This is a genomic window from Stenotrophomonas sp. TWI1183 (assembly GCF_039673115.1).
GTDB classification, from domain to species: domain Bacteria; phylum Pseudomonadota; class Gammaproteobacteria; order Xanthomonadales; family Xanthomonadaceae; genus Stenotrophomonas; species Stenotrophomonas maltophilia_AA.
This window is the reverse complement of sequence record NZ_JBDJKZ010000001.1, coordinates 451,310-507,370: the sequence shown is the minus strand read 5'-3', so window position 1 is coordinate 507,370 and position 56,061 is coordinate 451,310. Positions and strand designations below refer to the sequence as shown.

51 protein-coding genes (1 of these 51 running past the window's edge) are annotated in these 56,061 nt (G+C 67.2%); 30 read left to right on the top strand and 21 right to left on the bottom strand.

Annotated elements, in window-relative coordinates; all coding sequences use genetic code 11:
- Window positions 1-124: 124 nt before the first annotated feature.
- The 6 genes from ABE434_RS02390 to asnS are packed head-to-tail and all read right to left on the bottom strand — an operon-like array spanning window position 125 to window position 4,082.
- On the bottom strand, window positions 125-637 hold the full coding sequence (locus ABE434_RS02390; protein ID WP_346477679.1) for a 3-hydroxyanthranilate 3,4-dioxygenase: 513 nt from the start codon (window positions 635-637) through the stop codon (window positions 125-127).
- Window positions 638-662: 25 nt separating this feature from the next.
- On the bottom strand, window positions 663-1,325 hold the full coding sequence (can, locus tag ABE434_RS02385; protein ID WP_346477678.1) for a carbonate dehydratase: 663 nt from the start codon (window positions 1,323-1,325) through the stop codon (window positions 663-665).
- A gap of 42 nt (window positions 1,326-1,367) precedes the next feature.
- On the bottom strand, window positions 1,368-2,039 hold the full coding sequence (locus ABE434_RS02380; protein WP_346477677.1) for an FMN-binding negative transcriptional regulator: 672 nt from the start codon (window positions 2,037-2,039) through the stop codon (window positions 1,368-1,370).
- Window positions 2,040-2,045: 6 nt separating this feature from the next.
- Window positions 2,046-2,360 carry a hypothetical protein gene (locus tag ABE434_RS02375; protein ID WP_346477676.1) on the bottom strand — a complete coding sequence of 105 codons (315 nt, stop codon included), beginning with the start codon at window positions 2,358-2,360 and terminating at the stop codon, window positions 2,046-2,048.
- Window positions 2,357-2,662 (bottom strand): hypothetical protein, encoded by a 306-nt coding sequence (locus ABE434_RS02370; protein WP_176990894.1) that lies wholly within the window; start codon window positions 2,660-2,662, stop codon window positions 2,357-2,359. The genes ABE434_RS02375 and ABE434_RS02370 overlap by 4 nt, the downstream gene beginning before the upstream one ends.
- A 25-nt stretch (window positions 2,663-2,687) precedes the next feature.
- A complete protein-coding gene (gene asnS, locus ABE434_RS02365) occupies window positions 2,688-4,082 on the bottom strand; it encodes an asparagine--tRNA ligase (RefSeq protein WP_346477675.1) in 1,395 nt (464 codons plus the stop codon).
- A gap of 186 nt (window positions 4,083-4,268) precedes the next feature.
- On the opposite strand from asnS, the gene ABE434_RS02360 reads away from it, so the two are divergent.
- From ABE434_RS02360 to zipA, 6 genes are all read left to right on the top strand, one after another.
- Complete coding sequence (locus tag ABE434_RS02360; protein WP_123729654.1) at window positions 4,269-4,607, top strand: iron-sulfur cluster assembly accessory protein; 339 nt, start codon at window positions 4,269-4,271, stop codon at window positions 4,605-4,607.
- A gap of 167 nt (window positions 4,608-4,774) precedes the next feature.
- The gene (gene rpsF, locus ABE434_RS02355; RefSeq protein WP_319213497.1) at window positions 4,775-5,215 is read left to right on the top strand and encodes a 30S ribosomal protein S6; all 441 of its coding nucleotides are present in this window, start codon (window positions 4,775-4,777) and stop codon (window positions 5,213-5,215) included.
- Between the two features lie 11 nt (window positions 5,216-5,226).
- Window positions 5,227-5,457 carry a 30S ribosomal protein S18 gene (gene rpsR, locus ABE434_RS02350; protein WP_002804494.1) on the top strand — a complete coding sequence of 77 codons (231 nt, stop codon included), beginning with the start codon at window positions 5,227-5,229 and terminating at the stop codon, window positions 5,455-5,457.
- A gap of 154 nt (window positions 5,458-5,611) precedes the next feature.
- Window positions 5,612-6,064 (top strand): 50S ribosomal protein L9, encoded by a 453-nt coding sequence (rplI, locus tag ABE434_RS02345; RefSeq protein ID WP_019184347.1) that lies wholly within the window; start codon window positions 5,612-5,614, stop codon window positions 6,062-6,064.
- Between the two features lie 943 nt (window positions 6,065-7,007).
- Window positions 7,008-10,511, top strand: a complete 3,504-nt coding sequence (gene smc / locus ABE434_RS02340) for a chromosome segregation protein SMC (RefSeq protein WP_346477674.1) — start codon at window positions 7,008-7,010, stop codon at window positions 10,509-10,511.
- Window positions 10,512-10,558: 47 nt separating this feature from the next.
- Window positions 10,559-11,296: a cell division protein ZipA gene (zipA, locus tag ABE434_RS02335; RefSeq protein ID WP_179458572.1), complete on the top strand. Its 738-nt coding sequence runs from the start codon at window positions 10,559-10,561 to the stop codon at window positions 11,294-11,296.
- A 27-nt stretch (window positions 11,297-11,323) separates the two neighbouring features.
- On the opposite strand, the gene ABE434_RS02330 is transcribed toward zipA, so the two are convergent.
- On the bottom strand, window positions 11,324-12,445 hold the full coding sequence (locus ABE434_RS02330) for a pyridoxal phosphate-dependent aminotransferase (RefSeq protein ID WP_346477673.1): 1,122 nt from the start codon (window positions 12,443-12,445) through the stop codon (window positions 11,324-11,326).
- Window positions 12,446-12,571: 126 nt separating this feature from the next.
- Between ABE434_RS02330 and ligA the strand changes: the two genes are divergently transcribed.
- The 8 genes from ligA to ABE434_RS02290 all read left to right on the top strand — a co-directional run bounded on the left by ligA (window position 12,572) and on the right by ABE434_RS02290 (window position 24,680).
- Entirely contained in the window at window positions 12,572-15,034 is a 2,463-nt protein-coding gene (ligA, locus tag ABE434_RS02325) for an NAD-dependent DNA ligase LigA (RefSeq protein ID WP_346477672.1), read from the top strand.
- A gap of 52 nt (window positions 15,035-15,086) precedes the next feature.
- Window positions 15,087-15,572 (top strand): GNAT family N-acetyltransferase, encoded by a 486-nt coding sequence (locus ABE434_RS02320; RefSeq protein ID WP_346477671.1) that lies wholly within the window; start codon window positions 15,087-15,089, stop codon window positions 15,570-15,572.
- Window positions 15,569-16,513, top strand: coding sequence for an EF-P lysine aminoacylase EpmA (epmA, locus tag ABE434_RS02315; RefSeq protein WP_346477670.1), 945 nt, complete (start codon window positions 15,569-15,571; stop codon window positions 16,511-16,513). The genes ABE434_RS02320 and epmA overlap by 4 nt, the downstream gene beginning before the upstream one ends.
- A gap of 110 nt (window positions 16,514-16,623) precedes the next feature.
- Window positions 16,624-17,346: a DUF3011 domain-containing protein gene (locus ABE434_RS02310; protein WP_346477669.1), complete on the top strand. Its 723-nt coding sequence runs from the start codon at window positions 16,624-16,626 to the stop codon at window positions 17,344-17,346.
- 43 nt (window positions 17,347-17,389) lie between these two features.
- Entirely contained in the window at window positions 17,390-18,451 is a 1,062-nt protein-coding gene (mtnA, locus tag ABE434_RS02305; protein ID WP_346477668.1) for an S-methyl-5-thioribose-1-phosphate isomerase, read from the top strand.
- Between the two features lie 350 nt (window positions 18,452-18,801).
- Window positions 18,802-21,501 (top strand): DNA gyrase subunit A, encoded by a 2,700-nt coding sequence (gyrA, locus tag ABE434_RS02300; RefSeq protein ID WP_346477667.1) that lies wholly within the window; start codon window positions 18,802-18,804, stop codon window positions 21,499-21,501.
- 201 nt (window positions 21,502-21,702) lie between these two features.
- Entirely contained in the window at window positions 21,703-24,195 is a 2,493-nt protein-coding gene (locus tag ABE434_RS02295) for a membrane-bound PQQ-dependent dehydrogenase, glucose/quinate/shikimate family (protein ID WP_346477666.1), read from the top strand.
- 98 nt (window positions 24,196-24,293) lie between these two features.
- Window positions 24,294-24,680 (top strand): hypothetical protein, encoded by a 387-nt coding sequence (locus tag ABE434_RS02290; protein WP_346477665.1) that lies wholly within the window; start codon window positions 24,294-24,296, stop codon window positions 24,678-24,680.
- 45 nt (window positions 24,681-24,725) lie between these two features.
- On the opposite strand, the gene ABE434_RS02285 is transcribed toward ABE434_RS02290, so the two are convergent.
- Window positions 24,726-25,118 carry a DUF3037 domain-containing protein gene (locus tag ABE434_RS02285; RefSeq protein ID WP_346477664.1) on the bottom strand — a complete coding sequence of 131 codons (393 nt, stop codon included), beginning with the start codon at window positions 25,116-25,118 and terminating at the stop codon, window positions 24,726-24,728.
- On the bottom strand, window positions 25,096-25,872 hold the full coding sequence (locus ABE434_RS02280) for a HipA family kinase (RefSeq protein WP_346477663.1): 777 nt from the start codon (window positions 25,870-25,872) through the stop codon (window positions 25,096-25,098). The genes ABE434_RS02285 and ABE434_RS02280 overlap by 23 nt, the downstream gene beginning before the upstream one ends.
- A gap of 129 nt (window positions 25,873-26,001) precedes the next feature.
- Here ABE434_RS02280 and ABE434_RS02275 point away from each other — a divergent pair, with 129 nt between their 5' ends.
- From ABE434_RS02275 to ABE434_RS02260, 4 genes are all read left to right on the top strand, one after another.
- Entirely contained in the window at window positions 26,002-28,473 is a 2,472-nt protein-coding gene (locus ABE434_RS02275; protein ID WP_346477662.1) for a prolyl oligopeptidase family serine peptidase, read from the top strand.
- A 136-nt stretch (window positions 28,474-28,609) separates the two neighbouring features.
- Complete coding sequence (locus ABE434_RS02270; RefSeq protein WP_346477661.1) at window positions 28,610-29,056, top strand: hypothetical protein; 447 nt, start codon at window positions 28,610-28,612, stop codon at window positions 29,054-29,056.
- 228 nt (window positions 29,057-29,284) lie between these two features.
- Window positions 29,285-31,447 carry a patatin-like phospholipase family protein gene (locus ABE434_RS02265; protein WP_346477660.1) on the top strand — a complete coding sequence of 721 codons (2,163 nt, stop codon included), beginning with the start codon at window positions 29,285-29,287 and terminating at the stop codon, window positions 31,445-31,447.
- 6 nt (window positions 31,448-31,453) lie between these two features.
- On the top strand, window positions 31,454-31,855 hold the full coding sequence (locus ABE434_RS02260) for a hypothetical protein (RefSeq protein WP_346477659.1): 402 nt from the start codon (window positions 31,454-31,456) through the stop codon (window positions 31,853-31,855).
- 98 nt (window positions 31,856-31,953) lie between these two features.
- Here ABE434_RS02260 and ABE434_RS02255 read toward each other — a convergent pair whose 3' ends face one another.
- Window positions 31,954-32,493: a thioesterase family protein gene (locus tag ABE434_RS02255; protein ID WP_346477658.1), complete on the bottom strand. Its 540-nt coding sequence runs from the start codon at window positions 32,491-32,493 to the stop codon at window positions 31,954-31,956.
- A gap of 82 nt (window positions 32,494-32,575) precedes the next feature.
- On the opposite strand from ABE434_RS02255, the gene ABE434_RS02250 reads away from it, so the two are divergent.
- Entirely contained in the window at window positions 32,576-33,151 is a 576-nt protein-coding gene (locus ABE434_RS02250) for a TetR/AcrR family transcriptional regulator (protein ID WP_346477657.1), read from the top strand.
- 133 nt (window positions 33,152-33,284) lie between these two features.
- Complete coding sequence (locus ABE434_RS02245) at window positions 33,285-33,971, top strand: SGNH/GDSL hydrolase family protein (protein ID WP_346477698.1); 687 nt, start codon at window positions 33,285-33,287, stop codon at window positions 33,969-33,971.
- 20 nt (window positions 33,972-33,991) lie between these two features.
- Here the strand turns inward: ABE434_RS02245 and ABE434_RS02240 are convergent, their stop codons facing one another.
- Window positions 33,992-34,675, bottom strand: a complete 684-nt coding sequence (locus tag ABE434_RS02240; protein ID WP_346477656.1) for a MarC family protein — start codon at window positions 34,673-34,675, stop codon at window positions 33,992-33,994.
- Window positions 34,676-34,879: 204 nt separating this feature from the next.
- On the opposite strand from ABE434_RS02240, the gene ABE434_RS02235 reads away from it, so the two are divergent.
- From ABE434_RS02235 to ABE434_RS02220, 4 genes are read left to right on the top strand one after another with little or no spacing between them, the layout of a single operon-like run.
- On the top strand, window positions 34,880-35,248 hold the full coding sequence (locus ABE434_RS02235) for a hypothetical protein (protein WP_346477655.1): 369 nt from the start codon (window positions 34,880-34,882) through the stop codon (window positions 35,246-35,248).
- Between the two features lie 36 nt (window positions 35,249-35,284).
- Window positions 35,285-36,874: a multicopper oxidase domain-containing protein gene (locus tag ABE434_RS02230; protein WP_346477654.1), complete on the top strand. Its 1,590-nt coding sequence runs from the start codon at window positions 35,285-35,287 to the stop codon at window positions 36,872-36,874.
- The gene (locus tag ABE434_RS02225; RefSeq protein WP_346477653.1) at window positions 36,874-38,022 is read left to right on the top strand and encodes a hypothetical protein; all 1,149 of its coding nucleotides are present in this window, start codon (window positions 36,874-36,876) and stop codon (window positions 38,020-38,022) included. Before ABE434_RS02230 ends, ABE434_RS02225 begins: the two co-directional genes overlap by 1 nt.
- Window position 38,023: 1 nt before the next feature.
- The gene (locus ABE434_RS02220; protein ID WP_346477652.1) at window positions 38,024-38,623 is read left to right on the top strand and encodes an SCO family protein; all 600 of its coding nucleotides are present in this window, start codon (window positions 38,024-38,026) and stop codon (window positions 38,621-38,623) included.
- Here ABE434_RS02220 and ABE434_RS02215 read toward each other — a convergent pair whose 3' ends face one another.
- The gene (locus tag ABE434_RS02215; RefSeq protein ID WP_346477651.1) at window positions 38,624-38,908 is read right to left on the bottom strand and encodes a hypothetical protein; all 285 of its coding nucleotides are present in this window, start codon (window positions 38,906-38,908) and stop codon (window positions 38,624-38,626) included. It lies immediately after the preceding gene.
- A 512-nt stretch (window positions 38,909-39,420) separates the two neighbouring features.
- Here ABE434_RS02215 and ABE434_RS02210 point away from each other — a divergent pair.
- Complete coding sequence (locus tag ABE434_RS02210; RefSeq protein WP_346477650.1) at window positions 39,421-40,056, top strand: cyclic nucleotide-binding domain-containing protein; 636 nt, start codon at window positions 39,421-39,423, stop codon at window positions 40,054-40,056.
- A gap of 28 nt (window positions 40,057-40,084) precedes the next feature.
- Here the strand turns inward: ABE434_RS02210 and ABE434_RS02205 are convergent, their stop codons facing one another.
- The 6 genes from ABE434_RS02205 to hutI form a co-directional block, all read right to left on the bottom strand.
- Window positions 40,085-42,217 (bottom strand): TonB-dependent receptor, encoded by a 2,133-nt coding sequence (locus tag ABE434_RS02205; protein ID WP_346477649.1) that lies wholly within the window; start codon window positions 42,215-42,217, stop codon window positions 40,085-40,087.
- A gap of 233 nt (window positions 42,218-42,450) precedes the next feature.
- Window positions 42,451-43,881 (bottom strand): serine hydrolase, encoded by a 1,431-nt coding sequence (locus ABE434_RS02200; RefSeq protein ID WP_346477648.1) that lies wholly within the window; start codon window positions 43,879-43,881, stop codon window positions 42,451-42,453.
- A 116-nt stretch (window positions 43,882-43,997) separates the two neighbouring features.
- A complete protein-coding gene (hutU, locus tag ABE434_RS02195) occupies window positions 43,998-45,665 on the bottom strand; it encodes a urocanate hydratase (protein ID WP_346477647.1) in 1,668 nt (555 codons plus the stop codon).
- Window positions 45,662-46,495: an N-formylglutamate deformylase gene (gene hutG / locus ABE434_RS02190; RefSeq protein WP_346477646.1), complete on the bottom strand. Its 834-nt coding sequence runs from the start codon at window positions 46,493-46,495 to the stop codon at window positions 45,662-45,664. Before hutG ends, hutU begins: the two co-directional genes overlap by 4 nt.
- Window positions 46,492-48,033: a histidine ammonia-lyase gene (hutH, locus tag ABE434_RS02185; RefSeq protein WP_346477645.1), complete on the bottom strand. Its 1,542-nt coding sequence runs from the start codon at window positions 48,031-48,033 to the stop codon at window positions 46,492-46,494. Before hutH ends, hutG begins: the two co-directional genes overlap by 4 nt.
- Before the next feature lie 23 nt (window positions 48,034-48,056).
- Window positions 48,057-49,256, bottom strand: a complete 1,200-nt coding sequence (gene hutI, locus ABE434_RS02180; RefSeq protein WP_346477644.1) for an imidazolonepropionase — start codon at window positions 49,254-49,256, stop codon at window positions 48,057-48,059.
- Window positions 49,257-49,319: 63 nt separating this feature from the next.
- Between hutI and ABE434_RS02175 the strand changes: the two genes are divergently transcribed.
- Window positions 49,320-50,696: a formimidoylglutamate deiminase gene (locus tag ABE434_RS02175; RefSeq protein ID WP_346477643.1), complete on the top strand. Its 1,377-nt coding sequence runs from the start codon at window positions 49,320-49,322 to the stop codon at window positions 50,694-50,696.
- Between the two features lie 27 nt (window positions 50,697-50,723).
- Entirely contained in the window at window positions 50,724-51,452 is a 729-nt protein-coding gene (gene hutC, locus ABE434_RS02170; protein ID WP_319206916.1) for a histidine utilization repressor, read from the top strand.
- Between the two features lie 3 nt (window positions 51,453-51,455).
- On the opposite strand, the gene ABE434_RS02165 is transcribed toward hutC, so the two are convergent.
- The 3 genes from ABE434_RS02165 to ABE434_RS02155 form a co-directional block, all read right to left on the bottom strand.
- On the bottom strand, window positions 51,456-52,442 hold the full coding sequence (locus ABE434_RS02165) for a restriction endonuclease (protein ID WP_346477642.1): 987 nt from the start codon (window positions 52,440-52,442) through the stop codon (window positions 51,456-51,458).
- A 262-nt stretch (window positions 52,443-52,704) separates the two neighbouring features.
- Window positions 52,705-53,199 (bottom strand): phasin family protein, encoded by a 495-nt coding sequence (locus ABE434_RS02160; protein WP_176988510.1) that lies wholly within the window; start codon window positions 53,197-53,199, stop codon window positions 52,705-52,707.
- Between the two features lie 98 nt (window positions 53,200-53,297).
- The gene (locus ABE434_RS02155) at window positions 53,298-53,573 is read right to left on the bottom strand and encodes a polyhydroxyalkanoic acid system family protein (RefSeq protein WP_176988511.1); all 276 of its coding nucleotides are present in this window, start codon (window positions 53,571-53,573) and stop codon (window positions 53,298-53,300) included.
- Between the two features lie 121 nt (window positions 53,574-53,694).
- Between ABE434_RS02155 and ABE434_RS02150 the strand changes: the two genes are divergently transcribed.
- From ABE434_RS02150 to pheA, 3 genes are all read left to right on the top strand, one after another.
- On the top strand, window positions 53,695-54,495 hold the full coding sequence (locus tag ABE434_RS02150) for an FHA domain-containing protein (protein ID WP_346477641.1): 801 nt from the start codon (window positions 53,695-53,697) through the stop codon (window positions 54,493-54,495).
- Between the two features lie 252 nt (window positions 54,496-54,747).
- The gene (gene serC / locus ABE434_RS02145; RefSeq protein WP_346477640.1) at window positions 54,748-55,833 is read left to right on the top strand and encodes a 3-phosphoserine/phosphohydroxythreonine transaminase; all 1,086 of its coding nucleotides are present in this window, start codon (window positions 54,748-54,750) and stop codon (window positions 55,831-55,833) included.
- A gap of 52 nt (window positions 55,834-55,885) precedes the next feature.
- Window positions 55,886-56,061, top strand: the beginning of a protein-coding gene (gene pheA, locus ABE434_RS02140) for a prephenate dehydratase (RefSeq protein ID WP_176988514.1). Its footprint extends 1,024 nt past the window's final position; 176 of the gene's 1,200 nt are visible here — the first part of the coding sequence; the start codon lies at window positions 55,886-55,888; the stop codon falls past the right edge of the window.

Below are 56,061 nucleotides of genomic sequence, written 5' to 3'. Positions count from 1 at the left end.
TTGGAGGGGTGGGTGCGTTCCTCTCCCCCCCTCTCCATCCCCTTTCTTCCTCGCCCCGCCCCCCCCCCCCCCCCCCCCCCCCCCCCCCCCCCCACTTCCAGGCAATTCAAGCGCCGCTTGGCTTTCAGTTCGCAGGCAACGGATCCACATGCCCGCACGCATCGCACGTGCGCAGCTCCAGCGAGGAGTGATAGCGATCGAATACCTTCGGTAGATCCGTCTCGATGTTCTCCAGCGCGAAAAACTCCTCGTACAACTTGTGATTGCACCGCTCGCAGAACCACATCAACCCATCGCGCTCATGCGCCAGCCGCTTGCGCTCCACCACCAGGCCCACACCGCCCGGCGGACGGCGCGGCGAATGCGGCACGCCACCGGGCAACAGGAAAATCTCGCCCGCGCGGATTGGAATGTCGCGTACCGCGCCATCCTCCTGCACCTTCAGCGTCATCTCCCCTTCCAGCTGATAGAACCACTCCGGGCCCTCGTCGTAATGGAAGTCCGTCCGGCTGTTCGGGCCGCCGACCACCATCACGATGAAATCGCCGTTCTCGATCATTTTGTTGCCGACCGGCGGCTTCAGCAGATGCCGGTGTTCCTCGATCCAGCCGAGCAGATTGATGGGGGAGGCAAGCATGGTCGCTGTCCGCAGAAAGGAAGGATCAGTCGCGCCGACCGTGGCGCGGAACGTAGGACAGTGCCTTCTCGTAGGCCGGCTGCAGGTCTTCCGGCGCGCCTACGTCGATGCCCATCTCGCGCACCCGGCCGTCCTTCAGGCTGTAGACCCAGCCGTGCACCATCAGCTTCTGCCCGCGTGCCCATGCGTCCTGCACGATCGTCGAACGGCAGGCATTGACCACCTGCTCGATGACGTTCAACTCGCACAGGCGGGCATGCTTCAGCTCCGGCTCCTCGATCGCGTCCATGATCGCCGCATGCTTCTGCGCCACATCGCCTACGTGGCGCAGCCAGTTGTCGGCCAGGCCGACGCGCGTGTTGTTCAAGCTGGCGTGCACGCCGCCGCAGCCGTAGTGGCCCACGATCAGGATGTGCTTCACCTTCAGCTGGTCCACGGCGTACTGGATCACGCTCAGGCAGTTCAGGTCGGTGTGCACCACCACGTTGGCCACGTTGCGGTGCACGAACACCTCACCCGGTGCCATGCCGATGATCTGGTTGGCCGGCACGCGCGAGTCGGAACAACCGATCCACAGGTATTCCGGGTGCTGCTGCTTGGCCAGCTGGTGGAAGAAATCCGGGTCTTCTTTCTCGATCCGGTCCGCCCATTCGCGGTTGTTCTGCAGCAGCTTGTGGATGTCTTTCATCGTGCGGGGTCCCTGACGTCGGGTGGGGGCAAGGCGTGGCCATCATGGCCGCGTCGTCGCAGGAGTGGGGAAGGTCAGTCGGCGGCGGTGCCGCCCTCGCGGCGCCAGCGCATCCACTGCGCCAGCTCGCGGGATGCCGGGGCGTCCAGTGCCGACAGCGCGTCGATCACGCTGGACTGGTTGGCTTCGGGGTGGTTCTGGCTGAGCTTGAGTTTGATCTGCACCTGCGCCGGCCGGAACCGGAAACCGACGATGCCGCCGAGCATGCGCTGCTGGCGGGGGCTCGATCGGCAGCAGGTCCCAGTCACCCCCTACCTGTGCTTCGTAGTGCGCGCTCAGGCCGTCCAGCATGGCGATCAGCGTGTCCGGTTCGGTGGTCGGTTCCAGCACGCCACGCAGTTCCGCAGCCGCGTAGTTCCAGGTCGGTACGCGCGCCTGCGCGGCTTTATCCGGATACCAGCCTGGCGATATGTACGCGTGCGGGCCCTGCACCAGCATCAACGCCGGGCCGGCGTGTCCCGCCTGCGGGTTGGGCCTGGCCCAGTGGCCTTCGATCAGGATGCCGTCGGCATCGCGCTTGTACAGCACCGGCAGGCGGGTGGCCTGCGGCAGACCATCGGGCCCGGTGGTGACCAGGGTGACGAACGCATCACGCGCCAGCAGTCTGTCCAGCCAGATCAGGTCGGTCTCGACGAAGGCGGATGGGATGAACATCGCCGGTTACGCCCGCGCGCCCAGGCTCTGGACCATGCGGCCGTGCAGCGCGTCGTCGCTGTCGGCCTGCGGCGGCTGCACTTCATGCAGCGAGAAGCCGCGCACCAGGGCGTCTTCTTCGTCCAGGCCGTCGTAGGCGACGAACTCGGCGTCGAACAGCTGCGAGCGCGCGGTGTCTTCACTGTCGTAGCTCAGCGTGTTGCCGTCGCTGTCCAGCACTTCGGCGGTGCCCGCCGGGCGGATCCGCAGTCGGGCCCAGATCAGCGTGTTGCCGAGGCTGGCCAGGAACCACTCGTCGTGGTGGGAAGTGTCGTCGTTCATGTCAGTACCATCGAAAGCAGCCAGAGCAGGGCAGCCATGCCCAGTCCGGCAAGAAGAGTAAGCAGCGAGAGCCAGGCCGGCGTGGCCAGGCCGGTCAGCGAGCGGTCGCTGCTCTGGCGATAGTCACGGCCGAGCAGCCAGCGCAGCGCATCCGGGCGCAGGAATGCGCCCGTACCGAAACGATCCGCCAGCGCCGGATGACGGTCGCGGATGTGGACCAGGGTCAGCGGCCAGAAGATCACGAAGGCACTGAACCCGGCGATCGCCACGCCGACGAAACACAGCGCGAAGAACAGGGTCATGGGCTCGGTGCCTCCGTGGTCGGGATCAGAATTCGGCGCTGCCCGGTGCGCGCGGGTAGGGGATCGCGTCGCGGATGTTGCTCAGCCCGCAGACGTAGACCACCAGGCGCTCGAAGCCCAGGCCGAAACCGGCGTGCGGCACCGAACCGTAGCGGCGGAAATCGCGGTACCAGCCGTAATGCTCCGGATCGAGGCCGAACTGCGCCATGCGCGCATCGAGCACGTCCAGGCGCTCTTCGCGCTGGCTGCCGCCGATGATCTCGCCGATGCCCGGGGCCAGCACGTCCATCGCGGCGACGGTCTTGCCGTCATCGTTCAGGCGCATGTAGAAGGCCTTGATGTGCTCGGGGTAGTTGGTCACCACCACCGGGCGGCCGATGTGTTCTTCGGTCAGCCAGCGCTCGTGCTCGGTCTGCAGGTCCAGGCCCCATTCGACCGGGAAGTCGAACTTCTTGTCGGCCTTCTGCAGCAGCTTCACCGCTTCGGTGTAGTCGATCTGCTCGAACGGGGCGTTGATGAAGCCTTCCAGCTTGGTGATCGCGTTCTTGTCCACGCGCTCGGCCAGGAAGGCCAGGTCATCGCCGCGCTCATCGAGCACCGCGCGGAACAGGTACTTCAGGAACTGCTCGGCCAGGCGCGCGTCTTCGGCCAGATCGGCGAAGGCGATTTCCGGCTCGATCATCCAGAACTCCGCCAGGTGGCGGGTGGTGTTGGAGTTCTCGGCACGGAAGGTCGGGCCGAAGGTGTAGACCTTGCTCAGCGCCAGGCAGTACGCCTCGACGTTCAGCTGGCCGGACACGGTCAGGAAGGTTTCCTTGCCGAAGAAGTCGCGGCTGAAATCCACCTCGCCCTTGTCGTTGCGCGGCAGGTTGGCCATGTCCAGGGTAGAGACCCGGAACATCTGGCCGGCACCTTCGGCGTCGGACGTGGTCACGATCGGGGTGCTGATCCAGTTGAAGCCGTTCTGGTGGAAGAACCGGTGCACGGCCTGGGCCAGGCAGTTGCGGATGCGGGTGACCGCGCCGAACAGGTTCGTGCGCGGGCGCAGGTGCGCCACTTCGCGCAGGAACTCCGGGCTCATCGGCTTGGGCTGGATCGGGTAGGTCAGCGGATCTTCGACCAGGCCGACGATCTCGATGTCGCTGGCCTGGATCTCGAAGGACTGGCCCTTGCCCTGGGACTTGACCAAGGTGCCGCGGGCGATCACCGAGCAGCCCGGGGTCAGGCTCTTGATGTCGTCGAAATTGGCCAGGGTGTCATTGGCCACCACCTGGATGGGGGCGAAGCAGGAGCCATCGGTGACATTGACGAAGGCAAGCGCCGCAGAGCCGCGCACCGTGCGGACCCATCCGCGTACTGTTGCCTCGCCGCCTTCCGGGATCTTCCCGGCAAGCGCATGTTCAACGCTGACCACCGTCATGACTTGAATCCTCTGTTGATCGACTCGATCTCTGAACACGGAGTTTAACGGGTGCGGTGTTCGGCTTGCGAGGCATTTTTCGCGCGCTCTCCGGGGCTGCGCGCCATGTGAACCGCAGCGACGGCCGTCGAAGCCGGGCCGCGCCATACCCTCTATAATGATCACGATCCGCTGGAGTTGCCTGTCATGGCCGTAAGCCTTACCCCTGTTGCCTTTGCCCGTGTGCAGAAGTTCGTCGAACAGACCCCCGGCGCGCTGGGCCTGCGTTTCGGCGTGACCCGCACCGGCTGTTCCGGCTGGGGCCACATCACCGATCTGGCCCGCGATGAGCGCGAGGGCGACACCGTCTTCGAGCAGGACGGGGTCCGCATCTATGTGGATGCCACCAGCTTGGACCTGGTCGACGGCACTGAAATCGACTTCGGCAAGCATGGACTGAGCGAGACCTTCACGTTCAGGAACCCGAACGCGACCGCCGAATGCGGCTGCGGCGAGAGCTTCACGACCGAGGCCGACAAGGCCTGATCGCCCGCGCGCCGGGCCTGTTGCGCCCGCTCGGCTTGCCTGAAACCCCTTCTGCTGCCACAATGCGCGGCTTCCTGCCTGATTCCGGGCAGGACCCTTGCCCCACCGCGTTCACCTGCGGGGGGCTGTCCGGCCCTCAAAGGGCCACATCCGAAAGGTAAAAACACATGAGTCGTCATTACGAAGTCGTGTTCCTGGTCCATCCGGACCAGAGCGAACAGGTCCCGGCCATGATCGAGCGCTACAAGGCGCTGGTCGAGAACGGCAGCGGCACCATCCACCGTCTGGAAGATTGGGGCCGTCGTCAGCTGGCTTACCCGATCCAGAACCTGGTGAAGGCCCACTACGTCATGCTCAACATCGAGTGCGACCAGGCCGTGCTGAGCGAGCTGGTGGAAAGCTTCCGCTTCAACGACGCCGTGCTGCGCAACCTCGTCATCAAGCGTGACGAAGCTGACACCGAGCAGTCGCTGATCATGAAGAGCAAGGACGAGAAGGGTGACAAGCCCGAGCGTGGCGAGCGTCGTCGTCGTGATGACGAAGAAGGTGAAACCACCCCCGCCGCCGCTGACACCGATGCCGGCGAAGACGCCGCTTCGGCCGCTTAAGGAGCACTGACATGTCCAAGTTCTTCCGTCGTCGCAAGTTCTGCAAGTTCACGGCCGAAGGTGTCAAGGAGATCGATTACAAGGATCTCAACACCCTGCGCCAGTACCTCACCGAGAACGGCAAGATCGTGCCGAGCCGCGTGACCGGTACCAAGTCGAAGTACCAGCGCCAGCTGGCAACGGCCGTCAAGCGCGCCCGTTTCCTGGCCCTGATTCCGTACACCGACAACCACGACGTCTGATGAAGGCAGGCGGCCTTGCGGCCGCCGCTTTCGCGGATCTGGCCGCCCGCGCCCATGGCGTCGGGCGGTTTCCAGGTCTGCCGTTCGGATATTCGGACAGCCATCCGCTGCGGGGCCTGAGCCTCGCTAACGAATACATATTTGGAGCTACACCATGAAGCTGATTCTTCTTCAGAAGGTCACCAACCTCGGCGGTCTGGGCGATCTGGTCGACGTGAAGCCGGGCTACGGCCGCAACTTCCTCGTCCCGACCGGCAAGGCCGTTCCGGCCACCGCGACCAACGTGGCTGAGTTCGAAGCCAAGCGCGCTGATTACGAAGCCAAGGCCCAGTCGATCCACGCTGACGCCGAAGCCCGCAAGGCGCAGCTGGAAGGCAAGAGCGTCACGATCGCTGCGAACGCTTCGACCGAAGGCAAGCTGTACGGTTCGGTCGGCCCGCGCGATATCGCCGAAGCCTTCACCGCTGCCGGCCTGCCGCTGGAAAAGAGCGAAGTGATCCTGGGCGAAGGCGCGTTCCGCAACGTGGGCGAGTACGAGGTGACCGTTCACCTGCACGCCGACGTCGAAACCACCGTCAAGGTGGTTGTGGAAGCCGAAAAGGCCTGATCCCTGCCGAAAGGCTGGAGTCACTGAAACGGGCGCCCGCGAGGGTGCCCGTTTTTGTTTGTGGTGGCGGCAACAGCAACAGCAACAGCAACAGCAACAGCAACAGCAACAGCAACAGCAACGGCTGGGCGCCTTGGTTGCCGCGGTGGGAGGGCGCCGGGTAGCCCGGCCCGGGACCCGCCGTGAACCCGTCCATGGGGGCTCGTAATGCGCCATCCATGGCGCCTTACGGTCCCGGGCCGGGCTACCCGGCACCCTCCAGCGTGGTTTCCGGTGTGGCGGTTGGGAGGGCAGGGCAACCTCAGCGTTCCAGGGCAGGCGGGCTCTGCGCCATTGGATAGACGGCCGGCTTGGGTAGATCCACGCCATGCGTGGATGCTTTGGGTTCCAGGTACGGCCCCAGCCACGCATGGCGTGGCTCTACCCCCGTTCCGGCGCGTCGACGATGGAGGGTCAGCTCGACCAGCTTGGCCAACTCGGCCAGCTTGGGTCCGGTCCCAGCTGTTCCGGGCCGTTGCGCCTTGGCTGTTGCGCCTTGGTTGTTCTGCCTTGGCTGTTCCCCCGCACACCAGCCCTGTGTCTACGGGATGGCGTGGGTGGGGTGGCGGGACCGTAAGGCGCCATGGATGGCGCATTACGAGCCCCCATGGACGGGTTCACGGCGGGTCCCGCGACCCCACCCGCGCCGTCCCGCCTCGGGTTACCCGAAAATGCGGCTTCGGCTTCGGCTTCGGCTTCGGCTTCCGCTTCGGCGTTGGCCCCAGCTCCAGCTGCCACCAGGTCCCCGCAGCCCGCTGAACACCCGCCCCGTTATACTCAGGCTATCGCGTCGCCCCCGGGGCCATTGAAACCCTGCAACATCAATGGCTTGAAGGGTAAATCCGCTCCGTAATCCACCATGGTGGGGGTCGCTTCAGGCCTTCGCCCGGAAAACCATCACGCCATGCGTCTGTCCACGATCAAGCTGTCCGGATTCAAATCCTTCGTCGATCCGACCACGCTGCACCTGCCGACCAACATGACCGGCGTGGTGGGCCCCAATGGCTGTGGCAAATCGAACATCATCGACGCCGTGCGCTGGGTCATGGGCGAAAGCTCCGCCAGCCGCCTGCGCGGCGACTCGCTCACCGACGTGATCTTCTCCGGCTCCTCCGCCCGCAAGCCCGTCTCGCAGGCCGTCGTCGAACTGATCTTCGACAACACCGACCACACCATCACCGGCGAATACGCCTCGTTCAACGAGATCTCGGTCAAGCGTACCGTCAGCCGCGACGGCAGCAGCAACTACTACCTCAACGGCACCAAGTGCCGCCGACGCGACATCACCGATCTGTTCCTGGGTACCGGCCTGGGGCCGCGCAGCTACTCGATCATCGAACAGGGCATGATCAGCAAGATCATCGAGGCCCGCCCCGAAGACCTGCGCGTGTACCTCGAAGAAGCCGCCGGCATCTCCAAGTACAAGGAACGCCGCAAGGAAACCGAAACCCGCATCCGCCACACGCGCGAGAACCTGGATCGTCTCGGCGACCTGCGCGAGGAAATCGGCAAGCAGCTCGAGCACCTCAAGCGCCAGGCCCGCCAGGCCGAGCAGTACCAGGCGCTGCAGGAAGAGCGCAAGGTCAAGGATGCCGAGTGGAAGGCGCTGGAATACCGCGGCCTGGACGGTCGCCTGGGCGGACTGCGCGAAGCGCTGTCGCGCGAAGAAACCCGCCTGCAGCAGCTGATCGCCGAGCAGCGCGATGCCGAGGCCCGGATCGAAACCAGCCGGCTGCGCCGCGAAGAAGCGTCCGATGCGCTCAACACCGCGCAGGCCGAGGTCTACCAGGTCGGCAGCACGCTGGCGCGCCTGGAGCAGCAGATCCAGCACCAGCGCGAAATGTCGCAGCGACTCAACAAGGCGCGCGATGAAGCACAGCAGGCGCTGGCCGATCTGGGTCAGCACATCAGCGGCGATGAGGCCAAGCTGATGGTGCTGCGCGAGGCGGTGGACGATGCCGAGCCGCGCCTGGAGCAGCTGCAGGAAGAAAACGAAATCAAGCAGGAAGCCCTGCGCGATGCCGAGGCCCGTCTGGCCGATTGGCAGCAGCGGTGGGAAAGCCATACCCGCAGCACCTCCGAGGCGTCGCGTGCCGGCGAGGTGGAACGCACCCGCGTGGACTACCTGGACCGCCAGGTGCTCGAAGCCGACCGTCGCCGCGAATCGCTGCAGGCCGAACGCGCCGGGCTGGACCTGGACGCGCTCGCCGAGGTGTTCGAGGAGCTGCATATCCAGCATGAGACCCAGAAAGCCTCGCTGGATGTGCTCAACGAGCAGGTCGAAGAACGCAAGATCGCCGTGGCAGGGCTGCAGGATCGCCAGCGCACCGGGCAGACCGAGCTGGCCGAGATCCGCAAGCAGGCCCAGGCCGCCCGCGGCCGGCTGTCGTCGCTGGAAACCCTGCAGCAGGCCGCACTTGGCCAGGAGCAGGGCGCTGCCGTGGCGTGGCTGAAGGCACGCGGGCTGGATTCGGGCGCGCGCGTCGGCGAGCGCCTGACCGTGGAAAGTGGCTGGGAAAACGCCGTGGAAAGCGCGCTCGGTCAGCTGATCGAAGGCGTGCTGGTCGATGCCCCCGAAGCGCTGGTGGACGCACTGGGCGAACTCGGCGAAGGCCGTATCGCGCTGGTCTCGGCCGAGCAGGACGCGCTGACCGTCGCGCCGACCTCGCTGGCCGCGAAAGTGCAGGGCCCGACCGCGATCCGTCGCCTGCTCGCGCGCCTGCATGCCGCCGAGGATCTCGAGGCGGCGCGTGCGCTGCAGGCAACGCTGGGCGAGGGCGATTCGGTGATCACCCGTGGCGGTGAGCGCCTGGGCGAGGGCTGGGTGCGGGTGTCGCGCTCCGGCGCGGCCAAGCAGGGCGCGCTGCTGCGTGAGCGCGAGATCGTCACCCTGCGCGAGCAGATTGAAACCCTGCAGGACCGCGAAGCCGCGCTGGAGCAGCAGTTGGCCGGCTTCCGTGACCAGTTGCTGGCCGGCGAGCAGCAGCGCGAAGACGCGCAGCGCCAGTTGTATCTGGCCCACCGCAGCGTCTCCGAACTGGGTGGGCAGCTGCAGAGCCAGCAGGGCAAGGTGGAAGCCGCGCGCACCCGCATCGATCGCATCGAAGGCGAACTGGTGCAGCTGCTGGAAACGCTGGATGCCGGTCGTGAGCAGGTGCGCGAAGCACGCTCGCGCCTGGACGACGCGGTCACCAGCATGGGCGATCTGGAATCGGTGCGGGCCGCGCTGGAAGGCGAGCGTCGGCAGCTCACCGATGCCCGCGACCAGGCCCGCGACCAGGCGCGCAACGTGCGCGAAGCGGCGCATTCGCTGGCCTTGACCCTGGAATCGCAACGCGCGCAGATGGCCTCGCTCAGCCAGGCGCTGGAGCGCATGAGCACGCAGCGCGGGCAGTTGGATACCCGGTTGGGCGAACTGCATTCGCAGCTCGACGAAGGCGATTCCCCGGTCAAGACGCTGGAAGCCGAACACCAGAACGCATTGGGCGAGCGCGTGCGCGCCGATCGCGTGCTGGGTGAGGCCCGCACCCTGCTGGACGGCATCGATGCCGAACTGCGTACGTTCGAACAGACCCGCCACCAGCGCGACGAACAGGCGCTGGCGCAGCGCGAGCGGATTTCCCAGCGCAAGCTGGACCAGCAGGCGCTGGTGCTCAGTGCCGACCAGCTGTCGGCGTCGGTGGAGAAAGCCGGCTTCGTGCTGCAGGACGTGATCAACGGGCTACCCGAAGATGCGCGCGTCACCGACTGGGAGCAGGCCGTGCACCAGATCGATGGCCGCATGCGCCGCCTGGAGCCGGTCAACCTGGCCGCCATCCAGGAATACGGCGAGGCTTCGCAGCGTTCGGAGTATCTGGACGCGCAGAACACCGACCTCACCACCGCGCTGGAAACGCTGGAAGACGCGATCCGCAAGATCGACCGCGAGACCCGCGGCCGCTTCAAGGACACCTTCGATCGCGTCAACGCCGGCGTGCAGCAGCTGTATCCGCGCCTGTTCGGTGGTGGCCACGCTTACCTGGAACTGACAGGTGAAGACCTGCTCGACACCGGTGTTGCGATCATGGCGCGGCCGCCGGGCAAGCGGGTTTCGAGCATCTCGCTGCTGTCCGGTGGCGAGAAGGCGATGACCGCGGTGGCGCTGGTGTTTGCGATCTTCCAGCTCAACCCGGCCCCGTTCTGCCTGCTGGACGAGGTGGACGCGCCGTTGGATGAAGCCAACGTCGGTCGCCTGGCCAACATGGTCAAGGAAATGAGCGAGAAGGTTCAGTTCCTGTTTGTGAGCCACAACAAGGCCACGATGGAAGCTGCGCACCAGCTGTCCGGCGTGACCATGCGCGAACCGGGCGTCAGCCGACTGGTCAGTGTCGACCTGGAGGAAGCCGCACGATTGGCGGGCGCGGCGTGACGTGCCATCCTTAAGTACCTGAATGATTTAGCCGGAGAACCTCCCGAATGTCCGACATGGCACTGCTCCGCATCGGCATCCTGGCCGCCGGCCTGCTGTTGATCGCTGCGATCTTCCTGTTTGGCCGTCCGAAAAAGAAAGTGCAGGGCCGCCGCGTCGAGGGCGCCGAAGGCGCCAACGGCCAGCGCCGCGAGCCCGTGCTGGGCGACGGCGAGAGCCCGGCCGACGGCGCTGCGCCCGTGGTGGGCGAAGACGGCGTGACCCAGCCCGAGCTCGGCCTGCCCGAGGTGGACGCGGGTCCGGCCAGCGACCTGGGCAAGCGCACCACCCAGGATTTCGACAAGATCGTCTCGCTGTTCGTTGCCGCCCGCGCAGGCGAGCAGCTGCGGGGCGAAGACATCGTGGTCGCGGCCGAAAAGACAGGCCTGGTGTTCGGCCATATGAATGTCTTCCACCGCCTGGTCGAAGGCCACCCCGAGCGCGGCCCGATCTTCTCGATGGCCAGCATCATGAAGCCGGGCAGTTTCGACATGGCCAACATCCGCGAGATGGAAACGCCGGCGATCGCTTTCTTCCTGACCCTGCCGGCGCCGCTGACCGCGCTGGATGCCTGGGAAAAGATGCTGCCGACCGTGCAGCGCATGGGCGAACTGCTCGATGGCGTGGTGCTCGATGACAGCCGCAACGCCTTGGGCCGCCAGCGCATCGCGCACATCCGCGACGAACTGCGCGCCTACGACCGCCAGCACCAGGCCCCGCCGCTGACCAAGGCCCCGCGTTGGTGATCAAGCAGAGCCGACCAACGGTCGGCTCTAGCCGTTCTCGCTGACGACCGCCTCGAACGCCTCACGGAACCGCGCCATCTCGGCCTCGGTCCCCACTGTCACCCGCACCCGCTGCGGCCAGATCGGCCAGCTGCGGCCGATCACCACGCCGCGCGCGGCCATGGCGGCGGAGAACGCAGCGCCGTCGCGCTGCACGTCGACCACGAAACAGTTCGCCTCCGAAGGCACGCACGCAAAGCCGCGCTGGCCCAGCCAGCGGACGGTGTTCTGCCGCACCAGTGCATTGTCCGCCTTGCGCTGTGCGATCAGCCCGGGATCGCGCAGGCTCGCCAGCCCTGCCGCCATCGCGGTCACCGGCAGCGGGTTGTCGCCCAGGCTGGCCAGTTCCTTCAAGCGGTCCGGATGCGCCGCGGCCACGCCCAGGCGCAGGCCGGCCATGCCGTAGAGCTTGGAGAAGGTGCGCAGCACGATCACATCGTCGCGCTGCATCACCTGGCCGATCACCGAGCGCTGCTCGCTGTACTGCAGGTAGGCCTCATCCACGAGCACCCGGGTCTTCGCCGGCTTGTGGGCGAGCAGCCAGGCGATGTCGGCCGCCGGAGTGATCGAGCCGGTGGGATTGTTGGGATTGCACAGGTACAGCAGGCCGGCATCGACCTTAGCGGCCGCCGCCGCCATCGCCCGCACATCGTGTGCACCAACGGCGCGCAGCGGAACCTTGGCCACGGTCGCGCCCCGCGCGGCGGCGAGATCGCCCAGTGCCTCGAAGGTGGGATCGGCAACGACCAGCCCTGCAGCGGGCGAGGTCCACAGCACCGCCGCCCGGTTCAGCGGCTCGCTCGATCCCGGATACAGCCGCACGTGCTCCTTGCCGAGGCCTTCCTGCTGGGCGAACAGGTCGCGCAGTTCGCCGGCCAGGCCGAACAGATAGCGCCCGCTGCTGGTGACGATGTCGCGCGCCGCTGCCTGCGCGGCGGGCGATGGTCCGTACGGGCATTCGTTGAAGTTGAGCAGCACCGGTCCGCCGGCGTGCGGAAGGGCGCGCGCAGGTGCGGCCGACGTGGGCATCATGCCGAGGCCGGACAACGCCAGGCCGGTACCGGCCAGCTGCAGGAAAGAGCGACGGGACGCGGCGAGGGCAGGGGTCACGGGACACCGGAAACGAGGGGTTCGGCGCACGCTAGCGCCCCTGCGGAGCGGCGGCAAGCGTTCTTCACCGCGCGCAGGCGCGGGGGGAGGGGTAAAATTGAATGCCCCACCAGGATTGCCTTCCGCATGACCCCCAGTCCCGCCGCACGTGCCGACGTCCTGCGCCGCCAGATCGAGGATGCCGGCAAGGCATACCACGAGCGCGACGAGCAGCTGATCCCCGACGTCGAGTACGACCTGCTGGTGCGTGAGCTGGAAGCGATCGAGCAGGCGCACCCGGAACTGGCCCGCGCCGACTCCCCGACCCGGCAGGTCGGTGGCAAGGCCTCCTCGCGCTTCGCCGAGGTCCGCCATGCGGTGCCGATGCTGTCGCTGGGCAACGCCTTCAGCGATGAGGAAGTGCAGGATTTCGTGCGCCGCATCGGCGAGCGCCTGCGCCGCAGCACGCTGTATTTCTCCGCCGAACCCAAGCTTGACGGCCTGGCGATCAGCCTGCGCTACGAGAACGGCCGGTTCGTGCAGGGCGCGACGCGGGGCGATGGCGCCACCGGCGAAGACGTCAGTGCGAACCTGCGCCAGATCGCCGTGATCCCGCAGACCTTGAAAGGCGCCGGTTGGCCCGACGTGCTGGAAGTGCGTGGCGAGGTCTACATGGCCCGTGCCGATTTCGAAGCCTACAACGCCGATGCACGCCTGCATGACGGCAAGGTGCTGGCCAATCCGCGCAACGCCGCTGCCGGGTCGCTGCGCCAGCTTGATCCGAAGATGAGCGCCAAGCGGAAGCTCAGCTTCTACGCCTATGGCATCGGCCAGGTCGATGGCGGTGAACTGCCGGCCACGCATTCGGCCACGCTGGCCCAGCTGCGCGAGTGGGGCTTCCCGGTCAGCGATCTGTGCCAGGTGGTGGAAGGCGCGGACGGACTGCTCGCCTATTACCGTGGCATCGGTGAGCGCCGCGATGGCTTGGCGTTCGATATCGACGGCGTGGTCTACAAGCTCGACGATCGCGCCGGCCAGGAACAGATGGGCTTCGTCGCCCGTGCGCCGCGCTGGGCGATCGCGCACAAGTTCCCGGCGCAGGAACAGACCACCACGGTGGAGGCGATTGAAATCCAGATCGGCCGCACCGGCGCGGCGACGCCGGTCGCGCGCCTGGCGCCGGTCGCGGTGGCGGGCGTGATCGTCTCCAACGCGACGCTGCACAATGCCGACCAGATCGCGCGCCTGGATGTCCGCGTGGGCGACACGGTGATCGTGCGTCGCGCCGGCGATGTGATCCCCGAAGTGGTCAGCGTGATTGCCGACCGCCGCCCTGCCGGGACCCGGCCGTGGCAGATGCCGTCGCAGTGCCCGGTGTGCGGTTCGGAGATCGTCCGCGAAGAGGGCGAGGCGGCCTGGCGCTGCTCGGGTGAGTTGAGCTGCCCGGCGCAGCGGAAGGAAGCCATCGCGCACTTTGCCTCGCGCCGCGCGATGGATATCGACGGCCTGGGCGGCAAGTACATCGAGACGCTGGTCGACGCCGGCATCGTGCGCGGTGTGGCCGATCTGTATCGTCTGCAGCGCGACCAGCTGCTGCAGCTCAAGCTGGTGCTGGATGCCGAGTCGCCCGAGGCGCTGGCCAGCCAGGTTGGCCTGCACCTGCCGCCGGAAGGCAGTGGCGAATACCTCCGCAGCCTGCTCAAGCTGGACGGCAGCGACGAGGCGTGGCGCGCGCAGGCGCTGGCGATGCCGGCCACGTTCACCTGGAACACGAAGAAGATCGCGACCAAGTGGGCCGACAACCTGATCGCCGCGATCGATGCCAGCCGCACCACCACGCTGGAGCGCCTGCTGTTCGCGCTGGGCATCGAGCACGTCGGCGAGAGCACCGCCAAGGCCCTGGCGACCTGGTTCGGTGATCTCGAGCTGATCCGCCATCTGCCGTGGCCGCTGTTCAAGCGCGTGCCGGACATCGGCGGTGAGGTCGCGCGCTCGCTCGGCCACTTCTTCGAGCAGGCCGGCAACCAGGAGGCGATCGATGCGCTGCTGCAGGTCGGTCAGGTCCGCATCAGCGATGTGCATCCGCCGATCGCCAAGCTGCGCGAGGGGCTGGATTTCGCGCAGCTGCTGGTCGAAGCCGAGATTCCGGGCATAACCCGCCTGCGCGCCGAGAAGCTGGTCGCCATGCTGCCGGATGCGGCCTCGGTGCTGGATGCCGAGCCGGTGCGTTTCGTGGCGGCCGGATTGCCCAACGAGGTGGCGCTCGGCCTGGCCGACTGGTTGGACAGCGACGGTCATGGCCCGATGCTGCTCAAGGCCGAGGACTACCGCCGGAAGCTGCTGGCCCTGGCGCCGGAACAGGCCGAGCAGGCCGCGGGCCCGCTGGAGGGTCAGACCGCCGTGCTGACCGGCACGCTGGCGCAGATGAATCGCGATGAGGCCAAGGCGCGGCTGGAAGCGCTGGGCGCCAAGGTGGCCGGCAGTGTGTCGAAGAAGACCTCCTTCGTTGTCGCCGGTGCCGAGGCCGGCTCCAAACTGACCAAGGCGCAGGAACTGGGCGTGCCGGTCTGGGACGAAGACCAGCTGGTGGCCTTCCTCGCGCAGCACTGAATCTGTCGCGGGGCCGTCGTGCCCCGCGATCCGTCCTTCAAAGAGAACCCGCATGCATACCGTCCCCCTCGATTTCCGCCTGGCCACCGTGGCCGACACCGAGCTGTTGATCGGGCTGATGCGCGATTTCTACGCCGAAGACAAACTCGATTTCGACGACACCCGCGTGCGCAGGGCCCTGGCGTCGCTGCTGGAAGATCCGCGCAACGGCGAAGTGCTGTTGTGGCTGGACGAGGCGGGCAGCGTGGTCGGCTACGGCGCGCTGGCGATGGGCTTCAGCCTGGAGCAGGGCGGTCACTTCGCGCTGCTGGACGAGCTGTACCTGGGCCATGCCGCACGCGGCCGCGGCCGCGGCAAGCAGGCGCTGGCCATCCTGGAACAGCGTGCGAACGCACGCGGGGTGGAGCGCATGCGGCTGGAAGTGAACCACCACAACGAACTCGCGCGCCGGCTGTACCTGGCGACCGGGTACGTCGACGACACCCGCGACCTGCTGACCCTGCCGCTAGCGCAGCGCCTGAAGGACGCGCGCGCATGATCGCAGCGCTGCACCAGCGTGCCGCGCTCAACGCGCTGATCCGCAGCTTCTTCGCCGCGCGTGACGTACTGGAGGTGGAAACGCCGATCCTGTCCGCCGCTGGCAACACCGAGCCGAACATCGACAGCTTCCATACCCGTTTCAGCGGGCATGTCGATGCAGGCACGCCGCAGCGCTGGCTGCGCACCTCGCCGGAGTTCCCGCTCAAGCGGCTGCTCGCCGCGGGGGTGGGCGACTGCTACGAACTCGGCCGCGTGTTCCGCAACGGCGAGGCCGGTGGTCGCCACAATCCCGAGTTCACCATGCTGGAGTGGTATCGGGTGGGCTGGAACCATCACCGTCTGATCGACGAGACCGCGACCCTGGTACGCGACGCACTCCGGCTGGTCCAGCGCGAGGCCACGCTGCAGGTGATCGATTACCGTGCGCTCTACCAGCAGCATGTCGGGCTGGACCCGTTCGAGGCGACGCTGGAACAGCTGCAGGCGCCCTTGTCCGCCGTGCGCATCGACGCCGGGGGATTGACCCGCGATGACTGGCTCGATCTGCTGATGACCCACTGCATCCAGCCGCACTTCCGTGACGACACGATGACGGTGGTCCATGACTGGCCGGCGACCCAGGCGGCGTTGGCGAGGATCCGCCCGGGCACGCCGCCGCTGGCGGAGCGCTTCGAGCTCTACCTGGGCAGCGTGGAATTGGCCAACGGCTATCACGAGCTGAACGATGCGGCTGAACAGCGTGCGCGCTTTGGACGCGACCATGCGATCCGCACGGCACGTGGCGATGTACTGCCGCCGCTCGATGAACACCTGCTGGCGGCCCTGCCGGCGCTGCCCGATTGCGCGGGCGTGGCGGTCGGCGTGGATCGCCTGTTGATGGCGATGAACCGCACCGGCCGGATCGCCGATGTGCTGGCCTTCGATTTCGCCCGGGCCTGAGGTGTATTTGACGCATCCGCGTCTTGCACGGGGTGCATGATGATGCTCTGATCACACGGGATGTCCGAAGGTGGTCATGTGATCGTTCAGGCGTGGCGGGGATCGTGTTGATGAAGCTGTTGGTAGGCGCGGGCATGCCCCTGTGGCCGGTGTTGCTGTGGACTGCGCTGATGCCCGAAACGGCCTTGGCGCAGGCGGGCGGGTATGCCGGCCAGGTCGTGCGTTGCGAATCCCGTGACATGGAGTGGGTGCATTGCGATGTGCCGACCGAAGGCGGCGTGGATCTGATCCGCCAGCTGTCCGACAACAGCTGCGTGCGTGGCTCGGAGTGGGGCACTGACCGCTCCGGCGTGTGGGTCACCCTGGGCTGCCGTGCCGAGTTCCGCGCGCGGACCGCGGCCGCCGCGCCGCGCGCCGATGGCGAACGCCGCACCCGCCGCGTGGTCCGCTGCGAATCCAATGGCCGTCCGCAGAACTGTCCGGTCGTGCTGCAGGGGGCGCCGGTCCGCCTGCTTCGCCAGCTCACCTCGTTGCCCTGCCGCGAAGGCCACAGCTGGGGCTACCGCCGCAATGAAATCTGGGTGACCCGTGGCTGCCAGGGCGAATTCGAAGTCGGCGCCGCCGATGGCACTGGCTTCCTCAACGTGCCGCGCATCCTTGTCTGTGAATCCAAGTCGCGCCAGCGACGCTTCTGCGGAGCGGGCATCACCCACGGCGTCACCCTCAACAAGCAGCTGTCCGGCACCCCGTGCGAGCAGGGCAGCAGCTGGGGCTGGGACAGCCGCGGCGTGTGGGTGGACAAGGGCTGCCGCGCCGAATTCGCGGTCAACTGAGCGCCCGATTCCGTGTGCAACGGTGCGCCGTTACAATGGCCGCATGAACGCATCCACCGACATCGATTACGCCCGCTACGACCATATCCGCCCGATCCTGTGGACCGGCGAGAGCCTGCAGCTGCTCGACCAGCGCAAACTGCCGTTCATCGTCGAACACGTGGAGTGCCGCGACAGCGACGCGGTCGCCGAGGCCATCCACGCACTGACCGTGCGCGGCGCGCCCGCGATCGGCATTGCTGCCGCCTGGGGCGTGGTGCTGGCGGCCAACGAGGTCCAGGCCGATGATGGTACCGAGGCCCTGCTGAAGCTCGAACCGGCCCTGCAGCGGCTCAACGCCTCCCGCCCGACCGCGGTGAACCTGGCCTGGGCGCTGGCCCGGATGCGCCGCGCGCTGGCGCCGGCCGGTAGCGACTGGCGCCAGGTGCTGGCCGCCGAGGCCCAGGCCATCGCCGAAGAAGACCTTGCCGCCAACCGCCACATGGGCGCACTGGGCGCCGGCCTGATCGATGCAGGCAGCGGGGTGCTCACGCATTGCAACACCGGCTCGCTGGCCACCGCCGGTTTCGGTACCGCCCTGGGCGTGATCCGCGCGGGCATGGCCCAGCACCGCATCGCGCGCGTGTTCGCCGGCGAGACCCGGCCGTGGCTGCAGGGCGCACGCCTGACCGTCTGGGAGCTGCAGCAGGACGGCATCGACGCCACCCTGATCGCCGACTCGGCGGCCTCGCACCTGATGAAGACCGGGGCGGTGCAGTGGGTCATCGTCGGTGCGGATCGCATCTGCGCCAACGGTGATACCGCCAACAAGATCGGCACCTACCAGCTGGCCATCGCCGCCCGCCACCACGGGGTGAAGTTCATGGTCGTGGCGCCGTCCTCCACGGTGGACATGGACACCGCCGATGGCGAGCAGATCGAGATCGAACAGCGCGACCCGGGCGAGCTTTATGGCGTGGGCGGCACCCGCACCGTCGCCGAGGGCATCGCGGCCTGGAACCCGGTCTTCGACGTCACCCCGGGCAGCTTGATCGATGCCATCGTGACCGAGCGCGGGGTGATCCTGAACCCGACGGTGGCCAATATGCAGGCCGCCTTCGGCTGAGGACTGGCGCGGCGCGTGCCACGACGCGTGCCACGACCAATGGTCGTAGCCTACCCGGGCTAACTGGTAGTGCCGGCCGCTGGCCGGCTCCTCGCCATCTTCGGTGGGACAGCGCCGATGCCGGGTATGTCTGGAGCCGGCCAGCGGCCGGCACTACCGGGCGTGCGTCGCGCGGGTCGCCTCCCGGCAACGCCCCCGTAAGTTCCTGATTCTTGACGGTAAAACGCCCGTAAAAGCAGGCGGAGAACGGCCCGCTGTGGTAGAATCCAACGGTTAATCGAGATTCCGGCGCAACCGCCCCGAAAGGGCGGCCGCGACGGACTGGACCGCTACCAGACAACGGAACCCGAATGGCAGAAACCGCCAAGGAAATCATCCAGGTCAACCTGGAAGACGAGATGCGCAAGAGTTACCTCGATTACGCGATGAGCGTGATCGTGGGGCGCGCACTCCCGGATGCGCGCGATGGCCTCAAGCCGGTGCATCGCCGCGTGCTGTTCGCGATGAGTGAGTTGAACGCGCACAGCAACAAGCCTTACTTCAAATCGGCCCGTATCGTCGGTGACGTCATCGGTAAGTACCACCCGCATGGCGATCAGTCGGTGTACGACACGCTGGTGCGTCTGGCGCAGCCGTTCTCGCTGCGCTACATGCTGGTCGATGGCCAGGGTAACTTCGGCTCGGTCGACGGCGATTCCGCCGCTGCGATGCGATACACCGAAGCGCGCATGTCGCGGCTCACCCATGAGCTGATGGCGGACATCGACAAGGAAACCGTCGATTTCCAGCCGAACTACGACGAAAAGGAACTGGAGCCGACGGTCATGCCGACCCGGTTCCCGAACCTGCTGGTCAATGGTTCGGCCGGTATCGCGGTGGGCATGGCGACCAACATCCCGCCGCACAACCTGACCGAGTCGATCAACGCCTGCATCGCGCTGATCGACAACCCCGAGATCGACGTCGACGGCCTGATGGAGTACATCCCGGGTCCGGACTTCCCGACCGCGGGCATCATCAACGGCACCGCCGGCATCGTCGCCGGGTACCGGACCGGGCGTGGCCGTGTGCGCATCCGCGCCAAGGCCGAGGTCGAAGTGGCTGACAACGGCCGCGAATCGATCATCGTCACCGAGATTCCGTACCAGGTGAACAAGGCCCGGTTGATCGAGAAGATCGCCGAGCTGGTCAAGGAAAAGAAGCTCGAAGGCATCAGCGAACTGCGCGATGAGTCCGACAAGGACGGCATGCGCATCTTCATCGAGATCAAGCGTGGCGAGTCGGCGGAAGTTGTGTTGAACAACCTCTACCAGCAGACCCAGATGGAGTCGGTGTTCGGCATCAACATGGTGGCGCTGGTCGATGGCCGCCCGCAGTTGATGAACCTCAAGCAGATGCTCGAGGCCTTCGTGCGCCACCGCCGCGAAGTGGTCACCCGCCGCACCGTGTTCGAGCTGCGCAAGGCGCGTGCGCGTGCGCACGTGCTGGAAGGCCTGACCGTCGCGCTGGCCAACATCGACGAGATGATCGAACTGATCAAGACCTCGCCGAACCCCACCGAAGCGCGCGAACGCATGCTCGCCCGCCTGTGGGAGCCGGGCCTGGTCGGCTCGATGCTGGGCGCCGCCGGCGCCGAAGCCTCGCGTCCGGATGATCTGCCCAAGGGTGTGGGCCTGCTCGAGGGCGGCTACCAGCTGACCGAGATCCAGGCGACCCAGATCCTGGAAATGCGCCTGCACCGCCTGACCGGGCTGGAGCAGGACCGCCTGACCGACGAGTACAAGCAGCTGCTGGAAGTGATCGCCGGGCTGATCGAAATCCTGGAAGATCCCGACCGTCTGCTGCAGGTCATCCGCGAAGAGCTGATCAACGTGCGCACCGAGTTCGGCGACGACCGCCGTACCGAGATCCGCCACAGCGAAGAAGACCTGGACATCCTCGACCTGATCGCCCCGGAAGACGTGGTGGTCACCCTGTCGCACGCCGGCTATGCCAAGCGCCAGCCGGTCAGCGCCTACCGGGCCCAGCGCCGTGGTGGCCGTGGCCGCAGCGCGGCGTCGACCAAGGAAGAGGATTTCATCGAGCAGCTGTGGCTGGTCAACACGCACGATACGCTGCTGACCTTCACCAGCGCCGGCAAGGTGTTCTGGCTGCCGGTGCATCAACTGCCGGAAGCCGGGTCCAACGCCCGTGGCCGCCCGATCATCAACTGGATTCCGCTGGAAGCCGGTGAGCGGGTACAGGCGGTACTGCCGGTACGCGAGTATGCCGAAGGCCAGTTCGTGTTCTTCGCCACCCGCAACGGCACCGTCAAGAAGACCCCACTCAGCGAGTTCGCCTTCCGTCTGGCGCGCGGCAAGATCGCGATCAACCTCGATGAGGGCGATGCGCTGGTCGGCGTCGGCCTGACCGACGGTGAGCGCGACATCCTGCTGTTCGCCTCCAACGGCAAGACCGTGCGCTTCGGTGAGGACAAGGTCCGCTCGATGGGCCGTACCGCGACCGGCGTGCGCGGCATCAAGATGCCCAAGGGCGAGGAAGTGGTCAGCCTGATCGTGGCCGAGAGTGCCGGCGGCAGCGAAGACGAGAACGAGGATGAGGGGCTGGTCGACGAGACCGTGATCGACAGCGGCGATGCCGTGATCGAGAACGGGGCTGACGACGACAACGCGCTCTACATCCTGACCGCGACCGAGAACGGCTACGGCAAGCGCACCCCGCTGCCGGATTACCCGCGCAAGGGCCGTGGCACGCAGGGCGTGATCGGCATCCAGACCACCGAGCGCAACGGCAGGCTGGTGCGTGCGGTGCTGATGGGGCCGCGCGACGAAGTGCTGCTGATTTCCGACGGTGGCACCCTGGTGCGTACCCGTGGTTCGGAAATCTCGCGCGTCGGCCGCAACACCCAGGGCGTGACCCTGATCCGTCTGTCCAAGGAAGAGAAGCTCCAGGCGGTCGAACGCATGGATGCCTCGCTGGACGAGGGTGTGGAAGAAGATGCACCGGCGGCCGTCGAGGCCAGCCCGGTGGTGGCACCGCCGGAGGCGTAAGCCACCCCGCGGGAGTCACACGGAGAACGCCGGCACACGCCGGCGTTTTTCGTTGGAGGGCAAGGACTTGCCGGGTTTCATCGTCGGCTGTGCCGACGTTGGCGACCGCCGCAAAGAACGCGCAACGTTCACGACCCCGGTGGGATAAGAGCCGCGGGGCCGGCAGCAACGTCGGCGATCTTCGCGCTTCAGGAGAAACCAATGTCCACCACGACGCAGACCCGCCACCCCCGCCATTGGCTGGTGGCTGTGCTGGCGATTGTCATTCTGTTGCTGGGCGTTGTATTCACCGCAGGGGGCGCCTGGCTCGCCAGCCTCGGTGGTTCCTGGTACTACGTCCTGGCCGGGATCGGTCTGCTGGTCTCCGGCGTGCAGCTGTGGCGGGGCCGCTACAGCGGTGCGCTGTGGTTCGCGCTGGTCTTCGTCGGCACGCTGCTGTGGACCTGGTGGGAGTCGGGCAGCAACTACTGGCGCTGGGTGCCGCGCCTGGGCCTGATCGTGGCGATCGGCTTCGTGCTGTCGCTGCTGCTGCCGACACTGGATCGTCCGGTATCGCGCAAGGTCTCGCGCGGGATCGCCGGCGTGCTGGCCCTGGTGTTCGTCGCCGCCTTCACCCTGGCCTTCGTGCCGCACGGCGTCACCGCCGCCGAAGGCGCGTTCCCCGAACCGATGACCAGCACCGGCCTGGCGCCAACCGCCGATGCCCCGCTGCAGCCGGCCGACCGCCCGGTCGATGGCGACTGGGCCGCCTATGGCCGCAACAACGCCGCCACGCGCTTCTCGCCATTGCAGCAGATCACCCCGGACAACGTGGGCAAGCTTGAGCAGGCCTGGTTGTTCCGCACCGGTGACCTGCCCGACAAGCGCTGGGGCGCGGAAACCACGCCGCTGAAAGTCGGCGACAGCCTGTATCTGTGCACCGCCCGCAACCAGCTGGTCGCGCTCAACGCCGCCGACGGCACCGAGCGCTGGCGCTACAACCCGAAGATCAAGGACAAGTCCATTCCGTACACCGCGGCCTGCCGTGGGGTCTCCTATTACGAAGTGCCGGCCACCGCGCAGGATGCTGCATTCAATGACGTCGCAGCGGATCTCGCCGTCCCGAGTGGCGTGCCGGTGCTGACCCAGGTGCCGCGTGGCGCCTGCGCGGCACGGATCATCGAAGGCACCCTGGATGGCCGCCTGATCGCGGTCGACGCCGCGACCGGCAAGCCGTGCACAGGCTTCGGCAATAACGGCCAGGTCGACATCACCGTCGGCATGGGCGACAGCCCGGCCGGCTATGTCTCCATCACCTCGCCGCCGGCGATCGTGCAGGGCGTGATCATCACCGGCCACCAGGTGCTGGATGGCCAGCGCCGCGATGCGCCCTCCGGCGTGATCCAGGCCTACGATGCCGTCACCGGCAAGCTGCGCTGGGCGTGGGACATGGTCCGCCCGGAACGCACTGGCGCACCGCCGGCGGGTGAGACCTATACCCGCGGCACCCCGAACATGTGGACCACCGCGACCGGCGACGACGAACTCGGCCTGGTCTACCTGCCGATGGGCAACTCGGCCGGCGATTACTGGAGTGGCTCGCGCACCGAGAACGAAAACAGATACGCCACGTCGCTGGTCGCCATCGACGTCAACACCGGCAAGCCGGCCTGGCACTTCCAGGCCGTGCGCAAGGACGTCTGGGATTACGACATGGGCTCGCAGGCGACCCTGATCGACTACCCGACCGCCGCCGGCAAAGTCCCGGCGCTGCTGCTGCCGACCAAGCAGGGCGACATGTACATCCTCGACCGCCGCACCGGCAAGCTGCTGACCCCGGCCGAAGAGCGCAAGGTTCCGACCGGCGGCGTCGAGCCGGAGCAGCGTTCCCCGACCCAGCTGTTCTCGCTGTATCACACGCTGCGCAAGCCGGACCTCACCGAGCGCGACATGTGGGGCATGACCCCGATCGATCAGCTGGTCTGCCGCATCCAGTTCCGCAAGGCCAGTTACGAAGGTTTCTACACTCCGCCGACCGCGGACCGTCATTCCATCGAGTATCCCGGTTACAACGGCGGCTCGGACTGGGGCAGCGTGGCCGTGGATCCGCGTCGCGGCGTGATCGTGGCCAACTACAACGACATGCCCAATTACAACCGGCTGGTGCCGCGCGAGAAGGCGGACAAGCTGGGCTGGCTGCCGCGCGAGGACGTGACCGCCGACAAGGGCGGCGCGGAAGGTGCGGGCGATCCGCAGGTGGGCACGCCGTACGCCATCGACGTCAACGCCGGCTGGCGCCTGCCGTTCACCAAGCTGCTGTGCAAGGAACCGCCGTACGGTGGCATCCGTGCCGTCGATCTGCGTACCGGCAAGACCCTGTGGGACCGCCCGTTCGGCAGCGCCCGCGGCAACGGCCCGTTCGGCATCCGCTCCGGCCTCCCGATCGAAATCGGCACGCCGAACAACGGCGGCTCGGTGGTCACTGCCAGCGGCCTGATCTTCATCGCCGCGGCGACCGATGATCTGCTGCGTGCGATCGACCTGAAAACCGGCAAGGAACTCTGGCACGCCAAGCTGCCGGCCGGCGGCCAGGCCAACCCGATGATCTACGCGTTCGGCGGACGCGAGTACGTGGTCATCATGGCCGGCGGCCACCACTTCATGGAAACCCCGGCGGGCGATTACGTGATCGCCTACGCGCTGCCGAAGGGGTGAGGATCGGGAAGGCGCGCGACACCGTGTAAGAGCGGCATTTGGCGGATGCGGCGCGACGTGGGTATGCTGAGCCACCAAGTCGCTCTACAAGGAAGTTCATGCGCCGTCTTTTCGTGTGTTCCGTTCTACTGGTGTCGAGTCTCTCCGTCAGTGCCGTGGCAGCAGCAAAGGACGACGTCGCTGTCGTTCCACCGACCGAGCTCAGGCACTACTGGACGCCGTCTGAAAAGCCGTTCTCGCCCAATTTGAACTCGGACATGCGAGGCGTTCGAATGTCCAGCGAGGTTGAAGTGGAATACACGATCAACAAGCGCGGCCGCGTGCGCGACGTAAAGGTGCTCGCGTTCGCGCCGGAAGGCAGCAATCCGAACTGGGCCGCCCAAGCCGTCAAGGCGCATGCCTACCTGCCCGCCGAGGGCAACGCGGCCCGCACTCCGATACGCACGCAGACCACGGTCCGCATGCAGCCCCGCACCACGCGCTGAGCCCCACGTGAGCACTATCGCCAGTCATACAAGGCGGTAGTGCGGTCACGTCGGAACGCGCACCATTTTCCGCATCAGATGCTCGACCACGCCTGTCGGCTCCGCCGTGCGCCCGACGTGCGTGCTCGACATCTGCACCACCGAGCTGCGCTTGGCGGTGAGGAAATGGAAGCGGGCGCGCGCAGGCAATTGCGCGATCGGCCCGGCGGTCGCATCACCGCGGCAGATCGCCACGATCGCGTCCAGCCAGGGCCGCAGTCCTTCGATATCCAGTGACGGGGCAAAGGCACGCAGCCGCTCCAGGTCCAGCTCGATCGCCGCTTCGAGATGCTTGGCGCCCGGGCACGACACGATCACCCCGACGTTGATGAACTCCTCGCGCTCGACGCGGGGCACCACGCGGATCACCGCATAGTCATACGTGTGCAGTGTGGGCACGGACGGCCTCCTGGACAAAGGCGGCGCGGACGCGAAGACGGTGTTGCAGGTAATCGATGTAGGCCTGGCGGTAGGCGGTCGGGCTGTCGAAGGTGGGTTCGTCCACCAGCCAGCTGTCCGGCACCAGGCCGACGATGCGCTCGATTTCCGCATCCGGCAGCATCACCGCGAGACCGGGATCCACCTCGGCAATCTGCGTGGCGAACGGCAGCAGCACATGATCGCGGATCAGCACGAACGGCTTCTTGCAGGCCTCGCCGGCACTGGTCCAATCGTGATGGAAATACATCGCTGCGCCATGGTCGATCAGGTACAGCTTGCGATGCCAGACCATCAGGTTGGGATTGCGCGCGGTGCGGTCCACGTTGCTGGTGAACGCATCGAACCACACGATCTTCGAGGCAAGCTCCGCATCGGGCTGCATCGCGGCCGGGTCGTAGTTGATCGCGCCGGGCAGGTAATCGCTGCCCAGGTTCAGGCCTTCGCTGGCGCGGATCAGGTCCTGGATCTCCGGGTCCGGTTCGGTCCGGGCGAACTCGCGGTCCAGCTCGACGAACAGGATCTCCGGAATCGGCAGGCCGAGCGTGCGGGCGATTTCGCCGGCGATCAGTTCGGCGATCAGCGCCTTCGGTCCCTGGCCGGCGCCCCGGAACTTGAGTACGACCATGCCGTCGTCGTCGGTCTCGACAACGGCGGGCAGGGAGCCGCCTTCGCGCAGCGGGGTGACATATCGGAGGGCGTGCACGGTTCGCATGGGGCATTCTAGCCGGGCTTTGCGGTGTCGGGCGGTTAGCCCTTCCGGCCCATTCCCATCGGCCCAAGCGGTGCTAGATTCGGGCCATGCCCCTGTGCGGGCACTCGTTGACACTGCAAGGGGATAAGGATGCTGATTCGTCGTACCTCGTTGGCTGCGGCCGTTGCCGTCGCCACCTTCGGCCTGCTGCCAGCCGCACCGGCCTTTGCCGGTTATGCCACTCCGCCGGAACACCTGCTCAAGGTGCTCAAGGCGCCGCCGCCGCCGACGCCCAGCGTCGACCCCACCGGCCAGCGCCTGTTGCTGACGACGGTGCAGACCTATCCGTCGATCACCCGCGTTGCCCAGCCGTACCTGAAGCTGGCCGGCGTGCGCCTGGAGCCGAAGAACCGCAGCCGCCACGACACCCCGGGTGGTTACGGCATTCCACCGTGCGTCGGTGACTTCACCGTGGTGGAGACCCTCAGCGGCCGCTCCACCAAGGTCTCCTTGCCCAGCGGTTGCGCCGGCATGGCGCTGTGGTCGGCCGACGGTCAACGCTTCGCGTTCCAGAATGTGGTCGATGACAGCGTGCAGTTGTGGATCGGTGATGCGGTCAGTGGCCAAGTCCGCCAGGTGCCCAACGTAGCGCTCAATCCGATCTTCGGCAGCACCGTGCAGTGGCTCGGCGGCAGCCAGCAGCTGCTGGTCAAGCTGGTGCCTGCAAAGCAAGGTTCGGCGCCGAGCGCAGAGGGTGCGATCGGCCCGGATATCCAGGAGTCGCTGGGGACGGCGGGCGAAAGCAGTACTTACGAAGCCCGCGATACGCTGACCAGTGCCTACGATGAAGCGCTGTTCGCCTATTACGGCCAGTCGCAGCTGGCGGTGGTGGATACCGCCTCCAACACCGTGCGCACCGTCGGTGCCCCGGCGCTGCTGGACAGCATCGGGGCCGCCCCGGATGGCGTGCATGTGCTGACCAAAACACTCAAGGCACCGTTCTCGCATGCAGTGACCTATCAGCGTTTCGCCAATGACGTGGCCGTGCTGGATATCGCCAGCGGCCGCAGCACGCCGATCGCCAGCCTGCCGCTGGCCGACCGCGTGCCGGTGCATGGCGTGCCGGAGGGTCCGCGTGATTTCGATTGGCGCGCCACCGATCCAGCCACGCTGGTCTACGCCGAGGCGCTGGACAAGGGCGACTGGAAAGTCACCGTTCCGCATCGCGATCGCGTGTTGATGCTCAAGGCCCCGTTCACCGCCAAGCCCACCGAGATCGCCCGCACCGCGCAGCGCTTCGAAGGCCTGGCCTGGACGGCGCAGCCCGACGTCGCCTTCCTCGACGAGAACGATGAGAACCGGCACTGGCGCCAGACCCGCATCGTCAACGTCGACAACCCCAAGCAGGAAGGTCGCCTGCTGTGGGATCTGTCCAGCGATGAGCTCTACGAGGATCCGGGTAATTTCGTATACGAGCGCCTGCCCAACGGCGCCTACGTGGTGCGTCAGGAAGGCAACACGGTCTTCCTGCGCGGGCAGGGCGCTTCGCCGCAGGGCGATCGTCCCTTCCTGGATGCGCTCAGCCTCCGCAGCCTGAAGACGGAGCGTCTTTTCCGCAGCGATGCCGATTCCTACGAGCAGTTCATCGGCTTCAGCGCCCTCCCGGGCCACCTCATCACCTGGCACCAGTCGGTGACCGATGCGCCGAATGCGTTCGTGCGCCTGCTGGGCGAGGATGTCGCCGACGCCAAGCCGGGCGAGGCGCAGTTCATGTCCAAGCCGGCTGCACTAACCCATCTGGTCGACCCCACCCCGGAAGTGCGCCAGATCAAGAAGCGCCTGGTCACCTACACGCGCGCCGACGGCGTGGACCTGTCGTTCACCCTGTACACCCCGCCGGGCTACAAGGAAGGCCAGCGCGTGCCGGCGATCCTGTACGCCTACCCGGCCGATTTCGCCAACGCCGCGCAGGCGGGGCAGGTGTCCGGTTCGCAGCAGACCTTCACCCGCCTGGCACCGTACCGGCTGATGCTGCTGGCCGGTTACGCGATCATCGACAATGCCTCGTTCCCGATCGTGGGCGACCCGAAAACCGCCTACAACACGTATCTGGAACAGCTTGAGGCCGATGCCAAGGCTGCGGTGGACAAAGCGGTGGACCTGGGTGTGGTCGACCGCAACCGGATCGGTGTCACCGGTCACAGCCATGGGGGCCTGATGACCGCCAACCTGATCGCGCATACCGACCTGTTCAAGGCCGGTGTCGCCACCAGCGGCTCCTACAACAAGACCTTCACCCCGTTCGGTTTCCAGAATGAGCGCCGCTCGGTCTGGCAGGCGCAGGACGTGTACCTGAAGGCCTCGCCGTTCTTCTACGCCGACAAGATCAAGCTGCCGCTGCTGCTGGTCCACGGCGAGGACGATGCGAACCCGGGCACCGAGCCGTTCCAGTCGCGCAAGCTGTTCCAGGCGATCCGCGGCAACGGGGGCACCACGCGCCTGGTGATGCTGCCGCACGAACCGCATTGGTATACCGCGTTGGAATCGAATGAGCAGCTGGTGTCGGAGATGCTGACCTGGTTCGATACGTATGTGAAGAATGCGCCGCCTGCCAAGCGCTGAGGCGGGGCATCGGTAGCATCCGCCGTCCTTCGGCTGCGGTGCGCAACAGACCAACGGCCGCCCGTCATGGGCGGCCGTTGGTGCATGCGCGACCGGCCGCGGCCTTACACTGCCGGAAAGGCACAGGGACGTAAGCATGGAGATACCAGCTTGGGGACCGGCGTTCAGCGGTGTCGTCGGCGGCATCATCGCAACGGGGTTGGTGGCGTCTTGGGCGAGGGGATTGCAGACGCACTACCGTGGCTGGTCCCGGGCCGCGCTGCGGCGCCGTCACCGCACCACGATCCGGGTCGCCAACACCCTGTTCTTCGCGGGATTACTGGGGGGCCTGGCCCTGTACCCGCTGGGCGGATTTGCCAGCAATGATCACCGGCCCGCGTTCCTCGGCTTCGGGCTCGCCTCGCTGTTTCCCCTGCTGGCGCTGATCGTCATTCCGTTTCTGACCGGCCGGAACATACGGGAGGCGTTTGTCGCTTTCGCGGTTGGCCAAGGGGCGCCGGTGTGGGCCACCTGTCTGCCGCTGGCTGGCGGCCTCGTCTGTCTGGCCGTGGCGCTCGTGGGCTTTCTTCCCAGCGGCAGTTGAGATGCAGGGCCCAGGCCTGATGGGTGGACCTCGTCGGGCCCGGCAGGCAAAGTGCGCTTCAAGGGGATGACGGGTAGGGGAGCGAAGGATCGAATGCGGCAGACACAAACACAAACCACCGACAGGCCCACGCGGCGTGCTGGCAGCCGCTGGCTGTTTGTCCTGGCGGCGCTGGCGTGCGCCCCGCTGTTGGCGGCTGCGCAGACCGCTCCCGCGTCCGTTGATCCCGTGCCGCAGGATCCCGACCGCCCCCGCACCTGCCTGGTCCTCGGCGGTGGCGGTGCCCGCGGCGCGGCCCACATCGGTGTGCTCAAAGTGCTGGAGCGCGAGCGCGTGCCGATCGACTGCATCGTCGGCACCTCGATGGGCGCGGTGGTCGGGGGCCTGTATGCCTCCGGCTACACCGCCGATGAGATCGAGGCGGTGCTGGACAGGATCGACTGGGCCGAGGTGCTGCGCGACAAACCGCCGCGCGATGAGCGCAGCATGCGCCGCAAGGAAGATGACCTGCGCCTGCTGGGCGGCGTCGAAGTCGGCCTGAGCAACGGCAAGATCGCGTTCCCGCAGGGCCTGATCCAGGGCCAGAAGCTGGAGATGCTGCTGCGCCGCCTGTTGCTGCCGACCTGGCAGGTGCGCGACTTCGACCAGCTGCCGATTCCGTTCCGGGCCATCGCTACCGATATCGTCAGCGGCGAGAAAGTCGTGTTCGCGCAGGGCGACCTGGCCTTGGCCATCCGCGCCAGCATGTCGGTGCCGGGCGTGTTCGCGCCGGTCCGCTATGAGGACCATCTGCTGGTCGATGGCGGCGTGGTCGACAACGTGCCGATCGATGAAGCGCGCCGGCTGGGCGCGCAGCGGCTGATCGTCTCGCGGGTGGGCTCGCCGCTGATGACCGAGGCGCAGCTGGATTCGCCGCTGGCGATCAGCCACCAGATGGCCAGCGTGCTGATGCAGCGCGAAGTACTCGCGCAGCTGGCCACGCTGGGGCCGCAGGATCTGCTGATCACACCGCCGCTGGGCGACATGGGCAGCCAGGATTTCAACCGCTCGCCGCAGGCGGTCGGCGTCGGTGAGCAGGCCGCGCAGGCCGAGGTGGCCTCCGTCCGGCGCTTCCAGGTGGACGACACCCGCTACGCCGCGTTCCAGCGTCAGCATCGCCCGCCGGCCTACGAGACGCCGATCGTGGCCTTCATCGATGTGCTGCACGACAGGACCCGCACTGCGCGCTACATCGAGCAGCGCCTGCAGCCCGAAGTGGGCCAGCCGCTGGAACCGGACCGCGTCGAGCAGAAGGTGGCCACTGCGTACGGCGAAGGCCGCTACCAGCAGGTGCAGTGGCGGCTGGAGGAGCGCGACGGGCAGCAGGGCCTGGAGCTCGCACCGCAGGACAAACGCTGGGGCCCGGATTTCCTGCATTTCGCCCTGCGCCTGTCCGATGATTTCGATGGCAGCAGCAACTACCAGCTCATCACCGAGCTGACCCGCACCGGCCTCAGCGAGCAGGGCGCCGAGCTCAAACTGCGCGTCGGGCTGGGCGAAGTGGAAGAGGCGTTCGCCGAATACTACCGGCCGTTCGGCAGCAGTGGTCGGCATGCGCTGTCCACGTATGCCAAGTACCGCGCCACTGATCTGGACCTGGCGCTGATGCGCGGGGGCGCACTCGCCGAGTTCCGTTACAGCCAGTGGCTGGGCGGGCTACGCTGGGCGTATTCGCCACATCCGGATTGGGAAATCGCGCTGTTCGGCGAGCGCGGCCGTGAGCGCCTGCGCCTGGACGTCGGCAACCCGACCGAGCTGGGCAATTACCGCGCGGACATGGGCAGCGTCGGCTGGCAGCTGCGCCACGATTCGATCGACAGCTCGGCCTTCCCCAGCCGCGGCCAGCGCCTGTCGCTCACGCGGCAGCACTATCTCGATGCACTGGGCACCGACAACTCGGCGGCGGTCACCCGGGTGCAGTGGGATGGCGCGTGGGCGCAGGGCCACAACCGCTGGCTGGGCGGGGTGCGCGCCACCTCGGCACACGGTGGCGATGATCTGCTGGCCACCTACGGCTTCCTGGGCGGGCTGGGCAATCTGTCCGGCTATCCAGAGGAGGCCATCTTCGCGCCGCAGACCGCGCTGGCACGGGTGGTGTATTACCGCCGCGTCGCGCATGCCGACTCCCTGCTGACGATTCCGCTGTACGTCGGCGGCAGCGTGGAGTGGGGCGGATTCTGGCAGCGCCGCGAGGACGTCAACATCGATGGCATGCAGACGGCGGGCAGCGTGTTCGTCGGTGCCGATACGTTCCTGGGGCCGGTGTTCCTGGGGTATGGGCGCGCGCAGGGGGGGCACGACTCGTTCTATTTGACCTTCGGCTCACTGCTGCGGACGCTGGATGGGTTCTGAGTTGGCATGTGCGATCCGTGCCCGCAGACCTTCCCGCGTTTTATCCTGTGCAGCCCATACCGTGATGTGATGCTGATGAAATCGATGTTCCTGTCATTGTTGCTGCTGCTGTTGGCCGGCCACGCGCATGCCGCTGATGCACCGTCGCTGCCCGCGGCCTGGACGGAGATCGGCATCACTGTCGGCATGCCCTACGCGCAGGCGAAGGTCGCGCTCATCAAGGCCGGCTGGGTTGCATCTGCGCCCGACAACGACGGCGACCCCGTCTTCGCCGCGCATCCCGAGGTGGATTGCGGGCAGGGCTGGGATGCGATCTGCTCGGCAGGATACGGCCGCGGGAACGAGACTTACGGTCTGGTGCTTGCACCTACCGACGATGGAAAGCTGCTGGTGCAGGGCGTTTTCTGACGGGGGCACAAGCTGTCCAAACGAACTGATGACGAAGGCGGAAATCCTGCCGTGGCGCGCAGCGTGACCGCTGGGATGCCCGGTCGGGCTGCGCCGCCTCAGTCCTCTTTCATCGCCAGTTCCGCGGCAAGCAGCGCCTGCGCCGCCTTGCTCAGCTCAGGCGAGGGCACCACCGGCGCACCGATGGCCTCCATCATCTGATCGGTGGAGACGAACCGGCGATGCCGGCGGTCGTAGATGCCGGTGATCAGCAGGGCCCGCGTGGCGACCTTTTCCTCCTCGCCGATCAGCACCCGCTGCTCCATGATGATGCGCGTGCCGACCCAACCGGCCAGCCGCGTTTCCAACACGAAGCGCTGGAACGGCTTGAGCTCGCGCCGGAACTGGATGCTGCCGCCACTGACGATCGGGGCCCACTTCGAGCGCCATGCCACCCGGCCCAGGCCCATGCGGAACACGAGATCGAGCCGGCCCAGGTCGAAGATCGTCCAATAGCGGCCGTTGGTCATGTGCAGGTTGCTGTCGATGTCGTTGGGCAGCACCCGGAAGTTCAGGCGCGACACCGCGAACGGCGCGCTCAGCTTCGGGCGGAAGGGCGAGGACAGCAGCAGGAACAGGAGGCGGAACCAGAGATTCATGGGCAGGGGCGCTCATCTATAACAGGTGTCATAATGGAAATACGCTAATCTATGACACTCGTCTTAGCAAGGAGTCCGGCTCATGAGTGCACGTCATTCCGATGCGCCGCAGCGCGTCGTGGCGGCGGCCGCGGAAATGCTGGCCACCTACGGACTCAATGCCTCCAGCGTCCGTGAGGTCGCCAAGCGCGCGCAGGCGCCGTTCGGCTCCACCTACCACCACTTTCCCGGCGGCAAGCAGCAGGTCCTGGCCGAAGCCACGACATTGGCGGGCACCAAGGTGGATGCGCTGCTCGATACCTGCCTGCAGGGAGCGGCCCCCGACGGGCTGTCCTTGTTCCTGGCGGCGTGGCGCGAGCGCCTGATCCGCTCGGCGTTCCATGTCGGCTGCCCGGTCCTTGCGGCGGCGGTCGAAGAGCCGATCGACGATGCACCCGACGATGCACGGCGGGCCGCGGCCGAGGTGTTCGCGCGCTGGGAAGCCCGTCTGACCGAAGCGTTGGGTCGCGGTGGTCGCTCGCCCGAGCAGGCCAATGGCATGGCCACCATGATCATCGCCAGCATAGAGGGCGCGGTGGCGATGAGCCGGGCCACGCGCGACATCGGCCCGTTCGATCGCGTCGCAGCGCAGCTTGTTTCCCTGGTCGCCGATCGCTGAGACTGTCGGCCTGCCGCCACCGGAGTGCCGCGCTTTGACCGCCTTGATCCGTTCCACCGTGTTCGCCGCGACGCTCGCCGCGTGCGTCCTGCATCCGAGTGCGCACGCGCAGGAATCGCCTGCGACCCATCCGCTGTATCGGGTGCCTGCCGACCAGGCGACGCCCGCGCAGATCACGGAGATGCAGCAGCGCCTGCTGGACTGGCCGCAGCTGCAGCGCTACCGCGGCGAGAACGTCGCATTGACGCCGGTCGCGCCGGGGACGAAGCGCGTGGTGTTCTACGGTGACTCGATCACCGAAGGTTGGGGACGGACCGGTAGCGAGCGTTTCTTCCCGGGCAAGCCCTACGTCAACCGGGGTATTTCCGGGCAGACCACGGCGCAGATGCTGTTGCGCTTCCAGCAGGACGTCATCGCACTGAAGCCGGCGCTGGTCGTGATCCTCGCCGGCACCAACGATATCGCCGGCAATACCGGGCCCACCACGCAGGCGATGATCGAAGACAACCTGCATGCGATGGTGGAACTGGCGCAGGCGCACAACATCCGCATCGTGTTGGCCTCGGTGCTGCCGGTCAGCGATTACCCGTGGCAACCCGGCGTGCAGCCCGCGGGCAAAGTGACGGCGCTCAATCGGGTGTTGCGTGCTTACGCGGAGGAGCAGGGTCTGGTCTATCTGGATTACCACACGGCCATGACCAACAAAGACGGCGGCCTCGACCCGGAACTGGCTGCCGATGGCGTGCATCCCACGCCGGCCGGTTACGCGAAGATGGTGCCGTTGGCCGAAGCGGCGATTGCCCTGGCACAGGGGCGCTGAAGCAATCCCCGGGTCGCGGCTTACCGTGCCGCCTGCTGCGCGAGCAGCTCGGACAGACCGAGCCACCCGATCTGCACGCCGATGCACAGAATCACGAATGCCAGCAGCCGCAGCACCACCTGGGTGCCGGTGCGACCCAGCAGTGACTGCAGTCGCCCGGCGTAGCGCATGCACAGGTAGATCAAGGCGCACAGTGCAAGCAATGCGCACGCGGCGGCTGCGATGTGCACGGCCTCCGGCCCCTGTGCCGGTGAGCTCGTGCCAACCGCGATGGCCACCGCGATGGATCCCGGCCCCACGGTAAGGGGCAGGGTGAAGGGATAGAACAGCAATGAGTCCAGCGAGGCCTCCGCATCGTCGCGGGCCTCCTGCTGGGCGGCGCCGGCCAGCGAGCCATGCTCGCCCTGCGCGGGTGCCTGCAGCAGGCGCCACCCGGTCACCGCGATCACCAGCCCGCCCGCCAGCCGCAGCACCGGGATCGAGATGCCGAAGAACGACAGTACATAGGCCCCGATGCCGATCGAGGCGGCAAGCATCACCAGGCTGTTGAAGGCCACCGCGCGGGCCAGCCGGCTGCGCTGGGCGGTGGTGGCTTCAGGCACGATGCCGAGGACCATCAGCGCCGCGCCCGGCGGATTGATCACCGGGAGCAGGCTGGTGAAGATCACCAGGAAGGTATGGCTGAAGTCGTTCCACATGGCCATGTTTGCTCGCAACACGCGGGGAGCCGCGTCCTACGATGCGGCCAGGTCGGTGAAGGCGGCTTGATCCTGGTCAAGGGGCTGAATGCGCCGGTCGCGCACGGCAAGGCGTCCCGGCTTGATCTAGGTCATGCGTCGGGGCGGCAGCGCTCGCTACCGTGGGGTGGCCTGTGACCGGCGCAGGTCCGAACGCTCCGAGCGAGACCCATGCACGAGCCAGCCTCTCCCCCACCTGCAGCGGACAAGCCGCCAACACATGCGGCCTCCCTGGACGAGGACATCTGCGTCCACATCTTCACCACCTCGGCCGCGATGCTGGGCGTGTGCATGACCGTGGTCGGCGTGCTGCACGTGGTCACGGTACTGCGCCAGGTCGACACCCTCGGCGATGACCTGCTCAGCATCAACTCGCTGATCTACCTGGCCGCGTGCCTGAGCGCCTATTGGGCGCTGCGTACGCGGCGACGCAGGCGCAACCAGTTCCTGGAGGGGATGGCCGACTGGCTGTTCCTGACCGGCCTGGTGGTCAGCACCATTGCCACCGGTTTCATCACCTGGGCCATCGCCGGCACCTGACGCGCCGTTCCCTTCTTCTCTCCAGCAGGTATCGCCATGGCTCTGTCCCGCACCGCAGCGATCACCCCGCGCAGCCGGCAGCGGCGACGGCTGCTCGATGCCTGTCTCGTTGCCCTGACCGGCGTGCTGCTGTGGGTTGGCGCGACGATGGCGCAGGCACCGCCGGACAGCGCGGACCCGGGCGCAGCGCTGCAGGCCCCCACGGAAATCCGCTACGGGGCCGATGGCATCAGCGCGGGCACGCTGCGCGCGGCGATGTCGGCGGTATCCGTGGGCGGGCAGCCATATCGCGCGCTGGTCTTCAACGGCAACTACGACGCCCCGCTGATCCGCACGCGACCCGGTGGCACGGTGGCGATCACGCTGGACAACCAGATGGACGAGAAGACCAATCTCCACTTCCATGGGATGACGGTCACGCCGCTGGACTCGGGTGACAGCATCTTCCGCGAGGTTGGCCCGCACGAGAAAGGGCTGTACCGTTTCAAGCTGCCCCCCGATCACAGCCCGGGCGCCTACTGGTACCACAGCCATTTCCACGGCGGCGCGCAGCGCCAGGTGGAGTCGGGCATCGCCGGGCCTATCCTGGTCGACGGCATCCTCGATCCGTTCCCGGAACTGAAGGGCATCCAGGAGCGCGTTCTGGTCCTGCGCAATTTCCAGAAGACCCGTACCGGCAGGCTGGCCAGCGAGATCGTGACCAGCGCGCCATCGATCCGGACAGTCAACGGGCAGGGCGATCCAGTGATCGCCATCGAGCCCGGCGAAACCCAGCTGTGGCACCTGCTCAACATCTCCGCCAACCAGTACTTCCGCATCCGCATCAACGGGCAGAACGTGCAGATCCTGTCGCGCGACGGCAATACGGTGAACAAGCGGGTGATGACCGATGAACTGCTGATCGGGCCGTCCGCGCGTTTCAGCATTCTGGTGGTCGGCCCGTCCGCGGGCGATCACCCGGTCGAGCTGGCCGCCGGCAATACGGGTGCGGCAGGTGACCAGTACAAGGGCGCGCGCATCGCGACCCTGCGTGCCGGTGGAGCAGCTGTGGCCACCCGGGCGATCACCAGCGCATATCCGGTGTTGGAAGATCTGAGCAATGTGCGTGTGGCCAATGTCCGCCAGTTCGCCTTCCAGGATTCGGCGACTGACGGCGACGCCTTCCTGATCAATGGCGAGCGCTTCGATCCACGCCGGGTGAACACCACCGTCAAACTCGGCGATGTCGAGGAGTGGCGCCTGTACAACCCGTCCCAGGAGCTGCATCAGTTCCATATCCACCAGACCGATTTCCAGGTGGTGGCGATCAACGACAAGCCCGTCCCGTTCAGTGGGTACCGCGATACGGTGTTCATCCCGACCCGCGGTTCGATCACGTTGCGCATTCCGTTCCGTGATCCGGTGATGCTGGGCAAGTTCGTGTACCACTGCCACATCCTCGAGCACGAGGACGGCGGAATGATGCAGGTGATTCAGGTGGTACGCCCGGAGGACTACGCGCAGGCGGTCAAGCTGGCGCCGCTTGGTGGCATCTACGGCGACAACCAGACCTGCAGCTATCTCAGGAACACCGGCCGCGACTTCGCGCTGCCGGCCAACGTGCAGCTGCCTGCGGAGGTGCCGTGATGCGCATCGTGTGCAGATCCCCTCTGTGTGCCGGGCTTGTTGCCGGGCTGGGCCTGCTGGCCAGCCCGGGCGCGCATGCCGACAAGGGCTATTACCCGAACCTGGGCATGGATTACAACGCGGTGATGCAGTACGACGTCAGTCGCACGGAAGGCAGTGGCGTGACCTCCCCGCGCAACACCACGGATTTCTATCCGGACATCCAGAGCAGCTTCTACATCCGCTTCAGCCCCAATGACCAGCTGCGGCTGTCCACCGAGTTCAACCCGGTCAATCCGCCCGCCGCCGGTGAAAAGCGCACTTTCGGCGATCTCGGGCTGGTGGTGAACGAGCTCAACTACTACAAGCTGACCCAGCACACCCAGCTGCAGATCGGCAAGCTGCAGGTGCCGTTCGGGCGTGCGATGGATGCTTCGCCCGGCCTGTATACCAACGATTTCGTCGCCGCCTACGACCTTGGCGGGATGCTGGGCGCCACGTACGCCTACCGCTGGTTCGGCCAGAAAGTCGGGATGATCGAAGGCGGGCTCAACCTGTACATCGCTGACACCACCGAGCTGAGCCGGCCTTTCCTGCGCAGCGGTGCGCGGGCGCAGCGCTCGGACGGCGGGCCGGCCAACACCGGCAAGCTCGATTCCTATGCGGTCACCGTGAACTGGGATGCGATTCCGGCGCTGCCGTTCCTGGAGATGCAGGCCGGCTACATGCGCAACCGCACCGGCGTCGCGCAGCCCGACAGTGGGCCGGCCGATGACGAAGTGATCCGCATTGTGTCCGCGCGCTACATCTGGGCACCCGATTCCAGCGCGGACCTGGATACGACGCTGCGGTTCCGCTATTTCGATATCGTGCCGCTGGTCGAGTACGCGGATGTGCAGAATGAGAATGCGATCGCCGGCAATGACACGCGCTATCTGACGACCTCGGTCACCGTCGACTACGGGCGCTGGGTCTTCGGGGCGACACGTACCGACAAGCGCCGCCCGTGGGCGGCCGGTGCGGGCCGGCATGACTATCTTAACGAAGTGAGCTGCGGCTATCGCGTGACCGGCCAGCTCAGTATCGGGGTCTCAATCGGCAGCCAGGCAGTGGGTGGGCAGGAGGCCAACCTGGTCGGCATGGCGCTGTCCTACAACGGAGCGCACTGAGATGGGGCGCACTCTGTGGACAGTGGCGTGGGTGGGGATCGCGCTTCTGGCGCTACCGGCGTGGTCAGCCTCGCCAGCCAACCCGATCGGCGGTGGTTTCACGCTGGTCGACCAGGACGGGAAGGTAGTCACCGATCGCAGTTTCCATGGCAGGCCGGTGCTGCTGTACTTCGGCTTCACGGCCTGCCCGGATGTCTGCCCGACCGACCTCGCACGGCTGGTGCGCATTGCGCAGCGGGTGCGCGCACTCGGTGGGCCGCCGCTGAAAACGATCTTCGTCAGCGTCGATCCGGCACGCGACACGCCGTCGAAAATGAAGGCCTATGTATCGCTGTTCGGTCCCGATGTGATCGGGCTGACCGGTAGCCCTGCGCAGATCGCGACGGTCACCGATCGCTATCACGTGTATTACCAGAAGGTGCCCTACGGCAAGCAGGGCCAGTACATGATGGATCACTCGACGTTCGTGTTCCTGCTTGATCGCGAGGGCCGCTATGTCGACCATTTCGGGCGCACCGCCGACGAAGCCGCGGTGGCAGGCGATATCGCCGCCGGGCTGGGCGGGACGTCGCCTCGAGCGCACGCGGCCCGGCAGCGATGATCAGGGGCGGCCGCGGTCGTTGGCCGAATTCGCCGCCATCCGCAATTCCTGATCCGCCTGGATCAACAGCTGGCGTGCACGCTCTGCATGGCCGCCGAGGCGCGAATTGTTGTCCTGCTGTGCCACGCCGATCAGTTGGTAGGCCTGCACGATGTGTTCCTGTGCGGTGCGGAGATTGCCATGGCGCTCGCCGATGTTGACGGTGGGCGCCTGCGCCAGGGCGAGCCCGGCGAGGCCAAGGGCGCCGACCAGAGCAAGGGGGGCAAGAAGGGAATGACGCTTCATGGGATCGACTCCGGAAAGGACAGGACGTCCGGACCGTACCCCGCTGCGCCCGGTAGGGGACACGTTACGACCGCCTGGGAACGGTCAGCTTGATGTGGGTCAAGCGCGCAGCGCTTCGCCGGATTTCCTCGACGGCGGGACTGAACGCTTCAGCCTGGCGCGCGCCCGGAGAGGGCTCGACGGCATAAACCAGTAGAAATACTGATCGTTCGGATATTGCACTTCGCCGCGGCTCAAAACAGTATGAATCCGCCACCGGCAAGGGCAGCAGTATCAGTGCGGATGGGGTGTGTCAGTCACAGGGGGAAAGGCGGCAGGTGCAGTACCTGCCAGACGCGCCCGCGCACCGGGTGACGCAGCATCGCAGGAGGCCCACGATCATGCGAATCCTCTCTGGCACGCCGTCGGCGCTGCGCTGCGCATGCTGTTCCTGCCCGCTGGGTCCGGGGTGCTTTCCGGGATCCGCCGATGCGGCCCATCTGCAGGAGTTGGAGAGGCTGGTCGAGCACACGATGCCCGTGCATGCCGGCCATCTGTTGTTCCGGCAAGGTGATCGGTTCCAGTACCTCACGGCGATCCGCCTGGGCACGGTCAAGACTTATGCCGTGGATCGCGAAGGCCGCGAGCAGACCCTCGGGTTCCACATGCCGGGTGATTTCCTCGGCCTCAGTGCCATCGATGAAGAGCGCTACCCCTGCAATGCGGTGGCGCTGGATACCGTGAGCCTGTGCCGGCTGCCGTTCCACGAGATCGCGGAACTGGCCACGAGAATGCCGATGCTGCAGGCCACGTTGTTCCGGTTGATGAGTCGTGACATCGCCCGCGCCACCCAGTTGGCGTGCAACAGCATGGCCGACGAGCGGTTGGCCGCGTTCCTGATCGACATGGCCGACCGCATGGCGGCGCGGGGCTACGCGGCGAACCGGTGGCAGCTCACGATGTCGCGGATGGATATCGCCAGCTACCTGCGGCTCGCACCGGAAACCCTGAGCCGGTTGTTGCGTCGCTTCCAGGCGGAAGGGCTGGTGAATATAGAGGGGCGTGATGTCGAAGTACGCGGCCGCGACCGCCTGCAGGCATTGGCGGCCGCCGACCCCATGCGGCGGAGCGCTGCAGCCGGCGTGCAGGTCCGCAACCAGGCAGCCTAGCGCGGCATGCAGTAGCGGGCTGTGGCGCTCAGTCAAAGCGCCAGCGCACCCCGGCATACACACCGCGCCCGTCACCCGGCGTCGATCGCGCGACATCCTTGCCCGCATCGTCGTAGCCCGGGGTCACCGTGGCGGCATAGTGGCGGTCGCTCAGGTTGCGCAGTTCCGCCCAGGCCTGCCAGCGGCCACCGGGGGCGTCGTAGCCGATGCGGGTGCCGAAGGTCACGTGGCTGTCGGCGGCCATGCTGTTGGCATAGTCGACGAACATTTTCGACGCGTACTCGGTGTTCAGCCCGGCGTAGAAGCCGGCCGGGTGGTCGTAGCGCAGTTCGGCCTGGTAGTAGTGGCGCGGCAGGCCGGGCAGGCGGTTGCTACCGAAGCGTGCATCATCGCGGTAGCGGAAGTCGCTGAAGGTGTAGGCCTGGCGCAATGACAGCCGCCCGCCGACGCCCTGCCACAGCGCACTGTCCAGGCCGGCTTCGATGCCACGGTGTACGGTCGGGCTGGCGTTGGATTCGGCGATGAACAGGTTCGGCACCGGCTGCACTTCCACGGTGAGCAGTTCGTGGTTGAGGCGCGCGTAGTAGCCGGTCAGCTCCCAGCGGCCGAGTGCGCTGTCGCCGCGCGCGCCCAGTTCCAGCGTGGTTGCGGTCTGGTTGTCCAGATTCACCGGCGCGCGCTGGCGGCCGGTGGAGGCGCCATTGCCGGCGGCGAAGTACTGGTTCGATCCCCAGATCATCGACCACGGGTGGGCTGGTTCCACCGAGCGGCTGAGGTTGCCGAACCACTGTGTCTGCGGCGTCTGCTGCCAGGTGAAGCCCAGCCGCGGCGCGTAATCCCACTGGCGCTCGGATAGTTTCTCCGCCGTCGCCGGCCAGGTGACCTGCACATCGCGGCGGGTGTGGATCAGCGCCAGCCCGGTCTGCAGGCGCAGCGTGTCGCTCAGCGCCAGATCATTGCCGACGTGCAGCACGCTGTCGGTGCCGTAATGCTCAAAGTCGCGGGTGTGCGTGCCGGCCGCGTATCCGTTGCTGGCGAAGCGCAGGGTCTCGCGCACGTTGGCATCCAGATCGTGGGTGACGCGCAGGCCGATCGTGGTCACGCTGTCATGCCCGAACAGCGCGTGCCGGCGGCGGTAGTCGAGCGTGCCGTTGAGGTTGGCGTAGTCCAGCTGCTGGCGGTACAGGCTCTCGTTCAAGTCCATCGGGTACGTGTGATAGACGAGGCCGGCCTGCAGCGACGAATCGTCATCGATGGTGTAGGTCGTGGTGTTGCCGATCCAGGTGCTGCCCGGCTGCGGGCGGCGCGCGTCGATCGCCAGGTTGGCTGGATTCGCCGCGCGTGGATCGTTGCGGATCTGCGCGCGGGTCAGGCGCCCCGGGGTTTCGTGATCGGTTTCGCGGTAGCGCAGGAAGAAGCGCGTTTCGAGATCCGGGGTGAGCTGCCAGCCGAGGTTGGCCACCGCACCTTTGCCCTTGCCGGCCGCGTGCTGCTGATAGCCGTCGTACTCGGTATCGGTGTAGGCCAGGAAATAGTCGACAGCGTCGTGCACGCCGCCGACGCTGATGCCGCGCTTCTGGTAACCGCGTGCGCCGGCTTCGTAGTGCAGCTCCAGCCCGGGTGTATCGCGCCCGCTGCGGGTGATGTAGTTGATCGCACCGCCCAGCGCCAGGGCACCGCGCTCGAACCCGTTGGCACCGCGCAGGACCTCGACGCGGCTCAGCCACAGCGGCTCCAGCAGCTCGTACGGCGTGCCACCCGGGCCGGTCAGCGGCAGGCCATCCAGCGAGACCGACAGGCCGGAGGCATGCGCACCCGGCGCGCGGTTGAGGCCTGAGCCGCGGATGGAGACCTTGACGCCTTCATTGCCGGCGCTCTGCGCGCTGATGCCGGGCTGGTAGGCCAGCACATCGGCGGTACCGGCGACGCGGCCCTGGCCGACCTGGGTCATATCGACGACGTTGCCTGCGCCGGGCACCCGGTCGAGGGCGCGGCGCGCAGCCTCGGTTGCATCGGCGGCGGTGACGTTGACCGCGTCCAGAGTGACGGCCTGGCCGGCGGGGGCGGCGCGGGCGGTGTCGGTGGCGGCAAAGCTGGCCAGCAGGGCGGCGGCGAGCAGGGACAGGGCAGGGGCGGTGGAGCGATTCGGGAGGACAGTCATTCGTGCGCGCTATCAGTGTCGACAGGGCGCGTGTTGGCGCGACACTCTGTCAACTTCATGTGGGGCGCGCAAGTTAACAGGATGTGGGGGTGTTCGTCACCCTTGTGGGGCGTATGGGTGACGAACGCCGACGGCGGGATGTCCATAGTGCGGCCGCTGGCCGGCTCGCCAGGATCTACGCGATCCCGTCGCGTGAGAACCATGATTGCGTGGTTGCCGGCCAGCGGCCGGCACTACCGGGCCGCTGCCAGAGCTTTCGACTTGGCGTACAGCCGTTCGGCCTGCTTCGGGTCCCCCAGCGCGGAGTAGGTCTCCGCCAAGCTGTCCCAGGCATTGGGCGAGCGTGGGAACAGCGTAGTGTTGAGAGTGAAGATGTGCACGGCGGTGGCATGGCCCAGGTTCTCGGCCACGGCGTAGCCCACGCGATTGATGTCCTGCTCCGGCGTCGCCTGATCACCGCGCCCGGTGTTGGTGAGCCACTGTCGCAACGCGGTTGTGCGTGCGGCCGTCTGGGGCTCCAGCGCGTAGGTGATCAGCGTTTCCGACAGTGTCTCGCGGGGGAACTGCGTTGGGGCCACCGCCGCCATCGTGCTGTCCACCAGCGTGCGTGACCACACGTTCTTCGCACTGCCGTTGGTGAGGTAGATGAAGCTGTAGGTATCTCCGGCCAGGCCGTCGGTGAAGGCGATCCGCGCCCGCACCCGCGTGCCACCGTCATGCCCCACCATGCGGTAGTCGCCGCTTTCCTCGAATTCCCAACCAGTGGAGAAGCCGCTGCGTCGCCCGTTGCTCAACAGCTGCGGCTGCCACAGACGTTGCAGCGTGGCATGACGCACCAGCTCCTCGCGGGTCAGGGCCAGCAGGAAGCGGTCCAGATCACCGACGGTGGTATGCAGCGTGGCATGCCCGTAGGCATAGGATGGCCACGCGATGTCGTCTTCGCGCTGCAGCGAACCCTGCTTGCCGATGTAGGCGATGGCGGTGTTTTCCTGCGCGGGGCCCGCCGAACCCAGCGAGGTGTGCGTCAATCCCAGCGGGCGCAGCACACGTTCTTCGACGATCTGCGTATAGGGCTGCTGGTACTGCGCTTCCAACAGCGCGGTGAGGACCAGATAGTTTGTCTGCGTGTACCGGTTGGCGGTGCCCGGGGCGAACTGGAGCGGCGCAGTGTCGAGCGCCTTGAATACATCCGCCAGCGTGGCCGGAAAGGAATCGCCCTGCGAGGTGACTATCTTGCCGTCGTGGGTCTGGAAATACTCAGGAACCCCCGACGCGTGATCGAGGAACTGCTGCACGCTGATCGCCCGCCAAGCCTCTGGCAGATCTGGCAGATAACGGCTGGCCGGCACGTTCATCTCAATCCAGCCGGCTTCCACCCGTTGCATGACCAAGGTGCTCACCAGCAGTTTGGCCAGCGAATAAGCGTTGAACACCGTCTCGGGTGTCACCGGCCGGTGCGTCGTGAGGTCGGCCTCTCCAGCGACGGCCTGCGCGAGAAGCTTGCCGTCGTGCCGTATCAGCACCGACTGACCGGCGATGCCATAGCGCTCCGCGTTGGCATGGAGCTGCCGGGTGATCCGAGTGTCTAGGTCATCGGCACGGGCGGCGCCGGACGGTGTCGATAACGCGGTCAGCAGGACGGCTACACAGGCGAAACGACGCATTGCGGGCATCCCCGTACGTGAGCCAGCACAGTAGGAAGCGTGGATACGCCGGTCAATGCGACGGAAGTCACCCCCGGCCATGAAAAGGCCCCGGCACTTGGCCGAGGCTTCCCAAGTCAGCCCAGAATCCCAGGCAGATCCAGCCCCTTCTCCTTCGCGCAGTCCACCGCGATCTCATACCCCGCATCGGCATGCCGCATCACGCCCGTGGCCGGGTCGTTCCACAGCACGCGCGCGATGCGCTTGGCCGCGGCCTCGGTGCCATCGCAGACGATGACCATGCCGGCATGCTGCGAGAAGCCCATGCCGACGCCGCCGCCATGATGCAGCGACACCCAGGTGGCGCCGCTGGCGGTGTTGAGCAGGGCGTTGAGCAGCGGCCAGTCGGAGACGGCATCGGAGCCGTCCTGCATGGCCTCGGTTTCGCGGTTGGGCGAGGCGACGCTGCCCGAATCCAGATGGTCGCGGCCGATCACCACCGGCGCCTTCAGTTCGCCATTGGCAACCATCTCGTTGAAGGCGAGGCCCAACCGATCACGATCGCCCAGGCCGACCCAGCAGATGCGTGCAGGCAGACCCTGGAACTTGATCTTCTCGGCGGCCATGTCGAGCCAGCGATGCAGGTGTGGGTTGTCCGGGATCAGTTCCTTGACCTTGGCATCGGTCTTGGCGATGTCCTCCGGATCGCCGCTCAACGCGGCCCAGCGGAACGGGCCGATGCCGCGGCAGAACAGCGGGCGGATGTAGGCGGGCACGAAGCCGGGGAAGTCGAATGCATCTTCCACGCCTTCTTCCAGCGCCATCTGGCGCAGGTTGTTGCCGTAGTCCACCGTCGGTACGCCGAGCGAGTGGAAGCCGAGCATGGCGCGGATGTGGTTGGCCATCGACGCGCGCGCGGCGGCTTCCACGTCCTTCGGTGCGGAGACGCGCTTGTCGTCCCATTCCTCCACGGTCCAGCCCTGCGGCAGGTAACCGTTGACCGGGTCGTGCGCGGAAGTCTGGTCGGTCAGCAGGTCTGGCTTCACGCCGCGGATCAGCAGCTCGTCGAGCACGTCGGCAACGTTGCCGAGCAGGCCGACCGAGAGCGGCTTCTTCGCGGTGCAGGATTCCTCGATCAGGCGCAGCGCTTCGTCGAGGTCATCGGTCCAGGTGTCGAGATACCCCGTACGCAGGCGCATCTCGATGCTGCTCTTGCGGCATTCCACCGCGAGGCAGGAAGCCCCGGCCATCACCGCGGCCAGTGGCTGCGCGCCGCCCATGCCGCCCAGGCCACCGGTGAACAGCCATTTGCCGGCCAGGCTGCCGTTGTAGTGCTGGCGGCCCATTTCCACGAAGGTCTCGTAAGTGCCCTGCACGATGCCCTGCGCGCCGATGTAGATCCAGCTGCCCGCGGTCATCTGGCCGTACATCGCCAGACCCTTCTTGTCGAGCTCGTTGAAGTGGTCCCAGTTGGCCCAGCGCGGCACCAGGTTGGAATTGGCAATCAGCACGCGCGGGGCATCGACGTGGGTGCGGAACACGCCGACCGGCTTGCCGGACTGGACCAGCAGGGTCTGGTCATCCTCGAGCCGCTGCAGGGTCTCGATGATCTTGTCGTAGCTCTCCCAGTCGCGCGCGGCGCGGCCGATGCCGCCGTAGACCACCAGCTCCTGCGGGCGCTCGGCCACGTCCGGGTGCAGGTTGTTCATCAGCATGCGCAGCGGGGCTTCAGTCAGCCAGCTCTTGCAGGTCAGCGTGGTGCCGGTCGGGGCGAGGATGGTGCGGGTGGAATCGAGACGGGTCATGCAGCACTCCGGGACGTAGCGAAGTCGAGACAGGCATCGAGCACCTGCTGCAGCGTGGCGCGCAGCGGGGCGGCGTGATCGGGATCCAATGGCGTGGGCCAGCTGTGCTCATCCACGGCCTCGGGCTCGTGCATGTAGCCGCGGCAAGCCAGCTCCATCTGCAGCGTGTGCACGCCGCCCGGGATGTCGCTGTAATGGCGGGTGATGTAGCCGCCCTTGAAGCGGCCGTTGCGCACATGGCTCATGCCGCTCATCGCGCACAGGTTGTCGACCACGTCGGTCAGCGCGTTGTCGCAGGTGGTATCGCCGTTGGTGCCGAGGTTGAACTGCGGCAGCTGACCATCGAACAGGTGCGGGATGTGCGAGCGGATCGAGTGCGCGTCGTACACCACCACGGTGCCGTGCCCGGCCCGCAGGCGCGCGATCTCCGCGGCGAGCGCATCGTGGTACGGCACGAACCAGGTGTCGCGGCGGCGCGCGATCTCGGCCTCGTCCGGTCCGTGACCATCCCGGTACAACGGCTGGTTGTCGAAGGTGGTCAGCGGGCACAGGCCGGTGGTGTTCTGGCCCGGGTACAGCGAGGTGCCGCTGGGGTCGCGGTTGACGTCGATGACCGAGCGCGACACCGCCGTGCGCACCGTGGTGGCGCCCATCTGCTGCGCGAAGGCATACAGCTCGTGCACCCACCAGTCGGCGTCGCGACGGGCCAGCCACGGCGACAGGAACTGCGAGGCCAGTGCCTCCGGGAGTTCGGTGCCGGTATGCGGGAAGCTGACGATCAACGGCACATCGCCGCGGTGGATCTGCAGCCAGTCCGGATGCGCGGTCATGACAGCGGCTCCAGGGGCGGCAGGATGTCGCCGAGGCCTTCAGCAAGCACGCCGCTGCGCACCAGGTTGGTCGCGGCGACCATGTCCGGATGGAAATAGCGGTCGTCTTCCAGCGTCGGCACCTGCGCGCGCAGGCGCTGGCGGACTGCTTCCAGCGCGTTGCTGGAGCGCAGCGGGGCGTGGAAATCGCAGCCCTGCGCGGCGGCGAGCAGCTCGATGCCGATCACGTTGGCGGCGTTTTCGGCCATCGCCATCAGGCGGCGCGCACCGTGTGCGGCCATCGAGACGTGGTCTTCCTGGTTGGCCGAGGTCGGGATCGAGTCGACGCTGGCCGGATAGGCGCGCTGCTTGTTTTCCGAGACCAGCGCAGCGGCGGTGACCTGCGGAATCATGAAGCCGGAGTTGAGGCCGGGCTTCGGGGTGAGGAAGGCGGGCAGGCCGGACAGCGCCGGGTCGACCAGCATCGCGGTACGCCGCTCGCTGATCGAGCCGATTTCGCATACGGCCATCGCCAGCATGTCCGCCGCGAAGGCGACCGGCTCGGCGTGGAAGTTGCCGCCGCTCAGCGCCTCGTTGGTATCGGTGAACACCAGCGGATTGTCGGAGACGCCGTTGGCTTCGATCGCCAGCGTGGTGGCCGCCTGGCGCATCACGTCGAACGCGGCGCCCATCACCTGCGGCTGGCAGCGCAGGCAGTACGGATCCTGCACGCGCACGTCGTTGTCGCGGTGCGATTCGCGGATCGCCGAGCCCTGCATCAGGGTGCGCAGCGCGGCGGCGGTGGCGATCTGCCCGCGCTGGCCGCGGATGCTGTGGATGCGCGGGTCGAACGGCGTGTCCGAGCCCTTGGCCGCTTCGACCGAGAGCGCGCCGGTGACCAGCGCCGCACGGAACACGGTGTCGATCGCGAACAGGCCGGCCAGTGCGTAGGCGGTGGAGTACTGGGTGCCGTTGAGCAGGGCCAGGCCTTCCTTCGCGCCGAGCACCAGCGGGGCCAGGCCGACCTTGGCCAACGCCTCGGCAGCCGGCAGGCGCTGGCCATCGACGAAGGCTTCGCCGACACCAATCATCACGCTCGCCAGATGCGAGAGCGGGGCCAGGTCGCCCGAGGCGCCGACCGAGCCCTGGCACGGAATGACCGGAATGAAGTCGTGCTGCAGGAACGCTTCCAGCAGGGCCAGCGTCTGCGGGCGGATACCCGAGGCGCCCTGGGCCAGGCTGGCCAGCTTCAGCGCCATCATCAGGCGCACCACGGGGGCCGGCATGGGCTCGCCGACGCCGGCCGCATGCGAGAGCACGATATTGCGCTGCAGGGTTTCCAGATCCTCGCGCTCGATACGCACGCTGGCCAGCTTGCCGAAGCCGGTGTTGATGCCATACACCGGCGCGCCCTTGGCGACGATGTCGGCCACCGTCTGCGCACTGCGCAGCACGGCCGCGGCCGAGGCCGGGTCCAGCCGCACCCGCGCGCCATCGTGGATGGCGCGCCATTGCGCCAGGGTCACGGCGCCGGGGTGCAGGGTCAGGGTAGTGCTCATGGAATCTCCAGACATCACAGGGTTCATGCGGGTTGGCCTCGCATCACGCGGGCGTGCAGGGGGTTGAAGCCCATGCGGTAGACAAGGTCGGCGGGGGCCTCGATGTCCCACAGGGCGAGGTTGCAGTCCAGGCCGACCGCCAGCCGGCCGATCCGGTCCTGCCGGCCCAGTGCACGCGCCGCTTCGCGGGTGAACCCGGCGATGCATTCGTCCACGGTCATGCGGAACAGGGTGGCGGCCATGTTCATCGCCAGCAGCGGGCTGGTCAGCGGCGACGTGCCCGGGTTGGAATCGGTGGCCAGTGCCAGTGGCACCCCGGCCGCGCGCAGTGCGGGGATCGGGGGCAGGGTGGTGTCGCGGGTGAAGTAGAACGCGCCCGGCAGCAGCACCGCCACGCTGCCGGCGCTGCGCATCGCGGCGATGCCGTCGGCGTCGAGGTGTTCGATATGGTCGGCCGACAGCGCACCATGGCGCGCCGCCAGGGCAGCACCGTGCTGGTTGCTGAGCTGCTCGGCGTGGATCTTGATCGCCAGGCCATGCTGCTGCGCGGCGAAGAAGACCTGCTCGGCCTGCGCGGCGCTGAAGGCGATGTTCTCGCAGAACACGTCCACCGCTTCGGCCAGTCCGGCGGCCGCAACGGCCGGAATCATGACGTTGCAGACCTCGTCGATGTACTCCTGCGCCTCGCGGCCCGGCGGAATCGCGTGCGCGCCGAGGAAGGTCGGCACGATCTCGACCGCGCGCCGGCGGCCCAGCTCGCGCGCGACCTGCAACTGCTTGGTCTCATCGGCCAGGGTCAGCCCGTAACCGGATTTGATCTCGATCGTGGTGATGCCTTCGGCCAGCATGGCGTCGAGCCGGGGCAGGCTGGCGGCGAGCAGGTCGGCCTCGCTGGCGGCGCGGGTGGCGCGCACGGTGGAGACGATGCCGCCGCCGGCGCGGGCGATATCGGCATAGCTCACGCCCTGCAGGCGCTGCTCGAACTCGCCGGCACGGTTGCCGGCATAGACCAGATGGGTATGGCAGTCGATCAGGCCGGGGCTGATCCAGCGCCCGGCGCAGTCGATGCGCTGGGCCGCCTGCAGATGATCGGCCGAACCCGCCGCCCCCACATGCACGATGCGGCCATCGGTGGCGGCGATGACGCCCTCCTCGATCACGCCCAGGCCCGGGCCGTCGACGGTGATCAGGTTGGCGTGGTACCAGAGGGTGTCACAGTGCATGGCAGCAACCACATCGGTGTATATGTCTATACAATATAGGCGCCTCTTCCGGGATGTCCAGTGATGCCAGCCAACCCCGCACCGATCCTTCGTTTCCATGCTGCCCACGCGCTGCTGCCACACGGCTGGGCGCGCGATGTGCGCATCCTCAGCCAGGGCGGCACGCTCATCGAGGTGACCGAAGGTGCGTCGGCCGAACCGGGTGATACCGCGCTGGCGATCGCGCTGCCGGGCCTGGGCAACCTGCACAGCCACGCCTTCCAGCGCGGCATGGCCGGGCTGACCGAGATCGGCGGCAACAGCGGCGACAGCTTCTGGAGCTGGCGCGAGCTCATGTACCGTTTCCTGGCGCATCTGCAGCCCGAGGCCATGCAGGCGATCGCCGAGCAGGCCTATGTGGAAATGCTGGAATCCGGCTTCACCCGGGTCGGTGAGTTCCATTACCTGCACCACGGCCCGGACGGCGCGCCGTATGCCAACCGCGCCGAGATGGCCGAGCGCATCGCAGCCGCTGCCCACTCCAGTGGCATCGGCCTGACCCTGTTGCCGGTGTTCTACGCGCATGCCGATTTCGGTGGCGCCGCGCCGAACCCGGCCCAGCGCCGTTTGATCCACGACGTCGACGGTTTTGCTGAACTGCTGCAGCGCTGCACGCGCGCGCTGCAGGGCCAGGACGATGCGGTGCTCGGTTTCGCCCCGCACAGCCTGCGCGCGGTAACCGGCGAGGAGCTGTCGGCGCTGCTGCCGCTCAACCAGGGGCCGGTCCACATCCACATCGCCGAACAGACCCGCGAGGTCGATGCCTGCGTGGCCTGGAGTGGCATGCGCCCGGTGCAGTGGCTGTACGAGCACGCGCCGGTGGATGCGCGCTGGTGCCTGGTCCACGCCACCCACATCACCGACGCGGAGATGCAGCAGATCGTGGCCAGCCGTGCGGTGGCTGGGCTGTGCCCGATCACCGAGGCGAACCTGGGCGACGGGCTGTTCCCGATGCAGGCCTTCGCGCGTGCCGGCGGCCGGTTCGGCGTGGGCTCGGACTCCAACGTGCTGATCGACGCGGCCGAAGAGCTGCGCCTGCTCGAGTACGGCCAGCGCCTGCAGCTGCGCGGGCGCAATGTGCTGGCCCCGGGCGATGGTCAGTCCACCGGCCGCTGGCTGTACGAGCAGTCGTTGAACGGTGCTGCGCAGGCCCTGGGCGTGAGCACCGGGCTGCAGGCCGGCGCGCCGGCCGACCTGGTCGAACTCGATCCGGACCACCCGGCGCTGATCGCCCGCGACGGTGATGCCTTGCTTGACAGCTGGGTGTTCGCCGCACGTAATGGCGCCGTGCGATCGGTGTGGCGCCAAGGGCGCCAGTTGGTCCGTGACGGTCGCCACCCGCAACGCGAGGCGGTGGCCGCACGGTTCGCCGCGGCACTTCGACCGTTGTTGGGGGTCTGATCCGACCCTCCCATGCAGGAATCCAGAGTGACGGGCAAGAAAGCAGCAACCCTCAATCAGCGCATCCGTGCTGATCTGGAAAGCCGCATCCTCAGTGGACAGTGGGAGCCTGGCTTCCGCATCCCCTACGAACACGAGCTGATGGAGCAGTACGGCTGCTCGCGGATGACCGTGAACAAGGTGCTGACCGCGCTGGCCGAGAGCGGCATGATCGAGCGCCGCCGCCGTGCGGGCTCGTTCGTGGCGCGCCAGCCGCCCCACCTGGAACAGGTCGCGCTGGAAATCCCCGACATCGCGATGGCGGTGGAAGCGCGTGGCCATGTCTACGGGTACCAGCTGCTCGAGCGTGCCTACCGGCGCCCGCGTGAGCAGGTGGCCGAGGAAACCACATTGGCCGGCGGCGAGAAGCTGCTGGCGATCCGCTGCCTGCATCTGGCCGATGGCCGGCCGCTGGCGCTGGAGCACCGCCTGATCAGCCCGGTCGGCGTGCCGGAGGTGCTGGCGGTGGACTTCGAGACGACGGCGCCGGGCAGCTGGCTGCTGCAGAACGTCTCGTGGACGCGCGCCCAGCACCGGATCAGTGCCTGGGGCGCCGATGACGCGGCAGCGACGCTGCTGCAGGTCAAACCCGGCACGGCGTGCCTGGTCATCGACCGCCTCACCTGGCGCGGCGAGCAGCCGATCACCTGCGTGCGACAGATGTTCCTGGGCGATGCCTACGATCTGGTCGCCCGGTTCTCGCCGGGCGCGCGCTGAGCCTTACAGCGTCGTGCACTGCCGCCAGCGGACCGGCTCATCCACGCCCGGGCGCGGGTTTAGCTGGATGCGCACGGTGCGCAGCGCCGGATAGCGGACCACTTCCTCGCAGATCAGCGGCCAGATCGTGTCGATCTCGCCGGTGCGGTTGATCGCCAGCGTCTGCCGGGTCAGCCAGATGCCGCTGGCCACGCCGGGGCGGGTAGCGACTTTACGTGACAGTTCCTGCTGATAGCGGTCCAGCGTGGCGTTGTCCGGGTTGGCGTCCATTGCGGGCGCAGCGTTATCGGCGGCGCGGTCTTCAGCGGCCTCAGGCGCTGGCGGGGCTGCCGTCGCCGCCGCGGTGGGCTGGGCGCCGCCCGGTGCGGGGGCTGTGGCTGCCCATTCTTTTTCCAGCCCGGCGGTCAGCGAGCCCAGCCCGACCAGCAGGCCCAGCGTCACCGCCCCCAGCGCTGCAATCGAGATACGGCGGATCGCCTCGCCACGGGCGCCGGCCTCGACCCGGGCCTCCATGTCGCCCGGCAGATAAGGCTTCAGCAGCGGCCACAGCAACGGGCCGTCGAGCACTTCCACTCCCTGCTTTTCAGCGGCGATGCGACCGTCGCGTTCGACCTTGCCCTCGGTGATCAGGATCCCGCCACGGGCACCGGCCAGGCGCGCGGCGGCGCCCAGCTCGTTCACCGCCGCCGTGCCGATCCGGTAGGCGCGGCCGTGCTTGCACGACAGCAGCCAGCGTTGCGGGCCATCGTGCATCAGGAAATCGCTGCGCGGTTCGCGGCTGTCGGCGGCCTCGTCGGGCACGTCCTGCAGGCCGCGCTGCTCGTGCATCGCACGCCGCACGATCAGGGAAAACTCGCGCCAGTGCATGCCGGCCAGGGCATTCAGGCCGAGCTGGGTCTCCTTGCGCTTCCGTTTGATCAGCCAGAAGTAGGCCGTGGCCACGAACCAGACGATGAGGGCCAACAGCAGGGCCAGGATCCAGGAGAGCATGCAGGGGGATATGAACAGGGAAGTGCGACAGACAGTTTATATGCGCCTTTGCACGTCTGCGGCGCGTCGTTTCCGGGGCGTTTCGCATCCGGCGATCACGTCAGTGACGGCGGTCTCACTTTGCGCCGATCCACCCACCGGCCGCCCACGAAAAACCCGCCAATCCAGAGCCGTGAGGGGAGGGAACAAACGGCGGTGGAAGCGATTGGCGGGTCGGTTTCGATTGTCAACAAAGTTCTGCTGCTTTGCAACAATCGAGGGATCAGGCGTCGGAGGTGGGCGACTGGTGGGTGCCCGGGGACGGTGCGCCGGACGGCGAGGCATTGCGGGCCTCGGCCCGGTTGACCCGGGTGTTCAGCGCATCGATGCGGGCGTTGAGCGCGGCGACATCCTCGGCGGTCGGGATGTGCAGGCGCTTGAGCACGCCCTGGACCCGGTCATCGAAGGCCTTCTCGACCTTGTCCCAGGTGCCGCTGGCTTTCTCGCGGGCCTCGCCGAGGTGCTCCTCGACATTGTCGCGCCAGCGCGGCGCATCGCCGGTCTGCTCGCGGTTGCGGGCCTCGATGTTCTCGCCTTCCTTGACCAGGTTGTCGAAGACGCGGCTGCCTTCGGCCTGCGCACGCCCGAAGGCGCCCAGGCCCGCCAGCCAGATCTGCTGGGCCGAATCGGTCAGCTTGCGCGAGAAGCGCTCGGCCTGATCCTGCAGCGAGGGCTTCTCGCCGGGGATGCGATCGTCGAAGTCGTTGGGTGAATTCATGGGGCGATCCCTTGGGTGGACACCCTTGGATCGTATGCATCGCCGGCTTCAAGCGATGTGATGGCCGGCGCCTGTGCGACGCCGGGCCGTGCGTCGGTTCAGCCGAGCTTTTCCTTGAGCACGCGCTGGATCTCGCTTTCCACCATGCCCTTCATCGCCGACAGCAGGAAGCCGAGCTTGGCGGTGACCTGCACCTGCCCGGGCTGCAGGGCGATCTCGCCGTCCACGCCGGAGCCGCTGAAGTTCAGCACGTCGCCGACCCAGTTCGATTGCAGGCCGAAACGCTCGGACAATTTGGCGGCGACGTCTTCGATGGCCTGGCGCGCATTTTCAGCGGGCAGGGAATGGGGATGACGGATATCGATGCTGGACATGCGGACTCCTGGCGGACAACAGCGCGGATTTGGGCGTGCATTGTGCGCATCCTCAGGCACAACTCCAAGGTCTGCGTCACACTTCTTCTTCCCTGACATTCAACCTGCTAGGCTGCGCCGCGTGCAGAACCTGCTAGTTCACTTCACTCAACGCCAACACCCCGACCAGCCGCTGCGGCCCGGGGTGCAGCGCATCGTGCGTCATGCTTCGGGCACTGTCCGGCTTGGCGATGACACCCCCGGCACCCTGCTGCTGGCCCAGTTCTGCCTGGACGACCGTGGCCTGTGGCTGCAGGTGGCCAACGGCATCCGTGGCATCCACGTCAACGGCCGCCCCGTGCGCCGGATGGCGCTGCTGCGCGCCGGCGACGCCGTCTACGCCGATGGCGTGGAGATGGTGGTGCAGGGCGATTGCGAGGCGCTGGTGCATGCGCCGCCGCGCAGTGACGATGGCGGCGACGACCAGCGCCTGCTGCGCGGGGTCGGCGGCCAGCACCACGGGCGCAGTTTCACCCTCGACCGGCCGCGCGTGATCGGGCGCGGTCCGGAGGCGGACATCGTCATCGACGACCCGGCCTTCGCCGAGCAGCACGCGCGCCTGGAACAGCACGGCGAGCGCCTGCTGCTGCGCGACCTGGGCGCAGGCGAGTCCACGCGGGTCAATGGCGTCACCGTTCGCCATTGCTGGCTGCAGCCCGGCGACCAGCTGGTCTTCGATGCCCAGCACCGCTTCGTGCTCGAAGTGCCGCACGACGGCCGCAAGCGCAGCGTGATCGAGGAAGAGGACGATGGCTTCGAAGCACGCCAGCGCCCGGAACCGGTCGCTGCGCCCAAGCGCGTGAGCCGCTGGCCGTGGCTGCTGGCCAGTGCACTGCTGCTGGCCGCCGCTATCAGCGGTCTGCTCTGGTTCGGGGCGCGGTAAACGTCATCGCATCCGCGCTGACGCCCCGTGATTTGCTACGCAAACCACGGGCCCCCGCGTGACATTGCTTCCAGACCCCGCCGCGTCGCGGCGCCCCCTGACTCAGGGGGCTCGCCTCCAGACATATGGCGGTGGCTCTGGCAGACAGCCGGGCCCTGGATAGATTCGTTTGCAACCAAATTCGCCTTGTCCTGCAAGGCCTAAAGGCTGGTGCGCTGCGGCATACTAGGGGTCTTGCCCCATAGGTGTGACATGACGCGCGCGTTCAATTTCAGTGCCGGCCCTGCAACCCTGCCGGAATCGGTCCTGCGCCAGGCGCAGGAAGAGATGTTGGAGTGGAACGGCGCGGGCGCCTCCATTGTCGAAATGAGCCACCGCGGCCCGGAGTTCATGGCCGTCGCCGCCCAGGCCGAGGCCGATCTGCGCCGCCTGATCGGCATCCCGGAGGACTACGCGGTGCTGTTCCTGGCCGGTGGTGCGACCACCCAGCAGGCCCTGCTCGCGCTCAACTTCGCCCAGCCCGGCCAGACCGTGGATTACGTGCTCACCGGGCACTGGGGCAAGACCGCGATCAAGCAGGTCAGCCCCTATGTCACGGTCAATGTCGCCGCGAGCAGCGAAGCCAATGGCTTCCACGACATCCCGGCGCGCGCCGGCTGGCAGCTCTCCGATGACGCGGCCTACGTGCACATCACCGCCAACGAAACCATCCACGGGGTCGAGTTCCGTGATACCCCGGACGTGGGTGACGTGCCGCTGTTCGCCGATTTCAGCTCCTCGATCGCCAGCGAGCCGCTGGATGTCAGCAGATACGGCCTGATCTACGCCGGCGCGCAGAAGAACCTCGGCCCGGTCGGCGTGTCGGTGGTGATCGTGCGCCGCGACCTGCTCGAGCGCACTGGCCAGCCGCGTGCGGACATCTTCGATTACCGCTCGCACGTTGCCCGCGACTCCATGCTCAACACGCCGCCGACCTGGAACTGGTACCTGGCCGGGCTGGTGTTCCAGTGGATGCTGGCCGAAGGTGGCGTGGAAGAATTCGCCCGCCGCAACGCGGTCAAGTCGGGCCTGATCTACGAGGCGATCGACCAGTCCGGCGGCTTCTACCGCAATGAAGTCGTCCCGGCCGCACGCTCGCGCATGAACATCCCGTTCTTCCTGCCCGACGAGGCGCTCAACGCGCGTTTCGTCAGTGAATCCAAAGCCGCCGGCCTGCTGGCGCTGAAAGGTCACAAGGCGGTCGGCGGCATCCGTGCTTCGCTGTACAACGCCATGCCGGTGGAGGGCGCGCAGGCGCTGGCCGCCTTCATGCGCGATTTCCAGCAGCGCAACGGCTGACGCATTCGTTTTCCCCGGGGCGCTCGCCGCCCCACTGCACCGGAACCCCCAGATGGCCACCAAACCCGCCAAGCCCAAGGCCGCCACGCCGGCGCCGAGCACGTCCACGTCGGCTGCACCCGCGAAGAAGAAGGCCAAGGCCGCCAAGCGCGATGCTGCGCCGGCCGTTGCCGCGCCCGTGCTGTCGGACGTGCGCGCCAAGATCGACCATATCGACCGCAGCATCCA

Bases quoted from the DNA above. Each gene is read 5' to 3' on its own strand.
- ABE434_RS02390 (WP_346477679.1), bottom strand. From the start codon at position 637: ATGCTTGCCTCCCCCATCAATCTGCTCGGCTGGATCGAGGAACACCGG.
- can (WP_346477678.1), bottom strand. From the start codon at position 1,325: ATGAAAGACATCCACAAGCTGCTGCAGAACAACCGCGAATGGGCGGAC.
- ABE434_RS02380 (WP_346477677.1), bottom strand. From the start codon at position 2,039: ATGTTCATCCCATCCGCCTTCGTCGAGACCGACCTGATCTGGCTGGAC.
- ABE434_RS02375 (WP_346477676.1), bottom strand. From the start codon at position 2,360: ATGAACGACGACACTTCCCACCACGACGAGTGGTTCCTGGCCAGCCTC.
- ABE434_RS02370 (WP_176990894.1), bottom strand. From the start codon at position 2,662: ATGACCCTGTTCTTCGCGCTGTGTTTCGTCGGCGTGGCGATCGCCGGG.
- asnS (WP_346477675.1), bottom strand. From the start codon at position 4,082: ATGACGGTGGTCAGCGTTGAACATGCGCTTGCCGGGAAGATCCCGGAA.
- ABE434_RS02360 (WP_123729654.1), top strand. From the start codon at position 4,269: ATGGCCGTAAGCCTTACCCCTGTTGCCTTTGCCCGTGTGCAGAAGTTC.
- rpsF (WP_319213497.1), top strand. From the start codon at position 4,775: ATGAGTCGTCATTACGAAGTCGTGTTCCTGGTCCATCCGGACCAGAGC.
- rpsR (WP_002804494.1), top strand. From the start codon at position 5,227: ATGTCCAAGTTCTTCCGTCGTCGCAAGTTCTGCAAGTTCACGGCCGAA.
- rplI (WP_019184347.1), top strand. From the start codon at position 5,612: ATGAAGCTGATTCTTCTTCAGAAGGTCACCAACCTCGGCGGTCTGGGC.
- smc (WP_346477674.1), top strand. From the start codon at position 7,008: ATGCGTCTGTCCACGATCAAGCTGTCCGGATTCAAATCCTTCGTCGAT.
- zipA (WP_179458572.1), top strand. From the start codon at position 10,559: ATGTCCGACATGGCACTGCTCCGCATCGGCATCCTGGCCGCCGGCCTG.
- ligA (WP_346477672.1), top strand. From the start codon at position 12,572: ATGACCCCCAGTCCCGCCGCACGTGCCGACGTCCTGCGCCGCCAGATC.
- ABE434_RS02320 (WP_346477671.1), top strand. From the start codon at position 15,087: ATGCATACCGTCCCCCTCGATTTCCGCCTGGCCACCGTGGCCGACACC.
- epmA (WP_346477670.1), top strand. From the start codon at position 15,569: ATGATCGCAGCGCTGCACCAGCGTGCCGCGCTCAACGCGCTGATCCGC.
- ABE434_RS02310 (WP_346477669.1), top strand. From the start codon at position 16,624: ATGAAGCTGTTGGTAGGCGCGGGCATGCCCCTGTGGCCGGTGTTGCTG.
- mtnA (WP_346477668.1), top strand. From the start codon at position 17,390: ATGAACGCATCCACCGACATCGATTACGCCCGCTACGACCATATCCGC.
- gyrA (WP_346477667.1), top strand. From the start codon at position 18,802: ATGGCAGAAACCGCCAAGGAAATCATCCAGGTCAACCTGGAAGACGAG.
- ABE434_RS02295 (WP_346477666.1), top strand. From the start codon at position 21,703: ATGTCCACCACGACGCAGACCCGCCACCCCCGCCATTGGCTGGTGGCT.
- ABE434_RS02290 (WP_346477665.1), top strand. From the start codon at position 24,294: ATGCGCCGTCTTTTCGTGTGTTCCGTTCTACTGGTGTCGAGTCTCTCC.
- ABE434_RS02280 (WP_346477663.1), bottom strand. From the start codon at position 25,872: ATGCGAACCGTGCACGCCCTCCGATATGTCACCCCGCTGCGCGAAGGC.
- ABE434_RS02275 (WP_346477662.1), top strand. From the start codon at position 26,002: ATGCTGATTCGTCGTACCTCGTTGGCTGCGGCCGTTGCCGTCGCCACC.
- ABE434_RS02270 (WP_346477661.1), top strand. From the start codon at position 28,610: ATGGAGATACCAGCTTGGGGACCGGCGTTCAGCGGTGTCGTCGGCGGC.
- ABE434_RS02260 (WP_346477659.1), top strand. From the start codon at position 31,454: ATGTGCGATCCGTGCCCGCAGACCTTCCCGCGTTTTATCCTGTGCAGC.
- ABE434_RS02255 (WP_346477658.1), bottom strand. From the start codon at position 32,493: ATGAATCTCTGGTTCCGCCTCCTGTTCCTGCTGCTGTCCTCGCCCTTC.
- ABE434_RS02250 (WP_346477657.1), top strand. From the start codon at position 32,576: ATGAGTGCACGTCATTCCGATGCGCCGCAGCGCGTCGTGGCGGCGGCC.
- ABE434_RS02240 (WP_346477656.1), bottom strand. From the start codon at position 34,675: ATGGCCATGTGGAACGACTTCAGCCATACCTTCCTGGTGATCTTCACC.
- ABE434_RS02235 (WP_346477655.1), top strand. From the start codon at position 34,880: ATGCACGAGCCAGCCTCTCCCCCACCTGCAGCGGACAAGCCGCCAACA.
- ABE434_RS02230 (WP_346477654.1), top strand. From the start codon at position 35,285: ATGGCTCTGTCCCGCACCGCAGCGATCACCCCGCGCAGCCGGCAGCGG.
- ABE434_RS02225 (WP_346477653.1), top strand. From the start codon at position 36,874: ATGCGCATCGTGTGCAGATCCCCTCTGTGTGCCGGGCTTGTTGCCGGG.
- ABE434_RS02220 (WP_346477652.1), top strand. From the start codon at position 38,024: ATGGGGCGCACTCTGTGGACAGTGGCGTGGGTGGGGATCGCGCTTCTG.
- ABE434_RS02215 (WP_346477651.1), bottom strand. From the start codon at position 38,908: ATGAAGCGTCATTCCCTTCTTGCCCCCCTTGCTCTGGTCGGCGCCCTT.
- ABE434_RS02210 (WP_346477650.1), top strand. From the start codon at position 39,421: ATGCCCGTGCATGCCGGCCATCTGTTGTTCCGGCAAGGTGATCGGTTC.
- ABE434_RS02205 (WP_346477649.1), bottom strand. From the start codon at position 42,217: ATGACTGTCCTCCCGAATCGCTCCACCGCCCCTGCCCTGTCCCTGCTC.
- ABE434_RS02200 (WP_346477648.1), bottom strand. From the start codon at position 43,881: ATGCGTCGTTTCGCCTGTGTAGCCGTCCTGCTGACCGCGTTATCGACA.
- hutU (WP_346477647.1), bottom strand. From the start codon at position 45,665: ATGACCCGTCTCGATTCCACCCGCACCATCCTCGCCCCGACCGGCACC.
- hutG (WP_346477646.1), bottom strand. From the start codon at position 46,495: ATGACCGCGCATCCGGACTGGCTGCAGATCCACCGCGGCGATGTGCCG.
- hutH (WP_346477645.1), bottom strand. From the start codon at position 48,033: ATGAGCACTACCCTGACCCTGCACCCCGGCGCCGTGACCCTGGCGCAA.
- hutI (WP_346477644.1), bottom strand. From the start codon at position 49,256: ATGCACTGTGACACCCTCTGGTACCACGCCAACCTGATCACCGTCGAC.
- ABE434_RS02175 (WP_346477643.1), top strand. From the start codon at position 49,320: ATGCCAGCCAACCCCGCACCGATCCTTCGTTTCCATGCTGCCCACGCG.
- ABE434_RS02165 (WP_346477642.1), bottom strand. From the start codon at position 52,442: ATGCTCTCCTGGATCCTGGCCCTGCTGTTGGCCCTCATCGTCTGGTTC.
- ABE434_RS02160 (WP_176988510.1), bottom strand. From the start codon at position 53,199: ATGAATTCACCCAACGACTTCGACGATCGCATCCCCGGCGAGAAGCCC.
- ABE434_RS02155 (WP_176988511.1), bottom strand. From the start codon at position 53,573: ATGTCCAGCATCGATATCCGTCATCCCCATTCCCTGCCCGCTGAAAAT.
- serC (WP_346477640.1), top strand. From the start codon at position 54,748: ATGACGCGCGCGTTCAATTTCAGTGCCGGCCCTGCAACCCTGCCGGAA.